48 protein-coding genes, 5 tRNA genes, 3 pseudogenes and 1 riboswitch (2 of these 57 running past the window's edge) are annotated in these 56,373 nt (G+C 63.2%); of the genes and pseudogenes, 24 read left to right on the top strand and 32 right to left on the bottom strand.

Features of this window, described 5'->3' with window-relative positions; translation table 11 throughout:
* The 4 genes from pstA to EIO64_RS13330 all read right to left on the bottom strand — a co-directional run.
* Positions 1–724, bottom strand: partial view of a phosphate ABC transporter permease PstA gene (gene pstA / locus EIO64_RS13345; RefSeq protein WP_021748869.1) — the 5' portion only. 131 nt of this gene lie to the left of the window's left edge; the window shows 724 of its 855 coding nt (coding positions 1–724); it begins with the start codon at positions 722–724; the stop codon falls past the left edge of the window.
* A gap of 6 nt (positions 725–730) precedes the next feature.
* A complete protein-coding gene (gene pstC, locus EIO64_RS13340; RefSeq protein ID WP_394802909.1) occupies positions 731–1,579 on the bottom strand; it encodes a phosphate ABC transporter permease subunit PstC in 849 nt (282 codons plus the stop codon).
* A gap of 228 nt (positions 1,580–1,807) precedes the next feature.
* Complete coding sequence (locus EIO64_RS13335) at positions 1,808–2,689, bottom strand: phosphate ABC transporter substrate-binding protein (protein WP_021748867.1); 882 nt, start codon at positions 2,687–2,689, stop codon at positions 1,808–1,810.
* 185 nt (positions 2,690–2,874) lie between these two features.
* Entirely contained in the window at positions 2,875–4,266 is a 1,392-nt protein-coding gene (locus tag EIO64_RS13330; protein ID WP_051365626.1) for a tyrosine-protein phosphatase, read from the bottom strand.
* A gap of 202 nt (positions 4,267–4,468) precedes the next feature.
* Between EIO64_RS13330 and EIO64_RS13325 the strand changes: the two genes are divergently transcribed.
* The 3 genes from EIO64_RS13325 to EIO64_RS13315 are packed head-to-tail and all read left to right on the top strand — an operon-like array spanning position 4,469 to position 7,956.
* Entirely contained in the window at positions 4,469–5,443 is a 975-nt protein-coding gene (locus EIO64_RS13325) for an AAA family ATPase (RefSeq protein WP_119310570.1), read from the top strand.
* Complete coding sequence (locus EIO64_RS13320; protein WP_136891472.1) at positions 5,427–6,620, top strand: DUF58 domain-containing protein; 1,194 nt, start codon at positions 5,427–5,429, stop codon at positions 6,618–6,620. The genes EIO64_RS13325 and EIO64_RS13320 overlap by 17 nt, the downstream gene beginning before the upstream one ends.
* Positions 6,621–6,645: 25 nt before the next feature.
* Positions 6,646–7,956 carry a DUF4129 domain-containing protein gene (locus EIO64_RS13315; protein ID WP_119310568.1) on the top strand — a complete coding sequence of 437 codons (1,311 nt, stop codon included), beginning with the start codon at positions 6,646–6,648 and terminating at the stop codon, positions 7,954–7,956.
* 161 nt (positions 7,957–8,117) lie between these two features.
* Here EIO64_RS13315 and EIO64_RS13310 read toward each other — a convergent pair whose 3' ends face one another.
* The 9 genes from EIO64_RS13310 to EIO64_RS13270 form a co-directional block, all read right to left on the bottom strand.
* A complete protein-coding gene (locus tag EIO64_RS13310; RefSeq protein WP_181446411.1) occupies positions 8,118–12,530 on the bottom strand; it encodes an acyl-CoA dehydratase activase in 4,413 nt (1,470 codons plus the stop codon).
* A gap of 424 nt (positions 12,531–12,954) precedes the next feature.
* A tRNA-Cys gene (locus tag EIO64_RS13305) sits at positions 12,955–13,029 on the bottom strand.
* 106 nt (positions 13,030–13,135) lie between these two features.
* Positions 13,136–13,211: transfer RNA gene (locus EIO64_RS13300), tRNA-Gly, on the bottom strand.
* Between the two features lie 3 nt (positions 13,212–13,214).
* Positions 13,215–13,290 (bottom strand) — tRNA-Phe (locus tag EIO64_RS13295).
* Positions 13,291–13,373: 83 nt separating this feature from the next.
* Positions 13,374–13,450 (bottom strand) — tRNA-Asp (locus tag EIO64_RS13290).
* Positions 13,451–13,461: 11 nt separating this feature from the next.
* Positions 13,462–13,538: transfer RNA gene (locus tag EIO64_RS13285), tRNA-Val, on the bottom strand.
* A gap of 77 nt (positions 13,539–13,615) precedes the next feature.
* Positions 13,616–14,506 carry an Hsp33 family molecular chaperone HslO gene (gene hslO / locus EIO64_RS13280; RefSeq protein WP_025544444.1) on the bottom strand — a complete coding sequence of 297 codons (891 nt, stop codon included), beginning with the start codon at positions 14,504–14,506 and terminating at the stop codon, positions 13,616–13,618.
* A gap of 16 nt (positions 14,507–14,522) precedes the next feature.
* Positions 14,523–15,278, bottom strand: a complete 756-nt coding sequence (locus tag EIO64_RS13275) for a class I SAM-dependent DNA methyltransferase (RefSeq protein WP_119310566.1) — start codon at positions 15,276–15,278, stop codon at positions 14,523–14,525.
* The gene (locus tag EIO64_RS13270; RefSeq protein WP_025544442.1) at positions 15,275–15,571 is read right to left on the bottom strand and encodes a YerC/YecD family TrpR-related protein; all 297 of its coding nucleotides are present in this window, start codon (positions 15,569–15,571) and stop codon (positions 15,275–15,277) included. The genes EIO64_RS13275 and EIO64_RS13270 overlap by 4 nt, the downstream gene beginning before the upstream one ends.
* A 198-nt stretch (positions 15,572–15,769) precedes the next feature.
* Here EIO64_RS13270 and EIO64_RS13265 point away from each other — a divergent pair, with 198 nt between their 5' ends.
* Entirely contained in the window at positions 15,770–16,459 is a 690-nt protein-coding gene (locus tag EIO64_RS13265; protein WP_021749072.1) for a DUF3298 and DUF4163 domain-containing protein, read from the top strand.
* Between the two features lie 53 nt (positions 16,460–16,512).
* On the opposite strand, the pseudogene EIO64_RS13260 reads toward EIO64_RS13265, so the two are convergent.
* The 4 genes and pseudogenes from EIO64_RS13260 to EIO64_RS13245 all read right to left on the bottom strand — a co-directional run bounded on the left by EIO64_RS13260 (position 16,513) and on the right by EIO64_RS13245 (position 20,611).
* Positions 16,513–17,882 (bottom strand): annotated as a pseudogene (locus tag EIO64_RS13260) (alanine/glycine:cation symporter family protein).
* A gap of 99 nt (positions 17,883–17,981) precedes the next feature.
* Positions 17,982–18,073, bottom strand: a riboswitch (glycine riboswitch).
* Positions 18,074–18,263: 190 nt separating this feature from the next.
* Positions 18,264–19,121, bottom strand: coding sequence for a PfkB family carbohydrate kinase (locus EIO64_RS13255; protein WP_249390678.1), 858 nt, complete (start codon positions 19,119–19,121; stop codon positions 18,264–18,266).
* Between the two features lie 57 nt (positions 19,122–19,178).
* Positions 19,179–19,871 carry an MgtC/SapB family protein gene (locus EIO64_RS13250; RefSeq protein WP_021749067.1) on the bottom strand — a complete coding sequence of 231 codons (693 nt, stop codon included), beginning with the start codon at positions 19,869–19,871 and terminating at the stop codon, positions 19,179–19,181.
* A 14-nt stretch (positions 19,872–19,885) separates the two neighbouring features.
* Positions 19,886–20,611, bottom strand: a complete 726-nt coding sequence (locus tag EIO64_RS13245; RefSeq protein WP_025544438.1) for an MgtC/SapB family protein — start codon at positions 20,609–20,611, stop codon at positions 19,886–19,888.
* A gap of 634 nt (positions 20,612–21,245) precedes the next feature.
* On the opposite strand from EIO64_RS13245, the gene EIO64_RS13240 reads away from it, so the two are divergent.
* The 3 genes from EIO64_RS13240 (at position 21,246) to EIO64_RS13230 (ending at position 25,277) form a co-directional block, all read left to right on the top strand.
* Entirely contained in the window at positions 21,246–22,322 is a 1,077-nt protein-coding gene (locus EIO64_RS13240; RefSeq protein ID WP_203005769.1) for an ABC transporter substrate-binding protein, read from the top strand.
* A 94-nt stretch (positions 22,323–22,416) separates the two neighbouring features.
* Positions 22,417–24,162 carry an ABC transporter permease gene (locus tag EIO64_RS13235; RefSeq protein WP_021749062.1) on the top strand — a complete coding sequence of 582 codons (1,746 nt, stop codon included), beginning with the start codon at positions 22,417–22,419 and terminating at the stop codon, positions 24,160–24,162.
* The gene (locus EIO64_RS13230; protein ID WP_021749061.1) at positions 24,159–25,277 is read left to right on the top strand and encodes an ABC transporter ATP-binding protein; all 1,119 of its coding nucleotides are present in this window, start codon (positions 24,159–24,161) and stop codon (positions 25,275–25,277) included. The genes EIO64_RS13235 and EIO64_RS13230 overlap by 4 nt, the downstream gene beginning before the upstream one ends.
* 87 nt (positions 25,278–25,364) lie before the next feature.
* Here the strand turns inward: EIO64_RS13230 and EIO64_RS13225 are convergent, their stop codons facing one another.
* The 3 genes and pseudogenes from EIO64_RS13225 to EIO64_RS13215 form a co-directional block, all read right to left on the bottom strand.
* On the bottom strand, positions 25,365–25,646 hold the full coding sequence (locus tag EIO64_RS13225; RefSeq protein WP_021749060.1) for a hypothetical protein: 282 nt from the start codon (positions 25,644–25,646) through the stop codon (positions 25,365–25,367).
* Between the two features lie 179 nt (positions 25,647–25,825).
* Positions 25,826–27,219, bottom strand: a pseudogene (gene asnS / locus EIO64_RS13220) (asparagine--tRNA ligase).
* 106 nt (positions 27,220–27,325) lie between these two features.
* Positions 27,326–28,225, bottom strand: a complete 900-nt coding sequence (locus tag EIO64_RS13215; protein WP_119310564.1) for a hypothetical protein — start codon at positions 28,223–28,225, stop codon at positions 27,326–27,328.
* A 261-nt stretch (positions 28,226–28,486) separates the two neighbouring features.
* On the opposite strand from EIO64_RS13215, the gene EIO64_RS13210 reads away from it, so the two are divergent.
* From EIO64_RS13210 to EIO64_RS13200, 3 genes are all read left to right on the top strand, one after another.
* Complete coding sequence (locus tag EIO64_RS13210) at positions 28,487–29,569, top strand: PfkB family carbohydrate kinase (protein WP_021749056.1); 1,083 nt, start codon at positions 28,487–28,489, stop codon at positions 29,567–29,569.
* A gap of 81 nt (positions 29,570–29,650) precedes the next feature.
* On the top strand, positions 29,651–30,580 hold the full coding sequence (locus EIO64_RS13205; protein WP_021749055.1) for a pseudouridine-5'-phosphate glycosidase: 930 nt from the start codon (positions 29,651–29,653) through the stop codon (positions 30,578–30,580).
* 68 nt (positions 30,581–30,648) lie between these two features.
* Complete coding sequence (locus tag EIO64_RS13200) at positions 30,649–31,002, top strand: DUF1294 domain-containing protein (protein WP_119310563.1); 354 nt, start codon at positions 30,649–30,651, stop codon at positions 31,000–31,002.
* Positions 31,003–31,054: 52 nt separating this feature from the next.
* On the opposite strand, the gene EIO64_RS13195 is transcribed toward EIO64_RS13200, so the two are convergent.
* Positions 31,055–31,987, bottom strand: a complete 933-nt coding sequence (locus EIO64_RS13195; protein ID WP_119310562.1) for a sugar phosphate isomerase/epimerase family protein — start codon at positions 31,985–31,987, stop codon at positions 31,055–31,057.
* A 155-nt stretch (positions 31,988–32,142) separates the two neighbouring features.
* Here EIO64_RS13195 and EIO64_RS13190 point away from each other — a divergent pair, with 155 nt between their 5' ends.
* Entirely contained in the window at positions 32,143–32,565 is a 423-nt protein-coding gene (locus EIO64_RS13190) for an HIT family protein (protein ID WP_119310561.1), read from the top strand.
* 135 nt (positions 32,566–32,700) lie between these two features.
* Complete coding sequence (gene pyk, locus EIO64_RS13185; RefSeq protein ID WP_021749051.1) at positions 32,701–34,443, top strand: pyruvate kinase; 1,743 nt, start codon at positions 32,701–32,703, stop codon at positions 34,441–34,443.
* 137 nt (positions 34,444–34,580) lie between these two features.
* Here pyk and EIO64_RS13180 read toward each other — a convergent pair whose 3' ends face one another.
* The 6 genes from EIO64_RS13180 to EIO64_RS13155 all read right to left on the bottom strand — a co-directional run bounded on the left by EIO64_RS13180 (position 34,581) and on the right by EIO64_RS13155 (position 41,014).
* Positions 34,581–35,027: a glycosyltransferase gene (locus EIO64_RS13180; protein ID WP_249390677.1), complete on the bottom strand. Its 447-nt coding sequence runs from the start codon at positions 35,025–35,027 to the stop codon at positions 34,581–34,583.
* Entirely contained in the window at positions 35,003–35,653 is a 651-nt protein-coding gene (locus EIO64_RS13175) for a glycosyltransferase (RefSeq protein ID WP_249390676.1), read from the bottom strand. The genes EIO64_RS13180 and EIO64_RS13175 overlap by 25 nt, the downstream gene beginning before the upstream one ends.
* A 39-nt stretch (positions 35,654–35,692) precedes the next feature.
* The gene (locus EIO64_RS13170) at positions 35,693–36,289 is read right to left on the bottom strand and encodes a TVP38/TMEM64 family protein (protein ID WP_021749049.1); all 597 of its coding nucleotides are present in this window, start codon (positions 36,287–36,289) and stop codon (positions 35,693–35,695) included.
* Positions 36,286–37,467, bottom strand: a complete 1,182-nt coding sequence (locus tag EIO64_RS13165) for a glycosyltransferase family 4 protein (RefSeq protein ID WP_119310559.1) — start codon at positions 37,465–37,467, stop codon at positions 36,286–36,288. The genes EIO64_RS13170 and EIO64_RS13165 overlap by 4 nt, the downstream gene beginning before the upstream one ends.
* Before the next feature lie 452 nt (positions 37,468–37,919).
* Positions 37,920–38,342, bottom strand: coding sequence for a signal peptidase II (locus EIO64_RS13160; protein ID WP_021749047.1), 423 nt, complete (start codon positions 38,340–38,342; stop codon positions 37,920–37,922).
* On the bottom strand, positions 38,339–41,014 hold the full coding sequence (locus tag EIO64_RS13155) for a translation factor GTPase family protein (RefSeq protein ID WP_119310558.1): 2,676 nt from the start codon (positions 41,012–41,014) through the stop codon (positions 38,339–38,341). The genes EIO64_RS13160 and EIO64_RS13155 overlap by 4 nt, the downstream gene beginning before the upstream one ends.
* Positions 41,015–41,179: 165 nt before the next feature.
* On the opposite strand from EIO64_RS13155, the gene EIO64_RS13150 reads away from it, so the two are divergent.
* The 9 genes from EIO64_RS13150 (at position 41,180) to EIO64_RS13110 (ending at position 49,608) form a co-directional block, all read left to right on the top strand.
* On the top strand, positions 41,180–42,598 hold the full coding sequence (locus EIO64_RS13150; RefSeq protein WP_021749045.1) for a vWA domain-containing protein: 1,419 nt from the start codon (positions 41,180–41,182) through the stop codon (positions 42,596–42,598).
* A 3-nt stretch (positions 42,599–42,601) separates the two neighbouring features.
* A complete protein-coding gene (locus EIO64_RS13145; protein ID WP_158629791.1) occupies positions 42,602–42,757 on the top strand; it encodes a hypothetical protein in 156 nt (51 codons plus the stop codon).
* Complete coding sequence (locus tag EIO64_RS13140) at positions 42,736–43,527, top strand: hypothetical protein (RefSeq protein WP_136891469.1); 792 nt, start codon at positions 42,736–42,738, stop codon at positions 43,525–43,527. Before EIO64_RS13145 ends, EIO64_RS13140 begins: the two co-directional genes overlap by 22 nt.
* 37 nt (positions 43,528–43,564) lie before the next feature.
* Positions 43,565–45,073 carry an ATP-binding protein gene (locus EIO64_RS13135; protein WP_119311872.1) on the top strand — a complete coding sequence of 503 codons (1,509 nt, stop codon included), beginning with the start codon at positions 43,565–43,567 and terminating at the stop codon, positions 45,071–45,073.
* 23 nt (positions 45,074–45,096) lie between these two features.
* Positions 45,097–45,771, top strand: coding sequence for a response regulator transcription factor (locus EIO64_RS13130; RefSeq protein ID WP_119310556.1), 675 nt, complete (start codon positions 45,097–45,099; stop codon positions 45,769–45,771).
* A 4-nt stretch (positions 45,772–45,775) separates the two neighbouring features.
* Positions 45,776–46,759, top strand: coding sequence for a sensor histidine kinase (locus EIO64_RS13125; protein WP_021749041.1), 984 nt, complete (start codon positions 45,776–45,778; stop codon positions 46,757–46,759).
* 113 nt (positions 46,760–46,872) lie between these two features.
* The gene (locus tag EIO64_RS13120) at positions 46,873–47,640 is read left to right on the top strand and encodes an ABC transporter ATP-binding protein (RefSeq protein ID WP_021749040.1); all 768 of its coding nucleotides are present in this window, start codon (positions 46,873–46,875) and stop codon (positions 47,638–47,640) included.
* Positions 47,633–47,812, top strand: coding sequence for a hypothetical protein (locus tag EIO64_RS13115; protein WP_136891468.1), 180 nt, complete (start codon positions 47,633–47,635; stop codon positions 47,810–47,812). The genes EIO64_RS13120 and EIO64_RS13115 overlap by 8 nt, the downstream gene beginning before the upstream one ends.
* The gene (locus EIO64_RS13110) at positions 47,812–49,608 is read left to right on the top strand and encodes an ABC transporter permease (protein WP_136891467.1); all 1,797 of its coding nucleotides are present in this window, start codon (positions 47,812–47,814) and stop codon (positions 49,606–49,608) included. Before EIO64_RS13115 ends, EIO64_RS13110 begins: the two co-directional genes overlap by 1 nt.
* 101 nt (positions 49,609–49,709) lie before the next feature.
* On the opposite strand, the gene EIO64_RS13105 is transcribed toward EIO64_RS13110, so the two are convergent.
* From EIO64_RS13105 to EIO64_RS13090, 4 genes are all read right to left on the bottom strand, one after another.
* Complete coding sequence (locus EIO64_RS13105; protein ID WP_021749038.1) at positions 49,710–50,477, bottom strand: hypothetical protein; 768 nt, start codon at positions 50,475–50,477, stop codon at positions 49,710–49,712.
* Positions 50,474–51,328 carry an ABC transporter ATP-binding protein gene (locus tag EIO64_RS13100; RefSeq protein WP_119310555.1) on the bottom strand — a complete coding sequence of 285 codons (855 nt, stop codon included), beginning with the start codon at positions 51,326–51,328 and terminating at the stop codon, positions 50,474–50,476. Before EIO64_RS13100 ends, EIO64_RS13105 begins: the two co-directional genes overlap by 4 nt.
* Complete coding sequence (locus tag EIO64_RS13095; protein ID WP_021749036.1) at positions 51,318–51,689, bottom strand: GntR family transcriptional regulator; 372 nt, start codon at positions 51,687–51,689, stop codon at positions 51,318–51,320. Before EIO64_RS13095 ends, EIO64_RS13100 begins: the two co-directional genes overlap by 11 nt.
* Before the next feature lie 183 nt (positions 51,690–51,872).
* Positions 51,873–52,511 (bottom strand): CatA-like O-acetyltransferase, encoded by a 639-nt coding sequence (locus tag EIO64_RS13090; protein ID WP_136891466.1) that lies wholly within the window; start codon positions 52,509–52,511, stop codon positions 51,873–51,875.
* Between the two features lie 467 nt (positions 52,512–52,978).
* Between EIO64_RS13090 and EIO64_RS13085 the strand changes: the two are divergent.
* From EIO64_RS13085 to EIO64_RS13075, 3 genes and pseudogenes are all read left to right on the top strand, one after another.
* Positions 52,979–54,264: pseudogene (locus EIO64_RS13085) on the top strand (O-acetylhomoserine aminocarboxypropyltransferase/cysteine synthase family protein).
* Position 54,265: 1 nt separating this feature from the next.
* Entirely contained in the window at positions 54,266–55,204 is a 939-nt protein-coding gene (gene metA, locus EIO64_RS13080; protein WP_025545037.1) for a homoserine O-acetyltransferase MetA, read from the top strand.
* A 143-nt stretch (positions 55,205–55,347) separates the two neighbouring features.
* On the top strand, positions 55,348–56,166 hold the full coding sequence (locus tag EIO64_RS13075) for a MerR family transcriptional regulator (RefSeq protein WP_021749031.1): 819 nt from the start codon (positions 55,348–55,350) through the stop codon (positions 56,164–56,166).
* A 37-nt stretch (positions 56,167–56,203) separates the two neighbouring features.
* Here the strand turns inward: EIO64_RS13075 and EIO64_RS13070 are convergent, their stop codons facing one another.
* On the bottom strand, positions 56,204–56,373 hold the 3' portion of the coding sequence (locus tag EIO64_RS13070) for a DUF6442 family protein (RefSeq protein WP_021749030.1). 139 nt of this gene lie beyond the right edge of the window; 170 of the gene's 309 nt are visible here — the last part of the coding sequence; the start codon falls outside the window, past its right edge; its stop codon occupies positions 56,204–56,206.

Raw genomic sequence — 56,373 nt, 5'->3', positions numbered from 1 at the left:
CCACGGTCAATGTGGCGGAGGAGGATTCCAGCGCAGTCACAAAGTTATTGAGCACCAGGCCGAAGCCGGCGGTGTACAGCAGCGCCGCGCTCTCGCCCACAATGCGGCCCACCGCCAGGATGCAGCCGGTGACGATGCCGTCCACCGCGTTGGGCAGCACCACAGTGCGGACCATGTGCCATTTACCGGCGCCCATGGCCAGGGCGCCCTCCCGGTAGGAGTCCGGCACGGTCTTCAGGCTCTCCTGGGTGGTGCGGACGATGGTGGGCAGGATCATCACCACCAGGGTCAGGCCGCCGGCCAGCACACCGGTCTTCAATCCCATCATCTGGATGAAGAACAGCATACCCACCAGGCCGAAGATGATGGAGGGGATGCCGGTGAGGGTCTCGGTGGCGAACTCGATGACAGCCACCAGACGCCGGTTGGTGGCGTACTCCGTCAGATAGATGGCGGCGCCCACGCCCAGGGGCAGCACGATCACCATGGACAGCAGGATGATATAGAGCGTGTTGAGGATATTGGGCAGGATACCGATGGTGTCGTTGATATAGCTGGACTGGGTAGACAGCAGCTCCCAGCTGATGAATGGGACGCCCCGGTAGAAGATATAGCCGATGATCAGAACCAGCAGCGCGCAGGTGAGGAAGCCGCAGAAGTACAGCACCACCCGCAGGCCCTTGTCGTACAGCTGGCGCCGGGGGGACAGGGTATGAGATTCCATGTTCGGTCAGTCCTCCTTTTTCCGCTTGATAAAGACGTTGAGGAACACATTGATCAGCATGATGAAGAGGAACAGCACCAGGCCGATGGAGAACAGGGCATTGCGGTGGAGGGAGCCCACGGAGGCGTAGGACATCTCCGAGGCAATGGCGGTGGTCAAAAACCGCACCGGCGTCAGCAGGCCCGGCATATTGGCCACATTGCCCGCCACCATAATGATGGCCATGGCCTCACCGATGGCCCGGCCGATGCCCAGCACAATGGCGGTGGCGATGCCGCTGCGGGCAGCGGGCACGCTGACGCGGAACACGGTCTCGATATGGGTGGCCCCCAGGGCCAGAGACGCCTCCTCATACTCCCGGGGCACGGCGCGCAGCGCCGTCTCCGACACGGAGACGATAGAGGGCAGAATCATCACCGCCAGCACGATGATAGCCGCCAGGAGCGTGGCGCCGGAGGGCAGGTCAAAGGCCACCCGGATGGCGGGCACCAGCAGGATCATACCCACCAGGCCGTACACCACGGAGGGGATGCCGGCCAGCAGTTCCACTGCCGCATGAACTACGGCGGCAAACTTAGGCGGCGCCACCTTGGACAGGAAAATGGCCGTCATCAGGCCGATGGGCACCCCCACGAGAATGGCCCCCGCCGTGCCCGCGAAGGAGGTGAGGATGATGGCGAAGATGCCGAAGTCTCCGGTAGAGGCATACCAGCGGGTCCCGAACAGGAAGTTGATGGGCCCGATCTCCAGAATGGCCGGCAGGCCCGAGATGATAAGGTAGATGCTGATGAGGAGCACGAACGCCACAGCCACCATGCCGCAGATAAAGAAGAGGGCATTCATCACCCGCTCCATGGCCTTCAGGGCTTTTTTCCCGGTCATGGGCTCCTTTTTCCTGTCGGCGGTGCCGACCAGCGCGCCGTCCATGGCGGCCTTCACAGCCTGCCCCGCGATTTCATGTTCCATAAGGTTCTCCTTTGTTCCCGGACAAGGCGTCCGTCCAGATTTCAGCGGAACGGCCGCCGCCCCAGTGGTGGGCACGGCGGCTGACCGTATATATGAGGGTGGAAAACAAGCGTTGTCTTACTGGGCCACGGGCACGGCGCCGGCGTTGGCGATCAGGTCGCTGGCGGCGGTGGAGGTGGCGAAGTCGAAGAAGGCCTGGGCCGCGTCCGACAGGGCCTCATCGGTGCGGGTGGCGAACACGAAGGGACGCTGAATGGCATAGCTGCCGTCCAGGACCGTGGCCTCAGAGGGAGCCACGCCGCCCACAGTCAGGACCGTGATGCCCTTCTGATCCTGCACGGCGGAGAGGGAGGCATAGCCGATGGCGCCGGGGGTGGTACGAACCGCCTCGATCACGGCGCCGGTAGAGCTCAGCTCCTGGGCCAGCACGCACTGGTCCTCAGTGCCGGTGATAGACTCGAAGCCGTCACGGGTACCGGAGCCGGACTCACGGCCGATCACGGCGATGGCGCCGGCGTCGCTGCCGAACTCAGACCAATCGGTGACAGCGCCGGTGTAGATGGAGGCGATCTGCTCCAGGGTCAGGTCGGAGACGGGGTTCTCAGCGTTGACGATCACGGCGATGCCGTCCAGGGCCACGATGGTCTCAGTCAAGCCGCCCGCCTTCTCGTCATCGGTCAGTGCGCGGGAGGCCAGGCCGATGTCGCAGCTGCCGTTGGACACGGCCTCGATGCCGGCGCCAGAACCGGTGGGGTTGTAGGTGACGGACACGCCGGAGTTGTCGGCCATAAACTGCTCACCCAGGGCGCCGATGACCTCCTCCATGGAGGTGGAGCCGTCGGTGGCCACAGTGCCGCTCAGCTCAGCGGTCTCCTCCTGGGCGGCGTCGTTGGAAGCGGTATCATCCGTGGTGTCGTCAGCCGTGGTGTCACCGCCGCAGCCGGCCAGCAGAGCCATGACCATGGTCAGGGACAGCAAGAGCGAAAATACTTTTTTCATATCGAAGATTACTCCTTTTCCTATGTCTGTTGCTCAAGGGACGGTCTTAGTATAAACAGCCGGAAGTAAAATCCGACACCAGGACTCTGTAAAGTCTATGTAAAATCCTTGCAAGCGCATACAAAGGCAAAAAAACAGCTCCCGGATTGCTCCGGGAGCTGTTTTCAAAAACGAATCAGGCATTTTCAGGCAGCGGGGATGGTCAGCACCTGCCCGATGTGGATCATGCCGGGGTCACGGATGGTATCCCGGTTGGCCTCGTAGATCACAGTCCAGCGAGTGCCGGTGCCGTACACCTCATAGGCGATGTTCCACAGGCAGTCTCCCGCCTCCACGGTGTAGGTCTGGGCCTGGGGAACAGGCTCCTCCGGCGTCTCCTCCGCGGGAGCCTCGGTCTCTACCGTGTAGTCCTTAGCCAGGTTCGCCTTCAGGGCGGTCACCTCGTCTGCGGTCAGGCCGGCGTCCAGCATATAGTCCTCTGCCGCAGCGGCCAGATCCACAGTGGTCAGATCCGTGCCCTCCGCAGCGCCGGTGATGTTGGTGAGGATGGAGACGATGTTGCTGTTCTTCACCGCCTCATACTGCTCGCCGCCTTCTTCCAGGTGATAGTAATTCACATAGGTGGTCATGTAGTCCGCCACAACCTCGTCATAGGTGGCGCCCATCAGGCACTCCAGCAGGGCGGAGACAAAGCCGGCCCGGTCCTTGCCCTCGGTGCAGTGGACCAGATAGGGCCCCTCATTCTCCGCGAAGAAGCGCAGGCCCTCCGCCAGGCCGGACTTGAAGTCGGCAGCGGTGAAGTCCACGCCCAGGTTCAGGGCCTTCACCTTCCCCGCCTCGTACAGAGACTGGTAGTAGGGGGAGTCGAAGCCCTCGGCGGCGATGTAGCCCTCGATCAGCTCGTTGGAATCCGCCAGGTTCATGACCGCCTGGATGCCGCCGGCCTCTGCCAGGTCATCGGCATAGGAGGCGCGGCCCAGCTCGTTGTTCACGGGGCTGCTGCTGCGGAAAAAGGCGTTCTCCCCCAGATCGCCCACAGCCACGTTGCGGAAGTTGGCGAACACCGCGTCGGAGGCGTAGTCCGCCCGCTCGTCGGTGCGGGTCAGCTGGTGGATGAGGTACTGGTCATAGTAGCCGCCCTGCTCCTTCATGGAGATGGAGACGGTGATGCTCTCCAGGGACTGGCCCTCGGGGAACTCCCAGGTGTAGGAGCCGTCCTCGGCGGTGACCTTGGCGGCCAGGCCGTTGCTGGTCGCAAAGTCCCCCATGTTGATGGCGGCGATCAGCACACCCTCGCTGTCCCGCAGCACCAGCGCGCCGGTGTCCACATCGGAGTAGTTGGTGCACAGGGGCATGTCATACCCAGTGCCGTTGACGGTGACGGTCAGCAGGTCGCCGTATGTGTAGCCGCCGTCCTTCAGGTCCGCCGGATCGATGTCCAGGACGATGTTGCCATACTTCTGGATCTCGGTTACGCCGCCCTCCAGGGTGGGGTACTCCGTCTCCGCAGCGGATGCGGGCAGCGCCAGGCTGAGCATCAGCACCAGGGACAGGAGCAGGGACAATGTCTTCTTCATACGCATTCCTCCCAAATTCTCGTCGGTCCTGTTGCGGGACCTTCTGTTTCGTATCATAGCACAGGCGCTTCCGCTTTTCCAGAGGGTTCCCTCCTTTTCACGCATTTTTTCAGGTCTTCCCGGAGCTGGCATCCGCTCTTGCGGTCCGCTTTCGGGTTAGATATAATAGAGGGGTATTTCATGGAACCTGGGAGGCACGACTATGGACTTCACGGAACTCCGCCATTTGGCGGAGCAGATCGAGACAGAGTGCGGCAAGGCCATCATCGGCAAGGGTGAGCAGATCCGCCTGGTACTCACCAGCCTGTTTGCCGGCGGGCACGTGCTGATTGACGATATCCCCGGCGTGGGCAAGACCACGCTGGTGAAGGCCCTCTCCGCGGTGCTGGGCTGCGGCATGGTGCGGGTGCAGTTCACCCCGGATCTGCTGCCCTCAGACATCGTGGGCATGAACATTTACAGCCAGAAAACCGGGGAGATGGTCTTCACCCCCGGCCCCATCATGACCAACATCCTGCTGGCGGACGAGATCAACCGGGCCATCCCCCGTACCCAGTCCGCCCTGCTGGAGGCCATGGAGGAACGGCAGGTGTCCGTAGACGGCGTCACCTATCCCCTGGCCCCACCCTTCATGGTCCTGGCCACCCAGAACCCCGTGGAGACGGAGACCACCTTCGCCCTGCCCGCTGCCCAGCTGGACCGCTTCCTCTTCAAGCTCTCCATGGGCTACCCCACCCCCAGGGAGGAGGCCGCCATGCTCCGAACCGTGGGAGATGGAGCCGCCTTTGCGGACCTCCGCCCCCTGCTCTCCCCGGAGGAAGTCAATCGGTTCACCCGGGAGATCCGGCAGGTCCGCCTGTCCGATCCGGTGGTGGCGTACATCGTGGAGCTGGTCCAGGCCACCCGGGAGCAGCCGGAGCTGGCCTGCGGCGCCAGCCCCCGGGTGTCCCGGGACCTGTTCCGGGCCTCCAAAGCCTATGCCGCCCTCTCCGGCCGGGACTATGTCACCCCGGACGATGTGAAGTATCTGGCCCGCTACGTCCTGCCCCACCGGGTACTGCTGTCCCATCAGGCGGCGCTCTCCGGCCTGGAGGCGGCCGGCGTGGTGGAGACCGTACTGGCCCAGGTGCCCTGCCGGGAGACCGGGGAGGTCCTTGCCCATGGCCAGAACGCCTGAGTCCGCTGCAGTGGACTTCGCCGAGTCCAGCCTGTTCACGGGGCGCTTCTCCATCCTGGCCCTGGCAGCCTGCGGAGTGGGCTTCAGCCTGAGCGGGCGGCTGCCCGCCGCCATCTTCTCTCTGGCGGCCGCCGCCGTGGCCGCCGCGGCCCGCCTCTGGGCCCGCCATGTGCTGGACGGCGTGAACGCCGCCCTCCAGGCGGAGCGGAGCTGCGTCTTCCCCGGGGAGCCCTGTCCTCTGCGGGTGACGCTGGACAACCCCAAGTGGCTGCCCCTGGTCTGGCTGACGGTGCGCTTCCCCCTGGAGCCGGGCGGCGCCCTCCGGCCGGAGCACCGCTGGGAGACCGTGGAACTCCCGGAGGGGGGCGTGCAGAAGCCCTATTATGAAAAGAACGTCTCCTTCCTGCTGGGGCATCAGCGGATGTCCTACACCAGCCGCCTCCAGGCGGAGCACCGGGGCCTGCTGTCCTTTGACCGGATCCGGCTGCTCTCCGGCGACGGCCTGTGCCTCTGCGTCCGGGAGAAGGAAATCCCGCTGCCCAGGCCCGTGACGCTGGCGGTGTTTCCCCGGCTGGTCCCCGTGTCCACCCGCTGGTTCCTGCGCAACAGCTGGGAGCTGGAGACCGGCGCCCGGGGCTTTCAGGATGACCGGACCGTGATCCGGAACGTCCGCGCCTACCAGCCGGGGGACAACGCCCGGTCCCTGAACTTCCGCCTGATGGCCCGGGGGCAGGGCGCCATGGTGAACATCTACGAGAAAATCTCCCCCCGCCGGGCCGCGTTCCTGCTGGACGGTGCCTCCTTCGCGGGCCTGCCGCCGGAGGACTTCGAATCTGCCCTGGAGATCCTGGGCTCCCTGGCGGCGCAGCTGATGGAAGAGGAGGTGGCCGTGTCTCTGCTCATCTCCCGCCCCGCCGGGCGGCTGGAGCAGTTTGCCACCTGCCGGGACCGGCTGCAGCTTCCCGCAGTCCTGACGCTGCTGGCCGCCGCAGACACCGCTGTCTCCATTACGGCGGACGAGATCCTGCCGCGCCTCCGCACCCTCTCCGGCGCCTTTCTGATCTGCGGGGATGTCCGCCGCCTGGACGCCGGTACCTGTGCGCTGCTGGAGCGGCACCGCGTCCCCCTGCTGGCCTGGGGGAACAGTCTCACCCCCTCCTGCGGGTCCTGGACCTGAATGCTTTTCGGGCAGGAGGCGGCCTATGAGACATGGAAAGACCACCGCCCTCAAGTGCCTGCCGCTGGCCACCGAGCTGCTGATTGTCTTCCTGACGGCCGATATTCTGTGGCAGCTCCTGTGTGGCCGGCCGCCCTTCTCCATGTGGGGGTTTCTGCTCTCTGGCGGGCTGATGACCGCAGGCAACAGCCTCTTTCTCCAAAAGCCCCGCCGCTTTTGGCAGATTCTGCTGCTGAACGTTCTTCTCTGCGCCGTCTGGATCCCCCTGCTCAGCCGCACGCTGGACCTGACCTATCCGCCTCTTCTGGTGATTCAGGTGCCCCTGTACCTCTTCCCCCTGTGCCGGGGATACCACTGGGGCGTCACGCCTGTCACGGTCCGCCACCTCCACGGGGCCGGGGAGTACATGGGCCTGTATGGGCTGTTCTATCTGATCGTGGCCTCCTTCGCCCCTCAGCTGCTGGACCGGGTGCCGGTTCTGTTGGCGCTGCTGGCGCTGGATCTGCTGGCAGTGGTGGGGATGCGCACCTCCGGACGCAACACCATTCGGGCCGGTTCTCCCTTCGGGCGGCTCCCGGCCCTGCTGGTCCCAGCGGTCCTGGCCGTGCTGGCTGTGGCCGCCTGCGCTCTGCTGCTGGCCGCCAGGGGGGAGCTGATCCCCATCTTTCAGGCCGTCGGCAGCCTTCTGGAGGGCGCCCTGACCGCTGTATTCCGGTTCCTGACGTCTCTCTTCCAGGGCCGCTCCGCCGGGTCCGCAGGGATGTCCTCCGCCGCCGGAGGCGGCAGTGAGGCCGCTCTGCCTGTGGAAAGCGCCTCCGGCCCCGCCATCGCCCCTCAGCTGGTGACGGCGTTGCTGCTCCTGTCCCTGGCCGCGCTGGTCCTGGCCGGAGTGGCTGCTCTGGTGCGCTGGCTCTGGCGCAGCCGCAGCCGCATCAGATTGCCGGAGGAGGATGATGACGACGGGCTCGTCAGGCAGCGTCTGGGCCGCCGTGGCCTGCTCTCCCGGCTGGGCCAGCGCCTGCGGGTCAGGGCATTTCTGCTGCGGTACGCCGGAACCCCCCGTGCCGCCCTCCTGGAACTGGAGCACTGGGGCGCCCGCCGCCGCTGCCGCCGTCAAAGCCAGGAGACCCCCCGGGAGTATCTGGAACGTCTGGCAGGGGGGCCCCTCCGGGACGCGTTGGATGCGCCCATGCAGGCTCGGTACAGCATTCTGGTGGACGATGTGGAGCGGAGCTTGTACAGCACGCTTCCGCCCCGCCTCTCCCGGGAGCAGGTGCGGGAGCTGCTCTCCACTGTCCATAGAAGCGCCCGCACGCCTCCTGCACGTGCGAAGTGACCGCCGACCGGTCCGCGCCTCCAGAAATGCCCGAGATTCCCGATAACCGAAAATTCAAGAAGGCAGCCGTTCGCATGAACGGCTGCCTTCTTTGTATCCAGGTCGAACCTCGGCACCGGGCATTCCTCTCCGGAGTCTGAAAATACAGCCGACGCCCGCGCTTATGTAGAGGACAGCGCCGGACGGGGCGAACCGCCCCGGGTCTTTTGGGGTGCCGGTTCCACACTAGCTGCGGAATGCTCCGCCTCCGCGGTCTGATTCATGATGAGCATCTGGAGCCGGTTCTCCACATTGGCGTAGCTGGTGTCCGGATCCAGGTCCAGGGGCAGGATCTGCACGCCGGGGAACTCCTCCTTGAGCCGCTTGGTGACGCCCCGGCCGCACACGTGGTTGGGCAGGCACCCAAAGGGCTGGAGGATGATGAAGGACCGGACCCCCTGGTGGGCGTAGTGGGCGATCTCGCCCGCCATCAGCCAGCCCTCGCCGCAGGTGAGGGTCTTGGGGATGAAGTGCTCCACGTCACTGTACAGGTCCTGAGGCCGGGCCGCCGGGTGATACAGGGGATGGGACCGGGCAATGCGCTCCAAAAACCGCTGGATGAACTCCACGGCGCCGTCCAGGGCGAAGGGATAGGGCGCCAGATGGGCACCGAAGTCCCGGATCTCGCTGATGGCCGCCTGGAAGTCCTTGCGGAACTGGTAGGTGATGCGGGGCAGGATGACCTCCATGTCGTTGCGTTCCAGGTACTCCTCCACGTGGAAGTTGGTGCCGGGATGAAAGTTCACCAGCAGCTCGCCGGTGACCAGCACCCGGGGCTTGCGGCGGGAGCGGTCATAGCGGAGCCCCCGGAATGCCTCGATGGCCCGCCGGAAGGCACCGATCATCTTGCCCAGCCCCTGCTTGGATGCGGCGGCAATCCACTCCACACATTCGCTGAACACGCGGTTCGTCTCGCCTGCCGCCGTCTCATAGGGGCGGATCTTCCGGCACAGCTCCTCCAGAATGTCCAGCATGGAGAAGGCCCACGCCGCCAGCAGCACAGACCGGGCCCCCAGCATGGACACGCCGGGGTGGATACCCTTGGTGTCGCCAGGGTCTGTGGTGAGGATGGGGACGTTTTCAAATCCGGCGCTGTCCAGCGCCTTGCGCAGAATCGCGGTGTAATTGGCCATCCGGCAGTCGCAGCTGAGCTTGGCCATGCCCACGGCCACGGAGTCCTCCGGATAGTTTCCCTTCTGCAGGGCGTCGATCAGCTCGCCGATGACCATCTGACAGGGGAAGCAGATGTCATTGTGGGTGTACTTCTTCCCCACCCGGATCTGCTCCACGCCGCCCACCGGCAGGCTCACCGCCCGAATACCCTCCCGGTCCATCAAGGCCGTGAGAAGAGTGGACACCGGGGCGGAGATATTTGGCACCAGCACAGTCCGCAGCTTCCGGTCCTCCTTGCGGTACTTCACCGCGTAGGGCTCCGGCAGGCGGCAGGCCGCCTGCTCCGCCTGGGCAGAGCGGCGCAGCTGTACCGTCTCAATAAAGGACTGGACCCGGATGCCGAGAGACCCGGCGGCCTCGCTCTCATCCACCTTCAGGATCAGGGGCGGCTTGCCGCTGCCCTCCCCCAGCAGGCGGATGATCTCATCGGACAAAATGGCATCATGGCCGCAGCCAAAGCTGACGATCTGCACGTACTCCAGGCAGGGCTGCTCCGCTGTCACCATGGCGCCGGAGAGCATCCGGGCGTGGAAGTCATTGGTGATCTCCACACGGGACCGGCGCAGGTCCGCCTTCTCCAGTCCGGGCAGGCTATCCACCGTCAGCACCGGGATGCCCCGACGGGTGAACATCCCGGACAGGTCGTGGTTGATGAGGGGGTCTGTGTGATAGGGCCGTCCCGCCAGCACCACGGCGAAACCGCCCGCCTTTCCGGTGTCCGCGATGACCCGCTTTCCCTCCTCCACCAGCTGATGGCGGAAAGAGAGGATGGCCGTCTCCGCCTGACGGTAAGCGGCCTCCGCCTGCCGCTTTGTGGCGCCGCAGTGTTCCACGGCATACCGGCAGATCTGCCGCTTCCGGTCCTGCTTGCTGAACCAGTGGAACACCGGCGTCTCAAAGCCCACGGAGAAGTGCTCCCCGGGGGACTGGAAGTTCCGCACCACCATGGAGTAGCCCATGATGACCGGGCAGACGTAGGGGCTCTTCTCCCCTTTGTTCTCTGTGGGCATGTGGAGGATATAGGGCAGGAAAATCCGGTCTACGCCCTGTTTGGACAGGTCCAGCACATGGCCGTGGACCAGCTTGGCCGGAAAACAGATGGTGTCCGACGCCACGTACTGCAGTCCGCTCTCATACTGTCTGCGGCTGCTGGGATGGGAGAACTTCACCCGATATCCCAGAGCCCGGAAGAAGGTACTCCAGAAGGGCATGCTGTCCCAGAACTCCAGCACCCGGGGCAGGCCCACGGTCTGGCTCTGCTCCTCCCGCACGGGGGATACCGGATATGTCTTGAACAGCAGCTCCTGCCGCAGCCGGAACAGGTCCGGCACTTCCTGGGCCTTATGGGCAGGTGCCGCCTCCATCACAACGGCGCCCCGGTCGCACCGGTTGCCGGTGACATAGCAGCCACCGTCCGGGAAATGCAGGATCGTCCGGCTGCAGTGGTTGGTGCAGTGGGGGCAGAGTACACCGCTCTCCCGGGTGTATTGGAAGTTTTTCACCGCGTCAAAGCCGATGAAGGCGGAGCAGCGGCCGTTGGCGTAGCCGTGGGCCTCCACCTCCTGCTTCACCGCGAGAGCCGCACCCAGAGCGCCCATCTCGCCGGGATAGGGGGCCAGGGTCACGTCCCGGCCCAGATACTCCTCCAGGGCCCGCAGGACGGCGAAGTTCCGGAAGGTGCCCCCCTGGACCACTACCCGATCCCCCAGCTCCGCCACGTTGGCGATGCGGACCACCTTTGTAAACACGTTCTCGATGATGGAGCGGCACAGCCCCGCCATCAGGTCGTCAGGCTGCTTGCCGTTGCGCTGCTCGTTGATGATGGTGCTGTTCATGAACACAGTGCACCGGCTGCCCAGCTCGGCAGGGGCCTGAGATCGGAAGGCGGCGTCCGCCACCTGGTCCACCGGCATCCCCAGGGTGGCGGCGAAGTTCTCCAAAAAGGAGCCGCAGCCGGAGGAGCATGCCTCGTTCAGCATGATGTTCGTGACCACGCCGTCCTTCAGCCAGATGGCCTTCATGTCCTGGCCGCCGATGTCCAGCAGAAACGTGGCGTCCGGGAAGAAGCGGCGGCAGCCCCGGGCGTGGGCCACGGTCTCTACTGTGTGGTAGTCGGCGTGAAAGGCAGCAGAGAGCATCTGCTCGCCGTAGCCGGTGGTGCCCAGGCCCAGCACCTCCAGCTGGATGCCCAGCTTCTCATACTTCTCCGCCAGGGCCAGCAGGCCCTCCCGGACCACCTTCAGCGGCTCCCCCTGGTTGTTGGCGTAGAAAGTGTCCGTCACCTGCTCGTTCTCGTCTATAAAGACGAACTTGGAGGTGGTAGAGCCGGAGTCGATGCCGATGTACCCCCGCAGGACCTTCCGCTCCGCGGCATCCACCGGCTGGCGCAGCTCCGCCCGGTGGCGGCGGAGAAAGACCTCCCGCTCCTCGTCGCTGGCAAAGAAGGGCCTGCCGGTGCCGGAGGGCCCTTCGGTCTGGGCCGGGGCCTTGTCCAGCCGCTCCATGGCCTCTGCCAGGGTCATGGCGTCCTCCTGTCCGGGGAACAGCTCGTCGATGGCGATGGCGGTGCCCCGGGCCACGATGGTCTCCGGGTGGTCCGGTCGAACGATATCCCTTTCCTCCAGATTCAGCCGCTCCGCAAACACCCGCACCAGCGTGGGGTTGAAGGTCAGCGGGCCGCCCTCAAAGATGATGGGGGCCGTCAGCTCCAGTCCCTGGGACAGGCCGCCGATGGTCTGCTTGGCGATGGCGTGGAAGGTGGAAAGCGCGATATCCGCCCGCTCCGCCCCCTGGATCAGCAAGGGCTGGATGTCTGTCTTGGCAAACACGCCGCAGCGGCCGGAGATGCTGTAAACGGTCTTCCCGCGGGCAGCCAGTTGCTCGAACTCGTCCGCCGGCACGTTCAGCAGCGCGGCGATCTCATCGATAAACGCGCCGGTGCCTCCGGCGCAGCTGCCGTTCATCCGCATGTCGGAGGTCTGGAGCTTTCCGCTGGCCTCGTCATAGCGGAAGAAGATCACCTTGGCATCCTGTCCGCCCAGTTCCACCGCGGTGCGGACCTCCGGATACAAGGCCCGGACTGCCGCCGCGTTGGCCACCACCTCCTGGACATAGCAGGCCCCCAGGGCGGCGGCAATGGGCCGTCCGCCGGACCCGCACACGCCGATACGGAACCGCATGCCGGGAAAGTGACCGGCCGCCTCCTCCAGCAGCTGCCGGACGGTATCCGCCTGATGGGCGTTATGCCGCTGATAGCGGGTGAACAGTACGCTGTTGTCAGCCGGGTCCAGGGCCACTGCTTTGACGGTGGTGGACCCCACATCCACGCCGAGGCGCAGAATATCCGAATTGATATGTGCCATATACACTCCTTCTAGGGAAAACGCCCCAGACCCGTACGGCAGCCTGGAGGGCGCGCCGGCGGATCGGGGGCTGGTCTCCCACATCTCTGTTTATTCGAACTCATTATAGCACGTTTTTCTCACAGGCTCTTGTATATTTTTCGTAAAGAATTCGCCGTTTTAGCTATCTTTTTCCCCAAAAAAGTCCGCCATCTTCCCATCCATTTTCGTCAAAGCAGCATCCGCAGGCACACGTCCCCGCAATCGAATCGCATAGGCGAGCGGAGCCGTATTCTTTGCGGTCCGATTGCGGGGCAGAGCCTTTCCGCCGTGCGGATGGTTCCGCTGAAAAAGAAAAGCGGGCACAGGCGGAATCCAATCCCCTGCGCCCATGAATGCATTTAGACAAAAAAACAACCACATCTTTTCGATGTGGTTGTTTTTCTGGAGGTGACACCCGGATTTGAACCGGGGAATCAGGGTTTTGCAGACCCTTGCCTTACCACTTGGCTATGTCACCGTTGCTTCTATTTTATTATATGCAGTTTGAACCGAAATGTCCACTGCTTTTTTAAATTTTCTTTTCCACTGAGAATGCCCACACGATCTTGTGTGGGCATTCTCAGTGGAGCGGGCAACGAGGCTCGAACTCGCTACCTCCACCTTGGCAAGGTGGCGCTCTACCAGATGAGCTATGCCCGCAAGTGGTGCCCAGAGCCGGAATCGAACCAGCGACACGGGGATTTTCAGTCCCCTGCTCTACCAACTGAGCTATCTGGGCAAATCTTTTCCGCGCCGCACGGCGCGGGAGGGGAATTGCAACCCCAAGGGGACCCACGAGATGGAACTCCATCTCGTGGGAGATGGCGACCCGGAACGGGCTCGAACCGTCGACCTCTAGCGTGACAGGCTAGCGTTCTAACCAACTGAACTACCGGGCCATGTATAACTTTGGTGGGAACAACTGGACTCGAACCAGTGACCCCCTGCTTGTAAGGCAGGTGCTCTAACCAGCTGAGCTATGCTCCCCGATTGCCGCTCATTTCAGACGGCAAAAGTTATTATACTCAAAGACGCCCGGTCTGTCAACTGGAAATTTAATTTTTTTACATTTTTTTCTGGAGCCCCCGGACCATGGCCTCCAGATCTGCTCTGGAGAAGTGCTGCACATTGTCACAGAAGCGGCAGGTGAGGTCCGCGCTGCCCTGCTCGTCGATCATGGCCTGAAGTTCCTCCGGCCCCAGGCTGATGAGGGCCCGCTCCATCCTGTCCCGGCTGCAGTAGCAGCGGTACTCGATGGGGCTCCTCTCCAGGATCTCCAGGTCGAAATCCGACAGAGCGTGCCGCAGCATAGCCTCCGGGTCCGGATCATTCCGCAAAAGTCCCGTCACCGGCCCTGCGGCCATCAGGCTGCCCTCCACCTTGGCGATGACATCCTCGCCGGCGCCGGGCAGCAGCTGGATCAGATACCCGCCGGCGGCCAGCACGCTCTGGTCCCGGTCTACCAGCACCCCCAGGCCGCAAGCCGTGGGGATCTGTTCGGACTCCACGAAATAGGCCGCCAGGTCCTCTGCGATTTCGCCGCCCAACAGGCTCACGCTGCCCACATAGGGCTCCTTCATGTTCAGGTCCCGGATCACCGTCAACGTACCCTCATGGCCCACAGCGGCCCCCACATCCAGCTTGCCGTCGGGCCGCAGAGGCAGGTCCACGACAGGATTGTCCACCGTTCCCCGGACGTTGCCCTGGTTATCGGACACCGCCAGCAGCGTTCCCAGCGGGCCTCCGCCCTTGATCTGCAGCGTCACGCTGGCCCCGTCCTCCTTCAGGGCGTTGCCCATCATGGAGACCGCAGCCAGCGTCCGGCCCAGCGCCGCCGTGGCCACAGGCAGAGCCTTGTGGATCTGACGGGCGCGCTCTGTGAGCGCCCGGGTGGAAACTGCCGTGGCCTTGATATGGCCATCCTTGGAGATGGCCCGGATCAACTGATCGCTCATTGTACAAACTCCTGTTTTATCTTGGTCTGACCGGCTTTTGACACCGGAAAATCCAGCGGTCCTCCTCCGCCGCCGGTGGACGGCTGGTGAGGTCGCCGGTGACGGTGACAGCGCCGAAGCCCGCCTCCGTCAGATACGTCTCCAGCTCCTCCCGCCCCCAGGCCCGCTCCCGGTGCTCCTCAAAGGCCCGGTCCCAGCTCCCGTTGGCGTTCAGCCGGAACAGGTCCACCTGATAGGTGCAGATCTTCCGGCCGGGGGCGTAGAAGGTCCGCCAGACGCAGTAGCTGTCCTCTGTCTCGTCCAGATAGACCTGCCCGTCCATCCGCCGGAGCTTGTAGGGGGTGTTCACATCGAATAGGAACAGTCCGCCGGGCCGCAGCCAGCGGTATACCCGCCGCAGCGTCTCCCGCAGGTCTGCCGTCCGGGTGAGGTAGTTCAGCGCGTCCAGGGTGGAGATCGCCGCATCCACCTCCATGCCCAGGTGCAGGCGGGGCATGGACTGGTGCAGGAACATCGGCGGCTGCTCCAACGCCGCCGCCTTCCAGGCCGCCTGGGTCAACATCTCCTCGGATCCGTCCACGGCGATCATCCGGTATCCCCGCTCCGCCAGCAGGCAGGCCATGGTGCCGGTTCCGCAGGCCAGGTCCAGCACCGTCTCCACCGGGAGGGCGCTTCTGTGGAACTGCCGCGTCAGGTAGTCTGCCCGCCGGCGGTATTCCACATCCACTGTCAGGGCATCGTAGCTGGCGGCCAGGGCGTCATAACTGCTCATTTGTCCCGCTTCTTGTACCGGGCGAAAATCTTCTCGTAGGCCCCGGTGCCGTAGCTGAGGGACCGGTTCACCCGGCTGATGGTGGCGCTGGAGGCGCCGGTGCGCTCCAGGATCTCGTTATAGATCATGCCGTCGTCCAGCAGGGAGGCTACCTCGAACCGCTGCTCCATGGCCCGCAGCTCCGACACGGTACACAGATCCTGGAAGAACTCATAGCACTCCTGCTCGTCCTTCAGCAGCAGAATTGCCTTGTACAGCTCGCCGTTCTTTTCCTTCTTGCCGATCTTTACCATATCCAGTACCCTTTCTGGGAGGCTCCAACAGATTTGCGGCGCTTCGCCGCCAAGATGTATTTTAACACTCTGCCGCGTGAAAGTAAAGGGCTCCGGACAGAAAAAATTTCTTGCACTTTAAAGCGTGTCCAGTCACCCCGCCCGGCGGCAGGGCATAGGCTGGTGCAGAACAGCATCTTTTCGGAAGGAGCGGCGCCTATGAACGAACCTCTCACCCAGCTGCACGCAGAGGCCATGACCGCGGAGCGGGAATGGACCGTAGAGGAGATCCCTGTGCTCTCCGCCTCCATCTCCCTGCCGGAACCAGTTCCAGCAGCGGACAAAGTCTCCCGCCGCATCCGGCGGTATTACCAGCTCCAGTGCCGTTCCTTCCTACGCTATTGTGAGACGTACCTCCTGCCTGCGGCGGCGGAGGAATACCGCGCTGCTCTGGCGGCCAGCCTGCCCCTGCCCCACTTCCGGGCGGAGCTGACCTATCAGGTCACCTACAACGACGGCGGCCTCTGGAGCCTGTATACCCAGTCCCGGGAGAGCGGCTTTTCAGGGCGCCCCACGCTTCTGCGCCATGGGGATACCTGGGATCTGACCTCCGGCTATCCGGTGCCTCTGTCCGCCTTCTTTCCCCGCCGCAGCGGATGGAAGCGGCGGCTGATGGAGGCAGCGGAGGCGGAGATCCAGCGGCAGGAGACGGCTGGGATCTCCCGGTACCATGAGGGCGTCCGCCGGCTGCTGCGGCGCCATTTCAACCCGCAGAACTTCTATCTTACGGCGGAGGGTCTGTCGTTTTTTTATCCCATGTACGCCATCGCCCCGGCCATGGAGGGCATCCCGGTCTTCACCCTCCCCTACGGCCAGGGCGGTCCGGCCCTCCCCGCCCGGGATGCTTGAAGAGACCCTCCGCCCGGAACTTCGGGTGGAGGGTCTCTTTCTGGGCGGGGCGCTTATTTGCGCAGGGCGTCCCCTCCCCTGGCCGCCTTGGCTACCAGCCCGCTGAGGGCCAGCAGCGCCAGCAGGTTGGGGAACACCATCAGCGCATTGAACAGGTCGGAGAGGTTCCAGACCAGGGGAGCCTCCAGCACAGCCCCAGGGCCACGCACACCACCGCAATGCAGGCGTAGACCTTGACAGCCTTCACACCGAATAGATACTTCACGTTCTGCTCGCCGAAGAAGTACCAGCCGATGATGGTAGAGAAGGCAAAGAACAGCAGGCAGATGGCCACATAGAAATTGCCGAAGCTGCCGAACACAGTGGAAAACGCCACCTGGGCCATGTTCTCCGCCGCCGGATTGGCAGCCATGTCGCCCACGTTCAGCGCGCCGCTGGTAATCATCACCAGGGCGGTTATGGTCAGGACCACAAAGGTGTCGATAAACACACAAACCATGGCCACAACGCCCTGGTCCTGGGGCTTTTCCACCTTGGCCATGGCGTGGGCGTGGGGGGTAGAACCCATGCCTGCCTCGTTGGAGAACAGGCCCCGGGCCACGCCGTAGCGCATGGCCTCCCGCACGCCGATACCCACGGCGCCGCCCAGGATGGCCTGGGGGTTGAAGGCACCCTCAAAAATCAGGGCAAAGGCGTGAGGCAGGTTGGTAATATTGGCAATCAGCATGACGAGGCCGCCCACCAGATAGAAGCAGGCCATGACAGGCACCAGCTTCTCCGTGACGGCGGCAATGCGGGTGACGCCGCCCAGGAAGATGAAGGCGGCCACCACCGCCAGCACCACGCCCACGATCCAGGTGGGGATGCCCAGCGCCTCCTGGAAGGCGTTGCTGATGGCGTTGGACTGGACCATGTTGCCGGTGAAGCCCAGGGCGAAGATGATAGCCAGCGCGAAGAAGCCCGCTAGGATCTTGCCGAAGGTCCCCTTGAATGCCTGCCGGATGTAGTAGACGGGTCCGCCGATGACGTGCCCCGTCTCGTCCTTGGTCTTGAAGGTCTGGGCCAGCACCGCCTCGCCGTAGATGGTGGCCATGCCGAAGAAGGCCGCCAGCCACATCCAGAAGATGGCGCCGGGGCCGCCGGAGATCATGGCGGTGGCGCAGCCGGTGATGTTGCCTGTGCCCACCTGGGCGGCGATAGAGGTTGCCACCGCCTGGAAGGAGCTCATGCCCTCCTTGCCGGCCTTCTCGCCGTTGAGGTTCACGCTGCCGAACAGCCGCCGGAAGCCGGCGCCGAATTTGCGCACCTGGATGAACCGGGTGCGGATGGTGAAGATGATGCCGGTACCCACCAGCAGATACAGCAGCAGGCCGTTCCACACAAAGCCGGCCAGTTCGCTGACCTTTGCGGCCAACAGATCCATGTCCATGTTTTCTCTCTCCTTGTCCGCAAACGAAAAGGGCCGGACAGACCCTGCCCAGCCCAACAAAGCGCCGGCCCCCTCCGCTGTGCGGAAGGGCCTGCCCTTTACTCTGTCCTTTTACCTGAGAGATTCAGCGGGATTTCCCGCCTTGCACCTTCGGTACTCATCTGAGCTTCTCCAGAGCCACATCCATCCCTAGTCCTCATCCCGTGCCGGGACACCTGAGAGTTTCACTCCTTCGGCAGGCTTGCGCCGTTTCTCTAGGGACTTCGTTTGCCTTTATATAATTGACACTTGTTACCTTATCACGGACAATACCCGTTGTCAATGGAGTTTTTGTACAGGAGCCGTCCGCTGTCTGCGGACGGCTCCTGTGCCTTCTCAATAAAACTCCCGGATATAATCCAGCACATCCTGTCGGGTGCCCTGGAAGGGGCCCGGCGTCTCCATCTTCAGAGAGACCAGGGCCGTGCAGTACCGCAGGGCCTCCTCCACCCCGGCCCGCTGGCGCTCCGAGATATAGCCGGCGAAGGTGGTGTCGCCCCGCCCGGTCCGGCCGGAGAGGTTCCGTGCCTTGATGGGACAGGTGTAGGTGGTCACCCCGTCGTAGGCCAGCACCTCGGTGTTGTGGGTGATGAGGACCTCCTTGGCGCCCCAGCTGTGCAGGAGCTTGGCGGCCTCCGCCCGATCGGTGAGGCCCGTCAGGATCTCCGCCTCCGCCGCGTCGGTCTTGAGGTAGTCGATCACCGGCAGGTACTGCTTCTTTTCCGCCCAGTCGTGGAAGGCCATGGTCCTGTCCGCCTCCACATGGCGCAGCAGGCACTGGACATCCACCGCCACCTTGCCGTGCCTGGCTGCCTCGGCAAAGAGGGCACCGTCGAAGTCGCCGTACACCAGGCCGGCGAAGTGATAGATCTTGGTCTCGATATCCGGCAGCTCATCGAACCGGAAGGGATCGCACACCCCCATGGAGGTGCAGGCCCGCTTTTCTTTGTCGGCGGTGAAATACTGGTTGCGGATGGAGCAGGTGGCCTGAGACGGCTTCCAGTACACATCCGCACCGGACCCGGCGAACCGCTCCTCCACATCCGCATCCGCGGGATTCAGCTTGGTAAACACGGCGGTGCGGTTGCCGCTTTTGGCAGCCGCAAAGCCGGAGGCCACCACGGCGCCGCCCACCTCCTTGCGTTCGTTGCCCTGATAGTCGATGTTGTGATCCAGGGACACCGGGCCGATCACCAGTACGTCATACGTTTTTTCATAGTCTCTCTCCTATTCTTCCGGCTTGCGCCGCTGTTACAACTCCTCTACCGACACCACGCCCTCCGTGGCGTTCATCTTGGGGATCAGCTGCTCCACCCGGCACCGCTTGTTCAGCCGCAGGGTAAAGAGGGCGCAGGCATTGTGCGTCTCCGTCTCCGTAGAGCGGGTAATCTCCATGTTCAGCACCTTCAGGTTCAAATCCCGGAACAGCCGCAGCACATTGTCCAGGCAGGTCTTGTTACTGTACTCCATATAGAGGTTCACCTCCGGGGCGTTGTCCAGCATCCGGTACTCCAGCTTGGACAGGAACATCTCCGCCGCCAGAATCAGCGCCGTGGCGAAGATGCCGCCCTCGTAGAACCCGCCGCCCAGGCACAGGCCCACAATGGCCGCCGCCCAGAGGCCCGCCGCCGTAGTGAGCCCCTTCACCCGGCGGCGCCGGGTGACGATGATGGCGCCTGCGCCGATGAAGCCAATGCCCGCCACCACCTGGGCTCCCAGCCGGGCCATGTCCGTGTAGTAATGGAGGTTCAAATAAAGGAACTGGCTGGTGAGGGTCGTCATGGCCGCCCCCAGGCAGATCAGGATATGGGTGCGGAACCCCGCCGGCCGGCGCTTGTACTCCCGCTCCAGCCCGATGAGACCGCCGCACACCACCGCCAGCAGCATCCGCAGCGTGGTGGACAGCACGGTCACATCCCGCACACCGTCAAAAATCGGCAGCAATCTCCGCACCTCCCTCAGATTTCATCAATGGTGTAGACGCTCTCCAACTCGGAGATCGCCGCCAGGACCCGGACGTGGTAGTGCCTGCCGGGCAGCCGAATGGAGAACACCGCGCTGGGATTCTTGGACCGCTCCTCCCGGCCCCGGTCCAGATCCACTTCGTAAATCTGTCCGCCCTGAGACTTGATGCGGGCAATGATGTCCCCCAGATTGTCCAGCGTCTGGAATTCCACATAGATGTTCATGTTCCGGGCGCTTTCGATGATGGCATCCTCCACGAAGGGCAGCAGCCGGTTGGTCAGCAGGATCAGCAGGAAGCCCAAAAGTACGCACTCGTAAAATCCCGCGCCGATGGCCAGACCCATACAGGCGGACGCCCAAAGGCCCGCCGCCGTGGTCAGTCCCTTCACCTCCTGCTTGCCGGTGACGATGATGGTGCCCGCACCCAGAAAGCCGATGCCGTTGATGACCTGGGCGCCGAAGCGGGACACATCCGTCCGCAGGCCGATCTCCATGGCGGTCTCATGCCAGGCGTGGGTCACCATATAGCTCTCATACTGACTGAGCAGCATGGTCAGCGCCGCGCCCAAGCATACCAGCATATAGGTCCGGAAGCCTGCCGGCCGGCGCTTCCGCTCCCGCTCCAGTCCGATGAAGCCCCCGAAGAGCATGGCCACAGTCAGGCGCAGCAGGACGGAGGCCACGTTCATCTCCCGCAGGTATGCCAGTCCTTCCATCATTCTGTGCACACTCCTCTCTCCGCCCCGCGCCGGGCAGTCAAACAATAAAAAGGGGAGGAATGGCTCCGCCAACTCTCCCCTCTCTTTCGGCAGGTCACCTCTGCGGCAGATGTTGCCGCATATTCCCGGAAACGGTTGCATGGTTAAATAAAGCTGTTTGAACGGCGCCATTCTCAGCATTCTTGACAAATTTCGACGAACCCAAAGCGCCCAAATTGTTTCTTTTATGTTTATCACAAGCCGGAAGAGAAGTCAATATCTTCCACACTTTGGCGGAAATCTTCGGCTGATTGCCTAAAGCCTGGAGAAAAATTTGGGCAATTTCAGTCCAGCCGGGTCCCGGGGATACGAAACGGTTTTGAAGGGCACGTGTTTGAAAGTAAGCGCTGTCATAAATTTTATAGTTTCACCAATTTCCCCTTCCGCTTTTTAACAAAACTTCCGGAAAAAGCCAGCGCCGCCGCCATTTTTGTCTCTTATACAAATACATTTTTTCTATTTTTGTCTTTGCCTTATGGGGTTTCTCCTGTGTGCAAACGTTACCAATTATTGACACTCTTTTCCGGAGATGCTACAATATCCCTAAAATCCCGGAGGATCCGGAACCTAAAATTGGTGAAAAGGAGACACTCTTATGAAACAGAGCAAACGTCTATTCGCGCTGCTCCTTACCCTGGCTATGACGCTGGGAATGCTCACCGCCTGCGGCGGCGGCAACAGTGACACCTCCTCCGAAGGGGACGGTGGGGAGTCCAGCGGCAGCAACGAGCTGACCGTCTACACGGCATTCCCCGAGGCCGAGGTGGCCTACTACTTCAACGCGTTTGAGGAGGCCACCGGCATCAAGGTCAACGCTCTGCGGCTCTCCGCCGGTGAGATGCTGACCCGCGTGGCTGCTGAGAAGGACAATCCCCAGGCCTCCCTGATGTTCGGCGGCTCCACCGACAACTACATCGCCGCCTCCAACCAGGGCCTGCTGGAGGCCTATCAGTCCCCCGAGCTGTCCAACACCCCGGAGAACTATCTGGACCCCGACGGCGTGTGGAACCCCATCTATGTGGGCGCCATCGCCTTCGCCTGCAACAAGGACTGGTTCGCGGACAAAGGGTATGATTATCCCACCAGCTGGGATGACCTGCTGGATCCCAAGTATCAGGATATGATCATTATGGCCCACCCCGCCACCTCCGGCACCGCCTACACCGTTCTGGCCACGCTGATCCAGCTGAAGGGTGAGGATGCCGTGTGGGATTACCTGAAGGAGCTGGACAAGAACATGTCCCAGTACACCAAGTCCGGTTCCGCCGCTCCCAACGGCGTGGCCCTGGGCGAGGCGGCCATTGCCCTGACCTTCTCTCACGACGGTCTGCAGCCCACCACCGAGGGCTATCCCATCGAGCTGTCCTTCCCCACCGACGGCACCGGCTATGAGGTGGGTGCCATGGCCCTGATCAAGGGCGGTCCCGCTGACGAGCAGGAAAACGCCAAGAAGTTCATCGACTTCATGTGCTCTGCAGAGGGTCAGAACCTGTATGCCGAGAACAATTCCTTCCGGGTGCCCACCAACTCCCAGGCCACTCCGGCCGAGGGTCTGGTGACGCTGGACTCCGTGGCCGTCATCGACTATGATGCCGTCTGGGCTGCCGAGCACAAGGACGAGTTCGTCGCGCAGTTCGAGGCGAACATCGCCAGCTCTGAAAATCTGGAGTAATTCCGGAAGATTCTCTCTATGCCTGCAGGACTTCCTCCCCGGCGGGGAGGAAGTCCTCTTGCCAAACGCTTGAAAATCAACAGGAGGAACCCAAATGGCAAACGCTGCTGGTTCGGGCGGCAAAAGCGCCGCCCGCCTGAAAAGGCGGAACGAATCCAAGATGATCATGCGTCAGCCCATCATGCTGATCTCGATCCTTACGGTCATCGTGCTCCTGCTTTTATTCGTCATCTATCCCCTGGTGAAGATTCTGCTCTTCAGCCTGACCGATGCGTCCGGGACTTTCTCCCTGGCTACCGCGGCGGAGATCTTTTCCACCTCCCGGTATTTAAAGACGTTCGGCCGCACCATGGTGCTGGGAGTGATCGTGGCAGTGATCGCCACCTTCATCGGCTACATCTTCGCCTATACCATCACCCGCACAAACGTCCCCTGCAAGGGCTTTCTGAAGACCATCGCCACCCTGCCCATCCTGTCCCCGCCCTTCATTCTGTGCCTGTCCATCATCTTTCTGTTCGGGCGGCAGGGGCTGATTACCAACGGGCTGCTGAAGATCACGGACAACGACGTCTACGGCATGGGCAGCCTGATCGTGGTGCAGGTGCTGAGTTTCTTCCCCATCGCCTATATGACCCTCTCCGGCATCCTCTCCTCCATCGACGCATCGGTGGAGGACGCCGCCTGCAACATGGGCGCCAGCCGGTGGCACACCTTCTGGACGGTCACCTTTCCGCTGTCCCTGCCGGGCATCATCTCCGGCTGCCTGCTGGTGTTCATCCAGTCTCTGGAGGACTTCTCCAATCCCGCCACCATCGGCGGCGATTTCACCACCTTATCTGTGGAAGTCTATCAAACCATCACCGGCAGCTATGACATGCAGAAGGGCTCCGTGCTGGCGCTTTTGATGCTGGTGCCTACCATGCTGGCCTATCTGCTGAACAAATACTGGGTCAACAAAAAGAGTTTCGTCACCGTCACGGGCAAGCCCACCCAGGCCCGCAAGCTCATCGATGAGCCCCATATCAAATGGCCCCTGTTCGCTGTCTGCCTGGTGGTGGCCGCGGTCATCATCCTGTTCTACGGCACAGTGGTCTTTGGTTCCTTCGTCAAGACCTGGGGCTACGACTACACCCTCACCCTGGACCAGTACACCCGCGCCTTGCAGCAGGGCTGGGACAGCCTGCGGAACTCCATTATCCTGGGTCTGATCGGAGCGCTGATCGGCGGCCTGCTGGGCATGGTCATCGCCTACATCACCGCCAAGCGGGACTACTACGGCAAACGGTTTATCGAGGTGTCCTCTGTTCTGATGTTCGCCGTCCCCGGCACTGTGCTGGGCATCGCCTACATCCTGGCCTTCAACACCGGCTTCCTAGTGCTCACCGGCACCGCTGCCATCCTGGTGATCGTGTTCGTGTTCCGGAATATGCCGGTGGCGATTGAGTCCGGCACCACCACGCTGCTGCAGATCGACAACTCCATTGAAGAGGCCTCCACCATTCTGGGTGCCGGCAGCGGCTACTCCTTCCGCCGGATCTCCCTGCCTATGCTGCGCAACGCCTTCTTCTCCGGCCTGGTGTACTCCTTCGTGAAGGCCATCACTGCCGTCAGCGCCATCATCTTCCTGGTCTCTCCCCGCTGGGATCTGGTCACCAGCAAGATCTACACGCTCTTTGACCAGGCAAAATACAGCCAGGCTGCGGCCTTCGTCACCATGATGGTCGTAATCCTGCTGGTGTTTATCGGCATTTTCAACGGATTGATCAACCTGCTGCTGGCCCCCCGCTCCAGGGTGCCCAAGGGCGCAGGCATTCACGAGAAAACGGAGGAAACAAAATGAGCAAGCAGATGGAAAAGTCGGCGCTGGGCAAAAAGAGCTCCGGCGTGGTTTTAAAAGAGATCACCAAGATCTTCCAGCAGCCGGATACCGGCAAGGATTTCGTGGCTGTGGACCACATCAACCTGAACATCCAGGACGGCGAGATGGTGACGCTGCTGGGCCCTTCCGGCTGCGGCAAAACCACCACGCTGCGGATGATCTCCGGCTTTGAGTACCCCACCAGCGGCAGCGTGTTTATCGGTGAGCGGGATGTTGCCAAGATCCCCCCCAACAAGCGGGGCATCTCCATGGTGTTCCAGAGCTACGCTCTGTTCCCCCATCTGAACATCTGGGAGAACGTGGCCTACGGTCTGAAAGTGGCCAAGGTCTCCCAGGATGAGGTGGTCCGCCGCACCAACGCCGTCATGGAGCTGATGCAGCTGACCGGTATGGAGCGCCGGTTCCCCAACCAGCTCTCCGGCGGACAGCAGCAGCGGGTGGCCCTGGCCCGCGCCGTGGTCATTGAGCCCAGCGTGCTGTTGTTTGACGAGCCCCTGTCCAACTTGGACGCCAAGCTGCGGGAGAGCATGCGGGACGAGCTCCGGGCCCTTCAGAAACGGCTGGGCATCACCTCCCTTTATGTCACCCATGACCAGTCCGAGGCCATGGCCATCTCCGACCGGGTGGTCATCATGAAGGACGGCGTCATCTGCCAGCAGGGCACGCCCACAGAGATCTATGAGCAGCCCAACAGCCGGTTCGTGGCCAACTTCATCGGCAAGGCCAACTTCATCGACGGCACCTTCCGCGGCATGGACGGCGAGAACGCCCTGGTGGAAGTGGGCGGCCACACCTTCCCCATCCCCGCCCCCGGCAAGATGGAGGGCGTCCAGAAGGACGGCCCCTGCTGCCTGGCGGTTCGTCCGGAGTCTATTCTCCTCTCTGAGGAAGAGGGCCCCCTGTCCGGCCGTGTCTCCCGGGCCACTTACTACGGTGCCAAAGTGGAGTACGAGGTCATGCTGGGCGACCAGCCCATCATCGTGGAGGTCTACAACCCCCAGCTGTCCAAGCGCTTCGCAGAGGGCGAAGCGGTCCACATGACCCTCATCGACCGCTGCGTGCGGGTGCTGGCCTGATCCGGCACAGTTCTTCATCTAACTGAAAGAGAGCGCCCGGGCCACGTGGTCCGGGCGCTCTCTTTCACGCGCACTCCGGGGCAGCGCCTATTCCTCCCGCAGATAGTTCAGCTTCCCCAGGTCCAGGCCCATTTGCAGCCCCAGAAAGAAGTGGGCGGCGCAGGCCCGTTCTCCCGCGCCAGCCCAGGCGTCCTCCATCTCCAGGACCTCCTCCAGCAGCGGCACGTCCCCGCCGTGGGTTTCCCGGAAGCTGGCCATCAGTTCTTGCTGCTTCCGCTCCAGCGCCTGCCACTCTTCGTCCCGTCCCTGAAGCCTGGGCCGCAGATGCGCCAGCATCAGGCGCAGAAGTTCCATTGTATCGCTTTCCATTTTTTTCCTCCTTTTGAGTTTTTCCTAACTATACACTAGGGCCCCGCCTCTCCTCAAGAAAAACTGTTGCAGCGGACCGCCGGCAATGCGCAGAAGGGTACCGCCCTCCGTCCCCACAACCGCAAAAAACGGCGCCCTGTCCAAGCAGATGGACAGGGCGCCGGAGTCGATTTTATTTTTTAAAAGTCCGCACTGCCGACCGTTCTCGGGTGGGGCAGGACGTCCCGGATGTTGCTGACGCCGGTGAGGTACATCACCAGCCGTTCAAAACCCAGGCCGAAGCCCGCGTGCTTGCAGGAGCCGTAGCGCCGCAGGTCGCAGTACCACCAGTAGTCCTTGGGGTTCATGCCCAGCTCCCGGATGCGGCTTTCCAGGATTTCCAGCCGCTCCTCGCGCTGGCTGCCGCCGATGATCTCGCCGATGCCGGGTACCAGGCAGTCCGCCGCGGCCACGGTTTTCCCATCGTCGTTGAGGCGCATGTAGAACGCCTTGATCTCCTTGGGATAATCCGTGACGAACACCGGCTTCTTGTACACCTGCTCGGTGAGATACCGCTCGTGTTCCGTCTGCAGGTCGCAGCCCCAGGAGACCTTGTAGTCAAACAGGTCGTTGTGCTGCTCCAGAATCGCCACTGCCTCGGTATAGGTCACCCGGCCGAAGTCAGAGGAGGCCACGTGCTCCAGCCGCTCCAGCAGGCCCTTGTCCACGAAGCTGTTGAAAAAGGCCAGCTCCTGAGGGCACTTTTCCATCACCTGACGGATGACGAACTTGATCATGGCCTCCGCCACATCCATATCGCCCTTCAGGTCTGTGAAGGCCATTTCCGGCTCGATCATCCAGAACTCGGCGGCGTGGCGCTGGGTGTTGGAGTTCTCCGCCCGGAAGGTGGGGCCGAAGGTATATACGTCCCCGAAGGCCATGGCGAAGTTCTCCGCGTTCAACTGGCCGGAGACGGTGAGGTTCGCAGGTTTACCGAAGAAGTCCTGGGAGAAGTCCACCTCCCCATCCTCGGTCATGGGCGGATTTTTGGGGTCCAGCGTGGTGACCCGGAACATCTCGCCGGCGCCCTCACAGTCGCTGGCAGTGATGATGGGGGTGTGGACGTAGACGAAGCCCCGCTCCTGGAAGAACTGATGAATGGCGTAGGCCGCCACGCTCCGCACCCGGAACACGGCGGAAAACAGGTTCGTCCGGGGCCGCAGGTGCTGGATGGTACGCAGAAACTCCACGCTGTGGCGCTTTTTCTGCAGGGGTAGTCGGAGGTGGAGGTGCCCTCCACCTCGATGGAGGCGGCCTTCAGCTCCAGGGGCTGCTTGGCCTCCGGCGTCAGGACGACGGTGCCGGTGACGATCAGGGCGGCGCCCACGTTCTGGGCGGCGATATCCTTATAGTTCTCCAGCGTCCCGGCCTCCATGACCACCTGGAGATTCTTGAAGCAGGACCCGTCGTTCAGCTCGATGAAGCCGAAGGTCTTCATGTCCCGGATGGTGCGGACCCAGCCGCCCACGGTGACCGTCTGGCCGGAGAGTGCCTCGCTGTCGGCGTAGATGGCCGCGATTTTCGTATAGCTCATAAACTTCACCCGTTTTCTTGTTTTTGCTGGAAATGGCTGCATAATCATGGATATTGTACTCCATTTCAAATAGTTTTACAAGAGGGAACGGGCGTTTTCCCGGTTTTCAGGCGATCGCCTCCGCCCCCACGGTGTAATCGCCCCACTGGCCGCCGCCATTTCGGACAGCGGTGCAGTCTGTGAAGAAATAGGCCCCCAGGCCGCTGCGCCACTTCTCCGCGTCAAAGCGGACGCCACTGTAGTCCGGCATCTCGTCCCCAGGACCGAAACTGGGCAGATTAAAGGTCACCGGGTTTTCATCCTGGGTCTCTTTGACGGAGAACAGGCAGCCGTCCTTCCAGAACAGTGCTTCCCCGTCGATATACCCGCTGTCCACGAAGTCCTGATATGTGCCCTCCATAGCCATCAGCCCGTGGGCGGAGCCGAAGGCATAGGCCACCGCGGCCTGTTCGCTTTCCGGCAGGGAGGTCCCGGACAGGTCCACCCCCAGCTCCGTGATGCCATCATTCAGGCTGGGGTCCACCTCCCAGAGATCGTTCAGCACGTCCAGGTGCAGCCGGCACAGATCGTCAAAGCCGTCCTCCAGGATGCGAACGGAGGCCACCGTGCCGAACCGCATGGGGTAGGACTCCATGACGGAGCCGTCCCAGGTGACCTCCACCAGAGCGCCAGGCATGGGAGACCAGTCCAGCAGGTCCATCTCCTCCTGGGTGTATCCCTCGATAGTCAGGTCTTCCACACTGAAGAGGTCCAGGGTGTACACAGCTCCGGCCCCGCCGTCCGTCCCGGCCAGCACAGAAGCCGGATCATCGCCGTCCCCCACAGTCACCAGCCGGAAGGTCTCCGTCACCCGGCCGGGCTCCGTCGTCTCTCCTCCGGTCCGGGTCTCCTCCGCGGGTGTGCCGCCGGAATCGGCCCCCGCACCGGCGGAGACGTCCCCTCCGGCGCAGGCTGCCAGCAGACAGATACAGAAATACAGGCTCAAAAACAGGCACCATTTTTTCATGAAGCATCGCCTCCTCTGCCTGTATAGTCGGCAAAGGCGGCGGTTTGGTTCCACTTCCGGCGCGATTTTTATTCCGCTGGGAGAACATGAAGCTCCCGCCCCATCAGCACCTCTCTGTCCGGTACCTGCGGCAGGCGAAGCGGGCATCCCCGTCCCACAGACGGCTGACGGCTAAAAATTGGGTCTTGACTTTTTCAAAAAAACAGATAAACTAAGCATTAGATTATATATCTTAATTTTTGCTTACAAGGAGGCGGCGCCATGACCCAGCGGGAACGGCAGATTCTGAACTGGATCGAAGAAAACCCTCTCATCTCCCAGCAGGAACTGGCGGAGAAGGCCGGCATCACCCGGTCCTCCGTGGCGGTGCACATCTCCAACCTGATGAAGAAGGGCTACATCACCGGCAAAGGCTACATCGTCCATACAGCGCCCTATGTCACGGTGGTGGGCGGCGTCAACATGGACATCGGCGGCTGGCCGTCGGAGGTGCCGGTGGACCGGGACTCCAACCCCGGCGCGGTGCGGATGAGTCTGGGCGGCGTGGGCCGGAACATCGCCCACAACATGAGCCTTCTGGGCCTGGACGTGCGGATGGTCACCGCCTTCGGCGACGACCTGTACGCCCAGAAGATCGCCGCCAGCTGCGGGGAACTGGGCATCGACATCTCCCAATCCCCGGTGATCCCGGAGGGGCACACCTCCACTTATCTCTTCATCAATGACGAGAAGGGCGACATGCTGCTGGCGGTCAGTGACATGGACATCTACCGCCATCTGACACCCCAGCTGCTCTCTCAGCGGCAGAAGCTGCTGTCCGGCAGCCAGGTGCTGGTGATCGACACCAATATTCCCGCGGAGAGCATCGCCTATCTGGCAGAGAACTGCCCGGTGCCTATCTTTGCCGACCCGGTCTCCACCGCCAAGGCGGTGAAGTTGCAGCCGGTGCTGGGCAGGCTCCACACCCTCAAGCCCAACCGCATCGAGGCGGAGCTGCTCTCCGGCGTGGCCATCACCGATGAGGCCAGCCTGCGCGCCGCCGCGGACGCCCTGCTGGCCACCGGTCTTCACCGGGTATTCATCTCTCTAGGCGGAGACGGCGTGTTCGCCGCCGACCGTTCCGGGGAGCGGGTGCACCTGCCCGTCCTGCCGGCGGAGATGGTGAACACCACCGGCTGCGGGGATGCCTTCATGGCAGCCATCACCTGGGCCTATCTTGCGGGCACGGATCTGACGGGCACCGCCAAGGCGGGTCTGGCAGCCTCCGCCATCGCCATGGAGGGGGCGGAGACCATCAACCCCGCCATGAGCGCGGAAGCGCTGAAGCTGCGGGCTGGGCTTTAAAGTTCCCGGTCCCCCCATTTCCAATTCCTGACACCCCATTCCCCATCGAATAACCAAAATTCAAATCTGGAGGTTTTTATCATGGCTCTGAACAAGTATCTCGACATCGCCCCTGAAGTGCAGAAGGCCCTGGACGAGGGTCGTCCCGTGGTGGCACTGGAATCCACCATCATCTCCCACGGCATGCCCTATCCCCAGAATGTGGAGACGGCCCTGAACGTGGAGAAGATCATCCGGGAACACGGCGCCACCCCTGCCACCATCGCCGTCATCGGCGGGCGGCTGAAGGCCGGCCTCTCTCCCGAGGAGATCGACTACCTGGGCAAGACCGGCCCTGCCGTGGCCAAGGCCAGCCGTCGGGATCTGCCCGTGCTGGTGGCGGAGGGCAGGGACGGCGCCACCACTGTCACCACTACCATGATTATCGCCCACATGGCCGGGATCTCCGTGTTCGCCACCGGCGGCATCGGCGGCGTGCACCGGGGGGCTGAGACCACCATGGACATCTCCGCCGATCTGGAGGAGCTGGCCCACACCCCCGTGATGGTGGTCTGTGCCGGCGCCAAGTCCATTCTGGACCTGGGGCTGACCCTGGAGTACCTGGAGACCCACGGCGTGCCCGTCATCGGCTACGGCACCCGCGAGCTGCCCGCCTTCTACACCCGGAAGAGCGGCTTTGCCGTGGACTATGAGATCGACACCCCGGCGGAGCTGGCCAAAGCCTTTTATGTCAAGCAGGATATGGGCCTGGGCGGCGGCATGCTGGTGACCAACCCCATCCCGGAGGAGTACTCCATGGACGCGGATGTCATCAACAAGGCCATCGACGAGGCCGTGGAGGAGGCCAAGGCTCAGGGCATCCACGGCAAGGAGACCACGCCTTTCCTGCTGGCCAAGATCAAGGATCTGACCGGCGGCGACTCCCTGGCCTCCAATATCCAGCTGGTGTACAACAACGCCAAGCTGGCGGCAGCCACTGCTGTGGAACTCAGCAAGCTTGCCAAAAACTGAAACTTCTGCTACACTGGACTGGCTGGGAACTCCCGGCCAGTCCAGTGCTGTTTCAGGAGGCGGCCGTTATGGAAGAAAAGACACTCTATCTGCCCACAGAGCACAATGACCGTATCGTTGCCTTCATCGGCTCTCCCCTGGGGCTGCTGGCCGCCTGGCTGGTGCTCATCAACACTGTGACCTTTTTGATCTTCGGCGTAGACAAGCTCCTGGCCAAACACCCCCGGTTCCGCCAGCGGGTGCCGGAGAAAAATCTGTTGCTTCTGGCCGTGGTGGGCGGCAGCGTGGGTGCCCTGCTGGGGATGTACCTCTTCCGCCACAAGACGCTCCACCGGGTCTTTCGGGTGGGCGTGCCGGTGATCCTGGCCGTGCAGCTCCTGCTGGCGGCGGCCATTACCCTGTACTGGAATTTCCTGCGGTGATCCTGTTCTGAAAAAAGCCCCGCCTCGTTCGTGAGGCGGGGCTTTGCGTATTTCAGGCGGGCAGCGCCTGCCGCAGCAGGGACACGGCCTTCTGCAGGGCCTCCTCCAGCGGGATGGTGTAATCCTCCTGTTCGATGCTGAGGGCGCCGTCGTAGCCGCAGTCCTGCAGCGTCTCCAGAAAGCGGCGCCACCAGGCGGCGTCGTGGCCTGTGCCGGGGGTGACGAAGTTCCAGGAGCGGCTGGCGAACTCCAGCACGCCCTTGGTGTCCAGCAGGGTGTTCTGCCCGGCAGCCGGCTCCAGGCGCACGTCCTTGATGTGGACATGGTAGATGCAGTCCGCCAGGGCGCGGGCCACCTCCACGGGGTCCGCCCCCATCCAGAAGAGATGGCTGGGGTCCAGATTCACCCCCAGAATGTCGTCTCCCACCTCACTCCGCAGGCGGCGGAGCGTCTCCACATTGTACACCAGCTGCCAGCCATGGAACTCCAGGGCGATGCGCTTCACCCCGTGGTCCCGGGCCCGGGCGGCCAGCGCCTTCCACACCGGGACGGCCGCCTTCCACTGGTAGCGGAGGATTTCCTCCGTCTCCGGCGGCCAGGACGTGACGATCCAGGTGGGAGTGCGGTCCTCCGGGCAGCCGCCGGGCAGGCCGCTCATCATCACCACGGTCTCCACCCCTAGCTGCTCCGCCAGGAGGAACGTGCCCTCCGCCACCGCCCTGTCTCCGGCTCCCTTCTCCCCGGGGAACAGGGGGTTGCCGGAGCAGTTCAGGGCGGAGATCGTGAGGCCGTTTTCCCCCAGAGTATCCAGCAGCCGGTGCCGGGCACCGGCGTCCGCCGTCAGCCCTTTCAGGTCCACATGGGGCGCCGGGGACCAGTTGCCGCAGCCCAACTCCACCTGCTCCAGCCCCAGTCCCCGGCAGACGGCCGCTGCCTCTGCCAGGGAGCGGTCTACCAGGCTGTCCGTCACCAAGCCGAGTTTCATGTCGATTCCTCCTCCGTCTTCGTTCTTGATACCCTGATGATACCAGAACCTCTGCCCCGGCGCAATCCTGAACTGATGCTTGACGGCGGCGGTTTTGGGTTGTATGGTAATAAGGGGAAAATTTCCTCCGTATTCTGACAAAAGGAGATCTAGCCATGGGATGCTTTTACTGCGATGAACATCACGAGGGCCGGGAGGCCATCATGTACAAGGTCGGCGAGATGGAGGCCGGTGTGCTCTATCTCTTCAAGGATCAGGCCCACAAGGGCCGCTGCGCCCTGGCGCTGAAGAACCACCGGAAGGAGCTGTGCGAGTGCGGGCCGGAGGAGCTGGCCGCCTTCGCCCGGGATCTGGCCCGGGCCTCCGGTGCAGTGAAGGAACTGTGGGGCTGCGACAAGATCAACCTGGGCTCCTTCGGCGATACGAATCCCCACCTGCACTTCCATATCGTACCCAAATACGAGGGCGGATTCGAGTTCGGCGGTTCCTTTGCCATCACGAATCCGAAGCCGGTGCTGCTCTCCGAGGGCGAATATCAAGAGATGATCGCCGCCCTGCGGGAAAAGCTGGGGATGTGAGCCTTCCCGCGCTGACGGGCCTTTTGGCGGATCCCTCTTGTTTATTGAACACTTTTCCACTTTTTTGCGCTGCGGCTTTGTGATAAACTGTCTTACAGTTTGTATCCCTTTTGACCGAAAGGTGGATTTTTATTTATGAGAAAGACAAAGATCGTGTGCACCCTCGGTCCGGCCACGGACAGGGAGGGCGTCCTGCGGCAGATGCTGGAGGCCGGCATGAACGTGGCCCGGTTCAATTTCTCCCACGGCAGCCACGCGGAGCACAAGGGTCGTCTGGACGCCCTGAAGGCCCTGCGGGCGGAGCTGGGCCTGCCGGTGGCCGCCATGCTGGACACCAAGGGGCCGGAGGTCCGGCTGAAGTCCTTCGCCGCAGGTTCCGTCATGCTGCGGACCGGCCAGGAGTTCACCCTGACCACCCGGGACATCGTGGGGGATGAGCAAGGCTGCTCCATCACCTACGCCGACCTGCCCGGGGACGTGAAGGCCGGCGACACCATCCTGCTGGACGACGGCCTGGTGCGCCTGACGGTGCTGGAGACCACAGCGGCGGACGTCCGCTGCCGGGTGGAAAACGACGGGGCCATGAAAAACAACAAGGGCGTCAATGTGCCGGGCATCCGCCTGTCCATGCCCTACATGAGCCAGCGGGACCGGGAGGACATCCTCTTCGGCGTGGAACAGGGCTTTGACTTCATCGCCGCCAGCTTCGTCCGCACGGCGGACGACGTGCGGGAGATCCGCCGCCTGCTGGATGAGGCAGACTCCTCCATCCAGATCATCGCCAAGATTGAAAACCAGGAGGGGGTCAGCAACCTGGCGGAGATCCTGTCCGTGGCGGACGGCATCATGGTGGCCCGGGGGGATATGGGCGTGGAGATCGACTTCACAGAGATTCCCATCATCCAGAAGGACATGATCGCCCAGTGCGTGGCCGCCGGCAAGCCTGTCATCACAGCCACACAGATGCTGGACTCTATGATGGAGAATCCCCGCCCCACCCGGGCGGAGATCACCGACGTGGCCAACGCCATCTACGACGGAACCTCCGCCATCATGCTCTCCGGCGAGACAGCGGCGGGCAAATACCCCGTGGAGGCGGTGCAGACCATGGATGCCATTGCCCTGCGGACCGAGGCGGACATCAACTACGCCAAGCGGATGCGCAACCTGCCGGGTTCCAGCCGCCTGTCCATCGCCGCCGCCACGGCCCATGCCGCCTGCACCACTGCCATGGACATCGGTGCCGATGCCATCCTCACCGTCAGCCAGAGCGGTGCCACCGCCCGGCTGGTGAGCCGTTTCCGCCCCGGCACCACGGTGGTGGCCTGCCTGCTCAGTGAGCGGGTCCAGCGGCAGATGGCCCTGTACTGGGGCGTGGTGCCCCTGCTGATGCCCTATGCCCAGAACACCGACCAGCTGATCGAGTTCGCCATCCAGGCGGCAGAGAAGGCAGAACTCGTGAAGCAGGGCGATCTGGTGGTCATTACTGCCGGTGTGCCCGTGGGTGTCTCCGGCACCACCAATATGATCAAGGTCCATCTGGTGGGCGGGGCCCTGCTCAACGCCGTCGGCGTGGGGGCCAGCAACGCCTCCGGCCCCCTGTGCGTCTGCCGCTCACTGGAGGATGTGGCCGCCAAGTTCCGCCCCGGGGATGTGCTGGTGGTGCCCTACACCACCAACGACCTCCTGCCCTATATCCGGCAGGCGGCCGCTGTCATCAGCGAGGAGAGCGGCACCAACGGCCATGCGGCCACTGTGGGCCTGACGTTGGGCAAGGCGGTGATCGTGGGCGCCGCCGGCGCCGTCCAGCGCCTGAAGGACGGTGCCATGGTCTCTGTGGACTGTGCCCGCGGCGTGGTCCAGACGCTGCCCCAGTAAACGCGCCAAAAGCGCCTCCGGCTTTTGCCGGAGGCGCTTTTTCTCTTCATCGGCGGCCCGCAGAACCGGAATGGAAGCGGGCGCTATGGGGAACCATCCCTCGCCAGGGTATCCTTATCCCGTAGGAATACCGGGAATTAAGGTGTGAAGCTGTGCTGTACGGGTCTCTCCGCCTGAGGGAGGTTCGTTTTTGCCGCCGGCTGCGCTGCCGGCAGAATGTCCATCCGCCGGTAGACCTCCCGCAGGCGCTCCCCCATCACCGACAGGCTCCGCTCCTCCGCCACCCGGCGGCCGGCGGCTGTCAGATCCGGCAATGTCCCTGTCAGAAGTCCTTCCGCCTTCTGCTGGAACTCGTCTGTGCCGGAGGCCTTGTAGACATTCTGTCCCTCCCGCAGCCAGCCGTTGTAAACAGGGATGTCCCGCACCACTGTGGGAATGCCGCAGGCCAGGGCTTCCAGCACCACGATGCCCTCGGTCTCCTCATGACTCATGAAGGCGAATACATCCGCGCCGCAATATGCCTCCCGCAGCGTCTCCCGGTCTACAAAGCCGGCGAAGGTCACATTCTCCGGCGCCTGTTCCATGGCCTGCCGGATCTCCTGGGGATCAGATGGGGATCCGTCCAGCCGAACCAGAGGAAACGGGCCTCCGGCATCCGCCGGGCCAGCTCCAGGAATTCCGGCAGTCCCTTCCGGGCAATGGTGTGACCCACGGAAATCACCGCCCGCTCCCCTTCCCGGAGGCCCCAGCGGCGGCGGAAGGACGCCCGCCGGGTGGGATCCGGCGCGAAGAACTCTGTATCCACGCCGTTGGAAATGCTGTACACCGGCGGCTTGAGGCCGTAGCTCTCCAGCAAACGGCGGGAGTATTCCGTGGGGGTCAGCACCACGTCGCCCAGGCTGTAGCAGAAGGTGATCCACTTGCGGAAGAGGGGTGCCAGCCGGTCCGAGCCTCGAAAGGATCTGCGGAAATCCTCCATAGTGGAGTGGCCGTAGTAAATGACCTTCCGCCCCATCAGCTTGGCCGCCAGAGCCGCCAGCACCGAATCCGGCAGCACCGTGTTGATATGGACGGCCCCGGCCCGCTGGCACCAATGGTCGGCAGTGTCGATCCGGGCCCGGCGCAGCATCTCCCGCTGGTGGAGGATGGCCTGTCCCACACCGCTTTTGCCGACCAGGCGCAGGCCGCCATTGTAGATAAAAACGCGCATGTGTGTCTCCTTTACCGATCCGCCCGTCCGCGGATGTCTTTACCCCAGCCAGCCTGTGATCTGCTGGAACAGCACCGTCAGCCCCAGGCTGTACAGGGCGATGGAAAGGGGCTTGCCCAGCAGGATGATGGTGGTGAACCGCCGCCAGGTCATGGAGGTGGTACCCGCCAGATAGCACAGGAAGTCGTCCGGCGCCACCGGGAAAAAGATCGCCAGGGCGAACAGCCGTGCAAACCGGTCATTCCGCTCTGTCCAATCGCTGTACTTGGCGATGAGCTTTTCCGAAAACAGCAGGCTCAACAGCGGCCGCCCGCAGTTGCGCGCCACGGCAAAGGCCAACAGCGAACCGATGCAGATGCCCACATAATTGTAGACAAACCCCATCACCGGGCCGAACAGCACCACGCCCACCAGGCAGCCCAGGCCGCCGGGCAGCACCGGCACCACTACCTGCACCATCTGGAACGCCACGAACAGCAGCCCGCCGGCGGCGCCGCAGCTGGCCACAAAGGCCTGCAGCCGCTCCTGGGAGGTTAGCAGTCCTGCCTGCCAGGCCCAGATTCCGGTCAGCACGCACAAAATCAGTCCGAAGAGGGACGCCGCCTGCAGAGCGGTCTTTTCCACGCCCCGGCTCATGCGGTCACCCCCTGGACACAGCTGGCCGCCCGCCGGGCCAGCTGCATCTGATAGATGCGCTCCACCCGCTGGGCAAACCGCTGGGCGGAGAACTGCTCCGCACTCTCTGCGGCCCGCCGCTTCAGCGCTTCGTGGGTCTCCGGGCTGGCCAGGAACTCCTCCAGCCGCTGCCGGAACTCCACAGTGCTGTGGTACTGCCAGCCGTTCTCTCCCTCCAGGATGACGCCCTCCAGGCAGAGATCCGCCCGGCACAGGGCGGGCACGCCGGCGGCCAGTGCCTCGATGTAGGTCAGACCCTGGGTCTCGCTGGAGGAGGCGCTGACGAACAGGTCCCCCAGCCGGTACCACTCCGGCACCTCCTCCGGGGGCACCATGCCGGCAAAGATCACTGCCGGGGCCTCCAGCCGCAGATCGTGGGCCACCTGCTCCAGCCGGGGCCGGTCAGGACCATCCCCCACCAGCAACAGCGTCACAGGGCGGCTGCCCAGGGAGGCCCGGAGCTTCAGCAGCTCCTGGATGTTCTTCTCCTCCGCAAGGCGCCCCACGCACACCAGCACAGTGTTTTCCGCAGGGATGCCCAGGCTGGCCCGCAGAACCGCCCGGCGCATGGGATCGCCCTCCTGCTGGAAGCGCCGCAGGTCGATGCCCGTAGGCACCACGAAGACCGGGCAGCGAACGCCATAGCCCTGCAACAGTCCCCGCACCTTGCCGGTGGGGGCGATCATGCCGTCCACCTGGGCAGCTACCCAGCGGGAGAAAGCCGCCACCGCACATCGGCCCCACCGGACGCTGGGGGAGAAGTAGTGGGTGTAGTCCTCATACACCGTGTGGTAGGTGTGGACCAGGGGGACATCCAGCTCCTCTGCGATGCGGCGGGCCAGGAAAAAGGTGCTGAACTCACATTGGGAGTGGATCACATCCGGCCGCCAGTCCATCAGCTCCCGTACCCAGCGGCCCGCCATGGCGGTGCGGAGGCGGGCGCCGGGATAGATCCGTCCGGCGTTTACGGAGCCGATGGCGGTGACGCCGTCCCGGGACCAGGAGTGGAGCGACTGGGACAGCGTCAGGATCCGGACCTCATGGCCCCGGCGCTCCAACTCCCGCTGCAGGTTTTTCACAGAGGTGACCACACCGTTTACCGCAGGCGTATACCAATCTGTGGTAATCAGGATCTTCATAACAGGTTCCCTTCTTTCGTCTTGTTCTCCTATACGACGCAGCCCCGCCGAACGCTTCAACTTCCGGAACATTTTTTCAGTTCCAGTATAACGCCACCAGATCAACATCCCACGGCGTTTGCGTCAAATGTCTGTAAAATGTCTCACATAAGACGCGGCAGAGTGCGGTCCGTTACGATGTCTCTTTTTGTATTATTCTAATAATACAGTAACACAATTTTGAAATTTGTCAATGACAAATTTTTAAGCCATTCAAAAAAACTGTACTGCCCGTACTAGTACAGTTAGTATATACACAAACACAACTAATTGTCAATTTACAAATCAGTTACAGTTCCGTGTTTTTTTCGTAAATTCAGTATAGATTCCCTTGGTTTACGAAAAAACTGTGAAATTTCTTAAATTTTTATGAAGAGAGCCGCCCTGCGTGGAATCACGCAGGGCGGCTCATATTACTGCCTTCTGCGGCGCAGCACCATCAGCACAGCGCCCAGGAAGATGGCCAGGTCCGCCAGATTGTAGGTGTATTTCTTCAGCGGCCCCGGCGCCTTTGGAAAGCGCAGATAGTCCAGGACCCGTCCATGGCGGATCCGTTCCCACAGGTTGCTGAGTCCGCCGCCTAGCAGCAGTCCGGCCCCCAGGCCCCGGCCGCCGCACACCCCCAGCAGCGCCCACAGCGCCGCCAGGGACAGGGGGGCCATCTGCCGGCCGTTCAGCGGGACAAGGCCGAAGCCGGAGCCCTGGTTGTACCGGGGTTCGATCCGCACCCGGCCGCCGTCCAGCTCCTTTTGGGGCAGCCCCTTGCGCTCCAGGGTTCCGCGGACCTGGCCGCAGAGGGCCAGCACCGCGCCTGCGGTACAGCTCAATCCGATCATGGCTTCTCCTCCTCTGTCTGTCTCTGGGCCCGCTCCAGGGCGGAGCGGACGTTTCCGGTCTTCTGCCTGCGGTTGTTGGCGGCCAGGATGTCCGCGATCTGGCCTTCCACCTGCTCCACCTCCTGCCGGAAGGCGCTGGCGGAAAGCCGCAGGGCCCCGTGGCCCAGAATGATCAGCTGCTCCGGGCCGTCGGAGGTAGCCACCCGCACCCGATGGCGGCGGCCAATCTCGTAAGTGGCCCGCTCGATATAGGCGTCCGCCGTCTCCGCCTCCTTGGTGTAGACCACGTGGATGTCGTGGTACTTCTCCACGCTGCCCTGGCCGCCCTTGACCTTATAGGCGTCAAACACGGCGATGACCTCGCACTTCCGGAAGCCCCGGTAGTTGCTGAGGAGATCGCACAGCTGCTTGCGGGCGGCGTCCAGATTGTCCCGGGCGATGGCCTTCAGCTCATCCCAGGCAAAAATGATGTTGTAGCCGTCCACCAGCAGGTACTCCGGTCCGGAGAACTGCTCCCGGATGGTCCGCTTTTCCTGCTCTGCCTCCGCTGTCGGAGCAGGGCGCCGGGGGTCTTTCGGGGGAATAAAGGCCCGCCGCTTCACGGGGCCGTAGGTCCGCTCGAAGATGGCCTGGAGCTCCTTATCCTGCTCGATGGTCCCAGCGTAGACAGAGGCGCGCCGGGTATCAGACCTCCCCGCCAGCTCCTCTTTCTCCGGTCCCAGGTCCAGGCCGCTGGACACGTGCGCCCGGGCGGGCACTTCATCCCAGGGGACGATGACGCCGGCGCCGTGGCTACAGAACACGGAGTCCGGGGAGTTGTCCAAATCCGCCGTCGGGTCGTAATCGACGGACGCCAGCACAGCGTCCTGGTCCGCGCAGGGCGCATAACCCCGGAGGGAACAGAGCAGCCGCCCCCGGCCCTGGGTGTAGGCGGCCACCTCCCGGGCGTAGTCCCCCAGAGCGGACACCGCCACAGCACCAGTGAGCACAGCCTCCTCCCCCGCTGTCTCCGGCGGAGACAGCTGCGCCCCCATCTGCTGGAGGTCCGTCATGGCCCGGCCTACCTGAGGTGCGGGCAGCTCCAGGCGGAAGTCGTACCAGGGCTCCAGCAGGATGCTCTCCGCCTCCATCAGCCCCTGGCGCACCGCCCGATAGGTGGCCTGGCGGAAGTCGCCGCCCTCCGTGTGCTTCACGTGGGCCCGGCCCGCCGCCAGGGTGATCTTCATATCCGTAATGGGGGAGCCGGTCAGCACCCCCAGGTGCTCCTTCTCCGCCAGATGGGTCAGGACCAGCCTCTGCCAACGGCCCTCCAGCTGGTCCTCCGGGCAGGCCGTCCCGAACTCCAGGCCGCTGCCCCGCTCCCCAGGCTCCAGCAGCAGATGGACCTCTGCATAGTGGCGCAGGGGCTCAAAGTGGCCGATGCCCTCTACTGGGGCGGCGATGGTCTCCCGATAACAGATGGTGCCGGGGCCGAAGGCCACCTCCAGGCCGAACCGCTCCCGGATCATGCGTTGTAAGATCTCCAGCTGGATCTCCCCCATCAGCTGCACGTGGATCTGGCGGGTCTGCTCATTCCAGGCAATGTGGAGCTGGGGATCCTCCTCCTCCAGCTGGCGCAGATTGCCCAGGGCAGTGTGGGGATCCGTCCCCTCCGGCAGCAGCACCTGATAGGTCAGCACCGGCTCCAGCGCCGGGGCAGTCCAGCCGGCCTCAAGCCCCAAGCCCTCTCCCGCCCGGCTGCGGGAGAGACCTGTCACGGCGCACACCGTCCCCGCCGGGGCCTCCTCCACCGTGCGGAACTTGGCGCCGGAGTAGATGCGGATTTGATCCGCCTTCTCCTCCCACACCTGGTCCTCTCCCAGACCGGGGCGGCGGTTGGTCAAAAGGCTCTTCACCCGCAGGGTGCCGCCTGTCACTTTTAAATAGGTGAGGCGGGTGCCCTGGCCGTCCCGGGCGATCTTGTAGATCCGGGCGCCGAAGGTCTCCGGATAGGCGGGAACCGGGGCATACTGTTCCACCCCCTCCAGGAATTCCGAGACCCCCTCCAGCTTCAGCGCAGAGCCGAACCAGCAGGGGAACAGCTTCCGCTTCCCGACCATTCGCCGCAGGTCGCCGTCTGTCAGAACTCCGGTCTCCAGATACCGCTCCAGCACTGATTCATCGCAGACGGCCGCCTCCTCCCGGAACGATTCGTCCCGTTCGCCGCTGAAATCCACACAGCCGCTGCCCAGACGCTGCTTTAAGCCTGCCAGAACTGCGGAGCGGTCTGCCCCCGCCAGGTCCATTTTATTGATAAAGAGGAAGGTGGGGACGTGATACCGCTCCAGCAGCCGCCAGAGGGTGCGGGTGTGGGCCTGGACCCCGTCGGTGCCGCTGATGACCAGAATGGCACAGTCCAGCACCTGAAGCGTCCGCTCCGCCTCAGCGGAGAAGTCCACATGGCCCGGCGTGTCCAACAGGGTAACCTCCGTGTCCTTCAGGGAAAACACCGCCTGTTTGGAGAAGATGGTGATGCCCCGTTCCCGCTCCATGGCGTCCGTGTCCAGAAAGGCGTCCTGGTGGTCCACCCGGCCCAGGCGCCGCAGGGCGCCGCTCTGATACAGCAGCGCCTCCGACAGGGTGGTCTTCCCCGCGTCCACGTGGGCCAATATTCCAACGACCAGCTTTCTCATGTCTCCACTCCATCTTTCGTGTTCATACAGGTTTATCATATCATCTCCCGGCGGCGGGCGCAAGACGCCGTCCGGGGCGTTTTTCTTGCATTGCCGGTATCCCCATGCTAAAATAAAGGGTCAGAACATCGGGCGCCCGGCGCCCTTTCGGGAAGAGTTGTGCTTATGGAAGATCATGTGGAAAAATTCCGCCAGGCGGACGCCCTGGCTCAGAATATCCTGCGCCTGACCCGGAACACCCTGCTGGTGAACCTTCGGTTTCTGGATCTGGCCCTCAGCCAGTTCCAGCTGACCTCCTATCCAGGTACCCTGGCCACGGACGGCCAGCACCTGTTTTACGACACGTACTACGTCCTGTCCATGTACAAGCGGGAGCGGGGCCGGAATGTGCGGGACTACCTGCACATCGTGCTCCACTGTGTGTTCCGGCACCTGTTCACCAGCGCCAACATCGACCGTCGGTGCTGGGACCTGGCTTGCGACATCGCGGTGGAAAGCGCCATTGAGGACCTCCACCTGGAGAGCGCCGCCTGCAACCGGGCCTATGCCCAGGAGGAGACGCTGAAGGAGCTCCGCTCCCAGGTGCGGCTCCTGACGGCGGAGAAGCTCTACCGGTACTTTCTGGACCGGCAGCTCTCCGACGATCAGATGGCCCGGCTGCGGGACCCCTTCCTGGCGGACGACCACCGGGCCTGGTATCTGCCGGTGAAGAGCGGCCAGGGCGCCGGAGGAGGCAGCCAGTCCAACGGCCGGACACCGGAGACCGGCACCCCCGGCAAGCAGAAGTCCGGCCGGGGCGGCCAGGGCAGCCGGGCCCGGACGCCCAAGTCCGGCACGGAACGGCGGGACCGTGACCTGGAGCAGACCTGGCGGGAGATCAGCGAGCGACTCCAGGTGGACCTGGAGACCATATCCCGCCGCCACGGCACCGATGCCGGCAATCTGGTCCAGGAGCTGAAGGCGGTGAACCGGGAGACGTATGACTATGCGGACTTCCTCCGCCGCTATATGAGCCTGGGCGAGGTCACCCAGGTGAATCAGGACGAGTTCGACTATATCTACTACACCTACGGTCTGTCCCTGTACGGCAATATGCCCCTGGTGGAGCCGCTGGAGTACAAGGAGGTCCGGCGGATCAAGGAATTCGTCATCGCCATCGACACCTCCGGCTCCGTCAGCGGCGACCTGGTGCAGCGGTTCGTCACCAAGACCTACAACATCCTGCGCCAGCAGGAAAACTTCTTCACCAAGATCAATCTCCACATCATCCAGTGCGACGCGGAGGTGCAGGAGGACCGGAAGATCACCAGCCAGAAGGACTTCGACAACTATCTGGACACCATGCAGCTCCACGGCTTCGGCGGCACGGACTTCCGCCCGGTGTTTCAGTACGTGGACGAGCTGGTCCGGGCCGGAGAGTTCACCAACCTCAAGGGCATGATCTACTTCACCGACGGCCGCGGCATCTTTCCGGAGAAAAAGCCGGACTACGACGCGGCCTTCGTTTTTCTGGACGACGGGTACGACCCGCCGGACGTGCCGGTGTGGGCCATCAAGCTGGTATTACAGAGCGAGGAGATCTGAACCATGGAAACACAAGTGGAATGCCTGCGGCTGGAGGGCCGCCGGGCCGTGGTGCAGCCGGAGGGGCCGGTGGCCCGGGTCAGTGCCAAGGCCGTGCCCGCCCTGCGGGGCGTGGAGATTCTGGTGATCCCCCGGATGTGGATGCCTTTTACGGCCTGAATCGCTTTGAAAACCTGCGGATCGTGGAATACGGCGGCACGGCGGATGTGTTCGCCTTTCAGGACAGCCTGGACTGGCTGTCGGAGAAGCTGGCCGACGAGGAGGCCTTTCTCTTCCGGCTGGCCACCAACGCCATCGGCGCCCGCCCCATCTCCCCGGCGCTGACCGCTATTGCGGCCCCCCGCATGCGCCCCATTCACGCCATGGTCCACTGGGACTGCCTGATGGCCGCCTTGGACGAGCGGGCCGCCAACGGCACCGTCCGGCAGGACACCTCCCGGGAGAATATCTTCCTGTGCCAGGGCTACGCCCAGTTGAAGCGGCTGGAATACGCCTTCTATCTGGGTTTCTCTTTGGAAGAGGAAGGGTACGCCCCGGAGATCGGCGCCTGCTACCGGCAGGAGGACCGCTTCACCGGAGAGGAGCGGCTGATCTACGCGCTGGCCCTGCTGCGGGGCCACTCCTATCAGGAGTTCTACACCAACGGCGGCACCAACGACTTCCGGCACATGCGGCCCAAGGAACATTATCTGGAGCATCTGCGCCGGAACTTGGCCCTGACGGACAACGACGCCCTGCGCCGCCAGCTGCTGCAGCTGGCAGACCTGGGCTTTCTGGACCAGGACAACTGCCGGGCCGCGGTGGACCTGTTGCTGCGCAGCCGTCTGACAGAGGCCACCGCCTTTCTTCTGGACTACTGCAACCGCCGCTGGCCCCGGGAGACGGCTGGGGCGGACACAGATTTTCTGGACGCGGAATTTGCGCTTTGAATCATACCGATACTGAGGAAAGTCAGGTTGAATGACCATGAACATCAAAGAGGCCAAGGAACAGATCAAAAACGCCATGACGGCATACTTCACCAAGGATGAGTTCGGCAGCTACGCAGTGCCGGTGGAAAAGCAGCGGCCTGTGTTCCTCATGGGCCCTCCGGGCATCGGCAAGACCGCCATCATGGAGCAGATCGCCCAGGAGTTGGACGTGTGCCTGGTGTCCTACTCCATGACCCACCACACCCGGCAGAGCGCCCTGGGTCTGCCCTTCATTGAGAAGAAGGTCTTTAACCGCAAGGAGTACCAGGTCTCCGAGTACACCATGAGCGAGATCATCGCCTCCGTGTACGAGACTATGGAGGCCACCGGCAAAAAGGAGGGCATCCTCTTCCTGGACGAGATCAACTGCGTCAGCGAGACGCTGGCCCCTTCCATGCTGCAATTTCTGCAATATAAAATCTTCGGCCGCCATCGGGTGCCGGAGGGCTGGATCGTGGTCACTGCCGGCAACCCGCCGGAGTACAACCGCTCCGTCCGGGAGTTCGACATCGTTACCTGGGACCGGCTCAAGCGCATCGACGTGGAGCCGGACTTCGATGCCTGGAAGGAGTTTGCCTACCAGAAGCACGTCCATCCGGCGGTGATGACGTACCTGGAGATCCGGAAGGGTGACTTCTACAAGGTGGAGTCCACGGTGAACGGCAAGCGGTTCGTCACCGCCCGGGGCTGGGATGACCTGAGCCAGATGATTCACCTGTACGAGCAGAACCACCTGCCGGTGGATGAGAAGCTCATCATCCAATATCTCCAGAATCCCAAGATCGCCAAGGAGTTCGCGGTTTACTACGACCTGTTCAACAAGTACCGCAGCGACTACCAGGTGGACAAGATCCTCGCCGGCAAGGCCACCAAGGCCATCCGCCAGCGTGCCTCTGCCGCCAAGTTCGACGAGCGGCTGTCCCTGCTGGGTCTGCTGCTGGACGCCGCCACCGGCGAGCTGCGCTCCGTGGTGGAGCGGGAGGAGATGCTGCGGGAGCTGCTTGGCATCCTGAAGGACGTGAAAGCCGCCCTGACCGCGCCGGAGGCGGATCTCGCCGCTCTGCTGGAGGAACAGCTGCGCCGTCAGAAGACCCGCATCGACACCGGCAGGCGGTCTGGCAGTCTCTCCCAGGAGGCGGAGCGCTCTCACCGCCGGATCATCGCCGCTCTGGAGCGGCAGAAAGCCCTGGCTGGACAGACCGTGGACAGTCAGACGGGCTTTGCTGCAGTGAAGGCGGACTTCGACCAGATGGTCCAGGGCCTGAAAGCCCAGGCCAAGACCGCCGGGGAGATGCTGAACAACCTCTTCGCCTTCTGCGAGGAGGTGTTCCCGGAGGGGCAGGAGCTGCTGATCCTGGTGACGGAGCTGACCATCAACTACTACGCCGCCACCTTCATCAGCCGCTACGGCTGCGACGCGTATTTCACCCACAACCAGGAGCTGCTGTTCTACGAGCGCCAGCAGGAGATCATCTCCCAGCTGGAGTCCCTGGAGCTGAACTGACCGCGGGGGGAGAGGAGGGGCTCATGTACCGCATTTTCATCGTGGAGGACGACGCGGCCATCGCCGGGGTCATCCGCCGCCATCTGGAGGGCTGGGGCTACACCGTCCGCTGCGCGGAGCGGTTCGACGACGTCTTGTCGGAGTTCGCCGCCTTCGACCCCCATCTGGTGCTGCTGGACGTCTCCCTCCCCTTCTTCAACGGCTACCACTGGTGTCAGGAGATCCGCCGGGTCTCCAAGGCGCCCATCTTATTTCTCACCTCCGCCTCGGACAATGTGAACGTGGTGATGGCCATGCAGCTGGGCGGGGATGACCTGCTGGCAAAGCCCTTTGATTTACAGGTGCTCTCCGCCAAGGTCCAGGCCCTGCTGCGGCGGGCCTACGACTTCGGCCCGTCTTCCCACCTGCTCTCCTGCGGCGCCGCGGTGCTGAACGTGTCTGATGGGACGCTGGATGCCCACGGGCAGCGGGTGGAGCTGACGAGGAACGAGTGCCGGATTCTGCAGCTCCTGCTGGAGCACAAGGGGGAGATCGTCAGCCGGGACGCATTGATGACCCGGCTGTGGGAGTCCGACAGCTTTGTGGATGAGAACACCCTGACGGTGAACATCGCCCGGCTGCGGCGGAAGCTGGAGGCGGCGGGCCTCCCGGATTTCATCCGCACCCGGAAGGGCGCCGGATATCTGGTGGAGGGGTGACGGAATGCTGACAGCCTATCTCAAGCGCCAGTGGAAGCTGCTGTTGCTGCTGGCCGGGGCGGTGGCGGTGTTCGCCGCCGTGTTCGCCCTGTACAGCCTGCCGGTGGAGGCGGTTGCCTATGCAGGCCTTCTCTGCCTAATGCTGGGGCTGGTCCTGTTTGCCCTGGGGTACTCCGCCTTTCTCCGGCGGCACCGGGAGCTGGAAGGGCTTTTACGAAAGGTCCATGAGTCGGTGCTGCCCCTGCCGCCGCCCCGGGGCGTACTGGAGGCGGACTATCAGGCCCTGCTGAGGGCGGTCTGCGCCGACCGGGTGCGTCTGGCGGCGGAGAACCGGGACCGGCTGGAGGACATGACGGATTACTACACCCTCTGGGCCCACCAGATTAAAACCCCCATCGCCGCGGCCCGGCTGCTCTTGCAGGAGGATCCCGGCGCTGTGGGCACGGAGGTGGAAGTGGAGCTCCTGAAGATCGAGCAGTATGTGGACATGGTGCTGGGCTACCTGCGGCTGGACAGCGAGAGCACGGACTATGTCCTCCGGGACACGGACCTGGACGGCCTGCTGCGGCAGGCGGTGCGGAAGTTCGCCCGGATGTTCATTCTGAAAAAGATCACCCTGGACTTTCGGGAGACCGGGCGGACGGTGCTGACGGACGGGAAGTGGCTCTCCTTCGTGGTGGAGCAGGTACTGTCCAACGCCCTGAAATACACCCCCGCCGGGGGCCGCATCCGGATCTACGGGGACGGAGAGACGCTGGTCATCGCCGACAGCGGCATCGGTATCCGGCCGGAGGACCTGCCCCGGGTGTTCGAGAAGGGCTTCACCGGCTACAACGGCCGGGAGGACAAGAAATCCACCGGCATCGGGCTGTACCTGTGCCGCCGGGTGATGGACCGGCTGAACCACGGGATCTCTATCGTCTCCCGCCCCGGGCAGGGGACGCTGGTGCGGCTGGACCTCTCCCGGGGCCGACGGGTGGTGGAGTGACCCAATGTGACGAAACTGTAAGGAATCGGGCCGGACTGTAAGCCAAATCCATGGCAGACAGTCCGGCCCTTTGGCTACAATAGAGGCATGATCCGATACGAGGAGGAATCTTGATGCCATTGTTGGAAGTACAGCATGTACAGAAAATCTACACCACCCGCTTCGGCGGCACGCAGGTCCAGGCCCTGTCCAACGTCAGCTTCTCCGTGGAGGAGGGGGAGTACGTGGCCATCATGGGTGAGTCCGGCTCCGGCAAGACCACCCTGCTGAACATCCTGGCGGCCCTGGACCGCCCCACCGCCGGGGAGGTTTTACTGGAGGGCAGGCCCCTCTCTGCCATCCGGGAGCGGGATCTGGCGGCCTTCCGCCGGTCCCACCTGGGGTTCGTGTTCCAGGACTTCAACCTGTTGGACACCTTCTCCCTTCAGGACAACATCTATCTGCCCCTGGTGCTGGCGGGCACAGACTACCGGGAGATGCAGCAAAAGCTCCGCCCCATCGCAGATCAGCTGGGCATCTCGGACATCTTGGCGAAATACCCCTATGAGGTCTCCGGCGGCCAGAAGCAGCGGGCTGCTGTGGCCCGGGCCCTCATCACGGACCCCCAGTTGATTCTGGCAGACGAACCCACCGGCGCTCTGGACTCCCGGTCCTCCGACGCCCTGCTGGAGCTGTTCGGAGAACTGAACGGCACCGGGCAGACCATTTTGATGGTCACCCACTCGGTAAAGGCGGCCAGCCACGCTGGACGGGTGTTGTTCCTCCGGGACGGACAGGTGTACCACCAGCTCTACCGGGGCGGCGAGAGCCAGGAGGCCCAGTTCCGCCGGATCTCCGACACCCTGACGGTCCTGGCGGGAGGCGGTGAGCCCCATGCGTAAGTCCGGATTCTTTCCCCGCTTGGCCCTGGTGAATCTGATGCGCAACGGCCGGTTCTATGGGCCGTATCTGCTCTCCTGCGGCATGACGGCCGCCATGTACTACATTCTCTCCTACCTGACCTTCAGCGACATTGTGGCCTCCGTCCGGGGGCCGGATATCTCCAAAGCCTGATGTACCTGGGCCGGCTGGTGGTGACGCTGTTCTCCGCGGTTCTGCTGCTGTACGCCAACAGCTTTGTGATGAAGCGCCGCCGGCGGGAGCTGGGGCTGTACAACATCCTGGGTCTGGAGAAGCGCCACACCGCCCGCCTGATGGTGTGGGAGACGCTCTACTGCGCCGCCGCGGCCATTGTGGGCGGGCTCGCGGCAGGGGTGCTGTTGAGCAAGCTGGTGCTGCTGCTCCTATTGCAGCTGTCCCACCTGCCGGTGGAGTATGGCTTTGAGATCAGCCTCTCCGGCATGGCCGATACCGCCGCTCTCTTCGGCTTCCTCTTCCTGCTGACGCTGGTGTGGAACCTGTTCGGGCTGCTCCGGTCCCGTCCTGTGGAACTGCTCCACAGCGCCAGTGCCGGGGAGCGGGAGCCCCGGACCCGCCGCCTGCTGGTGGTGCTGGGGGCCGTCACTCTGGGGGCTGGCTATGCCACCGCTCTGACGGTAGAGGACCCCTTTACCGCCCTGGCCTATTTCTTCCTGGCGGTGGCGCTGGTGATGGTCGGCACCTACTGCCTGTTCACCGCCGGGTCCATCGCCCTGCTGAAGCACCTGCGGAACAGCCCCCGGTACTACTACCAGCCCAAGCACTTCACCGCCGTGGCGGGGCTGCTGTACCGGATGAAGCAGAACGCCGTGGGCCTGGCCAACATCTGCATCCTCTCCACCATGGTGCTGGTGACGGTATCCACCACCGTCAGCCTGTACGCCGGGCTGGAGGGAGCTTTGGAGCGGATGTATCCCTATGATGTGGACGTGGTCCAGTCCCTGGACGAAGTGCCGCCGGAACAGGAGACAACACTGAACGAGGACACCCTGGAACGGGTCCAGGCCGCAGCAGCAGACGCGGGCCGGAAGGTGGAACTGCTCCAGTGGTCCACTCCGGGGGACACCGTCGGCTATTACACAGGAAACACCTTCACCCTTGTGGCGCAGGAGGGCGTCAGCACCGAAATCCGGTTGCTCACCGCCGATGACTACGGCCGCCTCACCGGCCATACCGTGGACCTGGAGCCGGAAGAGGTGCTGGTCCAGGCAGAGAATCTGGACCTGCCGGATACCTTCTATATCGAAGACCTCCCTTTTCACATCGCTGGGACCATCATGGACTTTCCCCGATACAACAGCTCCATCCTGATCTCCGGCCAGACGGCGCAGCTTTTCCTGGTGGTGGCGGATGAGACCGTAGTCTCCGCCATCAGCGACCGGGATGCCAGCAGAGTCCACCGGGAATTTCGTGTCCAGGTGGACCTGGACGGCACGGAAGAGGAAAAGCTGGCCTTTGTGGACCCCCTGCTGGCGGCGGACGCCAATGACGTGTACTCCGTCATCAGCCATCAGGACAACGCTGTGGACCTGTACACCATGTACGGCGGCTTCCTGTTCCTGGGCGTGTTTCTGGGGCTGCTGTTCCTGCTGTCCACGGTGCTCATCATCTACTACAAGCAGATTTCCGAGGGATATGAGGACCAGCGCCGCTATCAGATCATGCAGCAGGTGGGCATGAGTCCCCGGGAGGTCCGCTCCTCCATCCGCAGTCAGGTGCTGCTGGTGTTCTTCCTGCCCCTGGTGACGGCGGGCATCCATGTGGCGGCAGCCTTCCCCATGCTGTGCAAACTGCTGGAGCTGTTCAACCTCTTTGACGTCCGTCTGTTCGCCCTCTGCGCCGCCGGGACGCTGCTGGTGTTCTGCGCCATCTACGCCTTGGTCTACGGCCTTACCACCCGCACGTACAGCCGCATCGTGGGCGGACAATAGGACACATGGAGCGCCCCCGGAGATATCAGATATAAGATAAAGGATAAGAGATGCCCTTGTTTGGGAAGATCTCTTATCCTTTATCTTTTCACTTTTATCTGTTACTTTGCAGGCCGGATCATGGCCCGGCGCAGCAGCAGCCAGCTGAGGGCGAAGAACGCCGCCCCCATGGCCAGCAGCACCGCCGCCGCGTTCCAGGGGGATGCGGCCAGGAACTGTCCGAAAGCCGCCAGGGCCTCCACCGCCGCCCGCCCGGCGGAGGTGGTGCCCAGCCAGCTAATCAGCGGCACACTGCCGAAGATCAGCACCAGCGGCACGGTCACGGAAATCAGGATGGTCCAGAACTTGTTCAGCCGCCAGTACAGGGCGGAGCAGAACTGCCCCAGGGCCGCCAGCATCCAGCCCACCGCGGCGGAGAAGATCGCGCCCCGCACCAGGCCACCGATCCCGGCACCGGCGGAGGGTCCTTCATAGATCACCTGGTACAGATCTGTAATCAGCAGCCGGCCCTGGCCGCCCAAGACTGTTTGATAGGCGCCCATAATCACCGTGACACCCGCTGCCACCAGCACCGCCGCCACCGCCAGGGCGGCCACGTCCGCCAGGAAGGCGGACCGACGGGACACGCCGTTCTGGTTCAGCACCCGCTGATTCTCCCGCAGGCCCACCATGCCCAACACAAGGCCGAACATCCCCACGGCAATGGAATAGCCGTTGAAGCTGCCCTCCATAGCCGTCTCTCCGGCCAGGAAATAGGTGATTGCCAGCATCGCCGCCGGGATCAGCGCCATGACCAGCCACAGGATCGCCACTGCCCGGAAATAATTCCGGACCTCATACCGGAAGGCCCGGCCGAATCGCGTGTTCATCTCTGATCCTCCTCTTCCATCAGGCTGATAAAATACTCCTGGAGCCCCACGCGCCGCCGCTCCAGCCCGGCGGGCAGGTCCTCTGTCCCCCCGCCCCGGATGCAGACGGTCTTGAGTCCGCCCAGCACAGAGGATGTAAACACGTCCCGCCCGGCGGCCCAGCTGTCCACCACCCCGGCAGGGCCGGACACCGCCCAGCAGGCGGCGGTCAGCTCTTCCGTGGGCGCGTCCTGCAGGATGCGTCCCTTCCGGATGATGACCGTGTGCTCGATGAGGTCCGCCACCTCCGCGATCAGGTGGGTGGAGACCACCATGGTGCAGGGGTGCTCCGCGTATTTCTGCACCAGCAGCTTGTAGAACAGGTCCCGGTGCTGGGCGTCCAGACCCAGAACAGGCTCGTCAAACAGCACATAGGGGGTGTTGACGCTGAGACCCAAAATCAGACGGAAGATGGACCCGTAGCCGGTGGAGAGGCCGTTGATCTTCTTGTTCAACGGCAGTTCGAACTGCTTTGCCAGGCTCTCCGCATAGCTCCGGTCGAAGTCCGGGTAAAACACGGCCGCCGTGTCCAGGGCCCGCTTCACCTTCATGTCGTCGGGATACAGGTTCTTCTCCCCCACCAGGAACAGCTTGCCCAGCGCCGCGTCGCTGTCGGCGGGTGCGCCGTCCACGGCGACGGTGCCGCTATCTGGGCACAGCCGCCCGGTGAGGATGTTCAGCAGCGTGGACTTGCCAGCGCCGTTGTTGCCCAGCAGCCCGTAGATCTTCCCCTCCTCAAAGGTCAAAGACACATCCTCCAGGGCGCGGGTGTCCGCAAACCGCTTGGAGATGTGCTGAAACTCAATGGCCATCTTCTTTCATTCCCCTTTCCAGAAGTTCCAGCAACTCCTGATCCGTCAGGCCCAGATTCCGGGCCTCCCGCACCATCCGCTGGACGTAGTCCTGATAAAACCGCTCCCGCCGGCTCTGGCGGAGCTTCTCCCGGGCGCCGGAGGCCACAAACATCCCCACGCCCCGTTTCTTGTACAGCAGCCCCGCGTCCACCAGCAGGTTGATCCCCTTCAGGGCGGTGGCGGGATTGATCCGGTACTGCACCGAATACTCCGTGATGGACGGCACCTGGCTCTCCTCTGGGTAGGCCCCGGAGAGGATCGCCTCCTCCAGCTGCTCCGCGATCTGCTGGAAGATGGGCCGGTCTTCCGTCAACGTCAAGGCGGTTCCCCCTTTCCTGCCGGTTTGTTATCTGGTTAATTAGTCTAGTAACTAACCGTGTGGCTAATATAGCATGAGCCACATCTCTTGTCAAGGGGGGAGCGCGGAATTTTTTGCCCCGCCCTGCTTTCCGATAAAAACGCCCGCGGGGACAGGCATCCCCGCGGGCGGTCTCTTTCTCCTTCAATCCGGAAACAGTTTGGCGGCGGTTTCCTCCAGCTCTTTGAAAAAACCGCTGATGTGGCCGCCGTCGTTGACGGCGTGGGCAAACTCTCCGCCTACCGGCAGCACCGTCCGGTCCCCTGCCGGGTGGACCTTCCCCAGCAGGACGAATGGCGTGAAGTCCGGCTTGAGGTCCCCGCCGAAGCTGAAGGCGGAGAAGGCCAGCCCCGGCATGGCGGAGATACCGCAGACATTTGGGGGCAGGGTCTCGTCGCAGAGCAGGCGGCCGCAGGTCTCCGCCCGGGCGTAGTCCGCCTGAAAGTCCTGGCGGAACACATCATAGTCCGGCATAAAGCGGGTGACCTTCATGGCGAATAGGTCCGGGGCGTCCCGCCGGGGCACGGTGTAATAGGGGTGCAGCACATCCCAGATCCCGATCCGCCCTGCCTCGTCCCGGCCGTAGCGGAAATGCACATGCCGGTTCAGCACGGCGGCCGCGCACCAGATCAGGGCCGGATACAGCTTTTCGCCCCGGGCCTTCGTGTGCCGATACAGCGGTGTGATATCCACCTCCGCCGTCAGATAGATGGCGGTCTGGCGGAAAACCTCCAGATACTCCCGGCGCTCCCAGGTCTGCTCGTCGATGGGCGTAAAGGCCATGGCGCTCCTCCCTCTCCGGCGTCCTCCGCCGGCCGTTTGGGCCATCGTACCACAGGCCGGGCCAAAAGTCCACTGCCGCCGCGGTCCATGCGAGGCGAAAATCCGCAGTTGACAAACTTGCCGCGGCGTGGCTATAATATGTTCCAAAGCAATGATGGAGAGGGACGGAGACCGGCGCCCTCAGAGAGCCGGCGGGCGGTGGAAGCCGGCGGCAAGGGTCTCCAGGTCCTATGGCTCCTGAGCCGAGGGTTCGAGGGCGGCGCGCCGCCGGTAGGGCCTCTCCGAGGACTGCCGCGTCAGGGCAGAGGGGTTGCTGGACCCCAAAAGGGGCGTCGGGCCGTGAGGACGGCGCAATTTGAGTGGTACCGCGGAAGCCTGACGGCTTTCGTCTCAAAGTTTTTCTTTGGGACGAAAGCCGTTTTTTCGTCTCCAAAGTCATCTTCATCCAGTCGAAAGGAGCACACACCATGAGCGATTACCGCATCGAAACGAAATGTGTCCAGGGGGGCTACACCCCCGGCAACGGAGAGCCCCGGCAGATCCCCATCGTCCAGTCCACCACGTTCAAATACGCCACCAGCGAGGACATGGGTAAGCTCTTTGACCTGGAGGCCAACGGCTACTTCTACACCCGCCTCCAGAACCCCACCAACGACTATGTGGCCGCCAAGATCTGCGAGCTGGAGGGCGGCACCGCCGCTATGCTCACCTCTTCCGGCCAAGCGGCCAACTTCTTCGCGTTGTTCAACATCTGCTCCTGCGGGGACCACATCGTCTCCTCGTCCTCCATCTACGGCGGTACCTTCAATCTGATCTCCGTCACCATGGCGAAAATGGGTATCGAGGTCACCTTCGTCTCCCCGGACTGCACCGACGAGGAGCTGGAAGCCGCCTTCCGGCCCAACACCAAGGCGGTGTTCGGCGAGACCATCGCCAACCCGGCCCTGACGGTGCTGGACATCGAGAAGTTCGCCAAGGCCGCCCACACCCACGGCGTGCCGCTGATCGTGGACAACACCTTCGCCACTCCGGTGAACTGCCGGCCCTTTGAATGGGGCGCCGACATCGTCACCCACTCCACCACCAAGTACATGGACGGCCACGGCGCGGCGGTAGGCGGCGCCATCGTGGACTCCGGCAAGTTCGACTGGATGGCCCATGCGGACAAGTTCCCCGGCCTCTGCACCCCGGACGACAGCTACCACGGCATCACCTACGCGGAGAAGTTCGGCAGGGAGGGCGCCTTCATCACCAAGTGCACCGCCCAGCTGATGCGGGACTTCGGCGCCATCCAGTCCCCCAGAACGCCTTCTATCTGAACCTGGGGCTGGAGAGCCTCCATGTGCGCATGGCCCGCCACTGTGAGAACGGCCAGGCGGTGGCGGAGTTCCTGGCGGCACATCCCAAGGTGGCCTCCGTCAGCTACTGCGGCCTGCCAGGGGACAAGTACCATGCCTTGGCAGAGAAGTACCTGCCCCACGGCTCCTGCGGTGTGGTGTCCTTTGAGCTGAAGGGCGGCCGGGAGGCAGCGGGCACCTTTATGAAGCATCTGAAGCTGGCCGCCATCGAGACCCATGTGGCGGACGCCCGGACCTGCTGTCTGAACCCCGCCAGCTCCACCCACCGGCAGATGACTGACGAGCAGCTTGCCGCCGCCGGCATTCCCGCGGGCCTGGTGCGGATGAGCTGCGGCCTGGAGAGCAAGCAGGATCTGATCGGCGACATCGCCCAGGCGCTGGACCAGGTGAAGTGAGATGCCCATCAAAATCCCCAACCAGCTGCCCGCCACCTCCGTTCTGACGTCGGAGAACATCTTTGTCATGACGGAGACCCGGGCCATCACCCAGGATATCCGCCCCCTGCAGATCCTGCTGCTGAACCTGATGCCCACCAAGATCGAGACCGAGACCCAGCTGGCCCGGGTGTTGGGCAACACCCCCATCCAGATCGAGCTGGAGTTGATCGCCCCCAGCGGCCACGTGTCCAAGAACACCTCCCAGGCCCACATGCTGGCCTTCTACAAATCCTTTGACGAGGTGCGGGACCGGACCTTTGACGGCCTGGTCATCACCGGCGCGCCGGTGGAGAACCTTCCCTTTGAGGAGGTGGACTACTGGCCGGAGCTGTGCGAGATCATGGAGTGGTCCAAGACGCACGTCCACTCCACCCTTCACATCTGCTGGGGCGCTCAGGCGGGGCTGTACTACCACTACGGCATCCCCAAGCGGCAGCTGCCGGAGAAACTCTTCGGCGTGTTCCGCCACACGGTGGAGGATCCCAACTTCATCCTCTTCCGGGGCTTTGACGACGAGTTCTGGGTGCCCCACTCCCGGCACACCACAGTGCTGCGGGAGGACATCGAGGCAATCCCGGAGCTGAAGATACTTGCCTCCTCCCCGGAGGCCGGGGTCTACGCCGTCAAGACCGACCAGGGCCGGCAGATCTTCCTCATGGGCCACGCGGAGTATGACCGGGACACCCTGCGGAATGAGTACATACGGGACCTGACCGCCGGAGCGGACATCCGGGTCCCCAAGAACTACTTCCCCGGCGATGACCCCAGCCGCAAGCCTGCGGTGACCTGGCGCTCCTGCGCCCACCTGCTGTACTCCAACTGGCTGAATTACTTCGTCTACCAAACCTCCCCCTACAATATCCGGGATATTGAACGGGGCATCCGCACCGACGACTGAGCCCACCGCCGTTCCGGCCGCTTCTGCGGCCGGAACGTTTTTTCTCTCATCGCGACTTTGAAAAAATTCTCTTGACTCTCACACAGTGGCAGGGCATACCATAGCAGTGAGCTCAAGAAAACGCATATATGCGGAGGGATCCTATGTTCAAAATCGGAGAATTTTCAAAGCTGTCCAGAATCAGCATCCGGATGCTGCGCCACTACGACGAGATCGGCCTGCTGGTGCCGGAGGAGACCGATCCCTGGACCGGCTACCGCCGGTACGCGGCGGCCCAGCTGATGACCGCCAACCGGATCACCGCCCTGCGGGGCCTGGGGTTCTCCCTGGCAGAGACGGCCGCGCTGCTGGCCTGCTGGGAGGACCGGACCGCCATGGAGACGCGCCTGCTGGCCCAGCGGGCAGCGGTGGAGGCCTCCATTCAGGAGGCATTGGACCGGCTGCGGCTTCTGGACACAACCATCGAACGGCTGAGAAAGGATGAAAAACAGATGAACTACGATGTCACCATCAAGACCCTGCCGGAGCGGCAGGTAGCCAGCGTCCGCCAGATCCTTCCCTGCTACGACCGGGAGGGAGACCTGTGGCACATCTTTGTGAGGGAGACCGCCCTTCTCCACATCCAGGACGGCGACCCGGCCCTGTGCATCAGCGTCTACCACGACGGGGAGTACAAAGAGGCAGATGTGGATGTGGAGATCCAAAAGACGGTGAAGGGCACATACCCTGACACCGAGCACGTCAAATTCAAAACCATCCCGCCGGTGACAGTGGCCTCCGCCACCTTCCAGGGCCCCTACCGCCAGATCGGCGAGGTGAATCAGGCGGTGGCATCCTGGGTAGAGGACAACGGCTATGCCTTTGACGGACTGTTCTTCAACATCTACCACGTCAGTCCCCACGAGACCCGGAACCCAGAAGAATTTGTCACCGAGGTCTGCTACCCGGTGCGGAAGCGGTAAGCAAGCAGGCGGCGCTTTCCAGCGCCGCCTGTCTTTTTTACAGCGTGTGCCACAGATACCATCCCAGGCATCCCAGGCACAGAGCGCCGGTAAAAATGCCCATGCCCAGAGCGGACCGGTCCCGGTCAGTCCGGTACCGGGCAAAGGCCCCCACGGAGCAAAACACGAACAGCATCGCCGCCACGTCTCCAAATACCTGTCCGGTAA

This window comes from Dysosmobacter welbionis (assembly GCF_005121165.3).
Classification (GTDB): domain Bacteria; phylum Bacillota; class Clostridia; order Oscillospirales; family Oscillospiraceae; genus Oscillibacter; species Oscillibacter welbionis.
Note: the sequence above shows the minus strand (reverse complement) of the source record. Positions and strands in the feature narration are given on the sequence as shown.

Coding starts and splice junctions, on each gene's coding strand:
- EIO64_RS13205 (WP_021749055.1), top strand. CDS start 29,651: ATGGCTCTGAACAAGTATCTCGACATCGCCCCTGAAGTGCAGAAGGCC.
- pstC (WP_394802909.1), bottom strand. CDS start 1,579: ATGGAGCGGGTGATGAATGCCCTCTTCTTTATCTGCGGCATGGTGGCT.
- EIO64_RS13115 (WP_136891468.1), top strand. CDS start 47,633: ATGCGTAAGTCCGGATTCTTTCCCCGCTTGGCCCTGGTGAATCTGATG.
- hslO (WP_025544444.1), bottom strand. CDS start 14,506: ATGAGCGATCAGTTGATCCGGGCCATCTCCAAGGATGGCCATATCAAG.
- EIO64_RS13335 (WP_021748867.1), bottom strand. CDS start 2,689: ATGAAAAAAGTATTTTCGCTCTTGCTGTCCCTGACCATGGTCATGGCT.
- EIO64_RS13215 (WP_119310564.1), bottom strand. CDS start 28,225: ATGAAAAAATGGTGCCTGTTTTTGAGCCTGTATTTCTGTATCTGTCTG.
- EIO64_RS13125 (WP_021749041.1), top strand. CDS start 45,776: ATGCTGACAGCCTATCTCAAGCGCCAGTGGAAGCTGCTGTTGCTGCTG.
- EIO64_RS13315 (WP_119310568.1), top strand. CDS start 6,646: ATGAGACATGGAAAGACCACCGCCCTCAAGTGCCTGCCGCTGGCCACC.
- EIO64_RS13320 (WP_136891472.1), top strand. CDS start 5,427: ATGGCCAGAACGCCTGAGTCCGCTGCAGTGGACTTCGCCGAGTCCAGC.
- EIO64_RS13195 (WP_119310562.1), bottom strand. CDS start 31,987: ATGAAACTCGGCTTGGTGACGGACAGCCTGGTAGACCGCTCCCTGGCA.
- EIO64_RS13325 (WP_119310570.1), top strand. CDS start 4,469: ATGGACTTCACGGAACTCCGCCATTTGGCGGAGCAGATCGAGACAGAG.
- EIO64_RS13330 (WP_051365626.1), bottom strand. CDS start 4,266: ATGAAGAAGACATTGTCCCTGCTCCTGTCCCTGGTGCTGATGCTCAGC.
- EIO64_RS13145 (WP_158629791.1), top strand. CDS start 42,602: ATGGAAACACAAGTGGAATGCCTGCGGCTGGAGGGCCGCCGGGCCGTG.
- EIO64_RS13120 (WP_021749040.1), top strand. CDS start 46,873: ATGCCATTGTTGGAAGTACAGCATGTACAGAAAATCTACACCACCCGC.
- EIO64_RS13105 (WP_021749038.1), bottom strand. CDS start 50,477: ATGAACACGCGATTCGGCCGGGCCTTCCGGTATGAGGTCCGGAATTAT.
- EIO64_RS13180 (WP_249390677.1), bottom strand. CDS start 35,027: ATGGAACAGGCGCCGGAGAATGTGACCTTCGCCGGCTTTGTAGACCGG.
- EIO64_RS13175 (WP_249390676.1), bottom strand. CDS start 35,653: ATGCGCGTTTTTATCTACAATGGCGGCCTGCGCCTGGTCGGCAAAAGC.
- EIO64_RS13155 (WP_119310558.1), bottom strand. CDS start 41,014: ATGAGAAAGCTGGTCGTTGGAATATTGGCCCACGTGGACGCGGGGAAG.
- EIO64_RS13110 (WP_136891467.1), top strand. CDS start 47,812: ATGTACCTGGGCCGGCTGGTGGTGACGCTGTTCTCCGCGGTTCTGCTG.
- EIO64_RS13225 (WP_021749060.1), bottom strand. CDS start 25,646: ATGGAAAGCGATACAATGGAACTTCTGCGCCTGATGCTGGCGCATCTG.
- EIO64_RS13090 (WP_136891466.1), bottom strand. CDS start 52,511: ATGGCCTTTACGCCCATCGACGAGCAGACCTGGGAGCGCCGGGAGTAT.
- EIO64_RS13135 (WP_119311872.1), top strand. CDS start 43,565: ATGAACATCAAAGAGGCCAAGGAACAGATCAAAAACGCCATGACGGCA.
- EIO64_RS13310 (WP_181446411.1), bottom strand. CDS start 12,530: ATGGCACATATCAATTCGGATATTCTGCGCCTCGGCGTGGATGTGGGG.
- EIO64_RS13245 (WP_025544438.1), bottom strand. CDS start 20,611: ATGATGGAAGGACTGGCATACCTGCGGGAGATGAACGTGGCCTCCGTC.
- metA (WP_025545037.1), top strand. CDS start 54,266: ATGCCCATCAAAATCCCCAACCAGCTGCCCGCCACCTCCGTTCTGACG.
- EIO64_RS13270 (WP_025544442.1), bottom strand. CDS start 15,571: ATGGTAAAGATCGGCAAGAAGGAAAAGAACGGCGAGCTGTACAAGGCA.
- EIO64_RS13275 (WP_119310566.1), bottom strand. CDS start 15,278: ATGAGCAGTTATGACGCCCTGGCCGCCAGCTACGATGCCCTGACAGTG.
- EIO64_RS13265 (WP_021749072.1), top strand. CDS start 15,770: ATGAACGAACCTCTCACCCAGCTGCACGCAGAGGCCATGACCGCGGAG.
- EIO64_RS13240 (WP_203005769.1), top strand. CDS start 21,246: ATGAAACAGAGCAAACGTCTATTCGCGCTGCTCCTTACCCTGGCTATG.
- EIO64_RS13130 (WP_119310556.1), top strand. CDS start 45,097: ATGTACCGCATTTTCATCGTGGAGGACGACGCGGCCATCGCCGGGGTC.
- EIO64_RS13100 (WP_119310555.1), bottom strand. CDS start 51,328: ATGGCCATTGAGTTTCAGCACATCTCCAAGCGGTTTGCGGACACCCGC.
- EIO64_RS13170 (WP_021749049.1), bottom strand. CDS start 36,289: ATGAGCCGGGGCGTGGAAAAGACCGCTCTGCAGGCGGCGTCCCTCTTC.
- EIO64_RS13075 (WP_021749031.1), top strand. CDS start 55,348: ATGTTCAAAATCGGAGAATTTTCAAAGCTGTCCAGAATCAGCATCCGG.
- EIO64_RS13160 (WP_021749047.1), bottom strand. CDS start 38,342: ATGATCGGATTGAGCTGTACCGCAGGCGCGGTGCTGGCCCTCTGCGGC.
- EIO64_RS13165 (WP_119310559.1), bottom strand. CDS start 37,467: ATGAAGATCCTGATTACCACAGATTGGTATACGCCTGCGGTAAACGGT.
- EIO64_RS13150 (WP_021749045.1), top strand. CDS start 41,180: ATGGAAGATCATGTGGAAAAATTCCGCCAGGCGGACGCCCTGGCTCAG.
- EIO64_RS13190 (WP_119310561.1), top strand. CDS start 32,143: ATGGGATGCTTTTACTGCGATGAACATCACGAGGGCCGGGAGGCCATC.
- EIO64_RS13210 (WP_021749056.1), top strand. CDS start 28,487: ATGACCCAGCGGGAACGGCAGATTCTGAACTGGATCGAAGAAAACCCT.
- pyk (WP_021749051.1), top strand. CDS start 32,701: ATGAGAAAGACAAAGATCGTGTGCACCCTCGGTCCGGCCACGGACAGG.
- EIO64_RS13235 (WP_021749062.1), top strand. CDS start 22,417: ATGGCAAACGCTGCTGGTTCGGGCGGCAAAAGCGCCGCCCGCCTGAAA.
- EIO64_RS13230 (WP_021749061.1), top strand. CDS start 24,159: ATGAGCAAGCAGATGGAAAAGTCGGCGCTGGGCAAAAAGAGCTCCGGC.
- EIO64_RS13200 (WP_119310563.1), top strand. CDS start 30,649: ATGGAAGAAAAGACACTCTATCTGCCCACAGAGCACAATGACCGTATC.